This is a genomic window from Actinomyces naeslundii (assembly GCF_001956585.1).
GTDB lineage: Bacteria > Actinomycetota > Actinomycetes > Actinomycetales > Actinomycetaceae > Actinomyces > Actinomyces naeslundii.
In genome coordinates, this window is the sequence record NZ_MSRR01000027.1 from 57,672 (window position 1) to 100,263 (window position 42,592).

35 protein-coding genes (1 of these 35 running past the window's edge) are annotated in these 42,592 nt (G+C 69.9%); 24 read left to right on the forward strand and 11 right to left on the reverse strand.

Features of this window, described 5'->3' with window-relative positions:
• The 3 genes from aroA to BKH33_RS11290 form a co-directional block, all read left to right on the forward strand.
• Positions 1–1,289: the 3' portion of a 3-phosphoshikimate 1-carboxyvinyltransferase gene (gene aroA, locus BKH33_RS11275; protein WP_081395138.1), read on the forward strand. 166 nt of this gene lie to the left of the window's left edge; the window shows 1,289 of its 1,455 coding nt (coding positions 167–1,455); its start codon lies off the left edge, out of view; it ends in the stop codon at positions 1,287–1,289.
• Positions 1,289–2,395, forward strand: coding sequence for a ribosome small subunit-dependent GTPase A (gene rsgA / locus BKH33_RS11280; RefSeq protein ID WP_076142754.1), 1,107 nt, complete (start codon positions 1,289–1,291; stop codon positions 2,393–2,395). The genes aroA and rsgA overlap by 1 nt, the downstream gene beginning before the upstream one ends.
• A 423-nt stretch (positions 2,396–2,818) precedes the next feature.
• Entirely contained in the window at positions 2,819–3,559 is a 741-nt protein-coding gene (locus BKH33_RS11290) for a helix-turn-helix transcriptional regulator (protein ID WP_003781557.1), read from the forward strand.
• A 137-nt stretch (positions 3,560–3,696) separates the two neighbouring features.
• Here BKH33_RS11290 and BKH33_RS11295 read toward each other — a convergent pair whose 3' ends face one another.
• The 3 genes from BKH33_RS11295 to BKH33_RS11305 are packed head-to-tail and all read right to left on the reverse strand — an operon-like array spanning position 3,697 to position 7,984.
• The gene (locus tag BKH33_RS11295) at positions 3,697–5,352 is read right to left on the reverse strand and encodes a multicopper oxidase domain-containing protein (protein WP_076142755.1); all 1,656 of its coding nucleotides are present in this window, start codon (positions 5,350–5,352) and stop codon (positions 3,697–3,699) included.
• A complete protein-coding gene (locus BKH33_RS11300; RefSeq protein ID WP_043539963.1) occupies positions 5,349–6,746 on the reverse strand; it encodes a hypothetical protein in 1,398 nt (465 codons plus the stop codon). The genes BKH33_RS11295 and BKH33_RS11300 overlap by 4 nt, the downstream gene beginning before the upstream one ends.
• Positions 6,743–7,984 carry a hypothetical protein gene (locus tag BKH33_RS11305; RefSeq protein ID WP_076071943.1) on the reverse strand — a complete coding sequence of 414 codons (1,242 nt, stop codon included), beginning with the start codon at positions 7,982–7,984 and terminating at the stop codon, positions 6,743–6,745. Before BKH33_RS11305 ends, BKH33_RS11300 begins: the two co-directional genes overlap by 4 nt.
• A gap of 202 nt (positions 7,985–8,186) precedes the next feature.
• On the opposite strand from BKH33_RS11305, the gene BKH33_RS11310 reads away from it, so the two are divergent.
• From BKH33_RS11310 to BKH33_RS11320, 3 genes are read left to right on the forward strand one after another with little or no spacing between them, the layout of a single operon-like run.
• Positions 8,187–8,483, forward strand: coding sequence for a DUF2249 domain-containing protein (locus tag BKH33_RS11310; RefSeq protein ID WP_003785642.1), 297 nt, complete (start codon positions 8,187–8,189; stop codon positions 8,481–8,483).
• Positions 8,484–8,540: 57 nt separating this feature from the next.
• Entirely contained in the window at positions 8,541–9,761 is a 1,221-nt protein-coding gene (gene moaA, locus BKH33_RS11315) for a GTP 3',8-cyclase MoaA (RefSeq protein WP_003785646.1), read from the forward strand.
• A 49-nt stretch (positions 9,762–9,810) separates the two neighbouring features.
• A complete protein-coding gene (locus tag BKH33_RS11320) occupies positions 9,811–10,131 on the forward strand; it encodes a MoaD/ThiS family protein (RefSeq protein WP_171971957.1) in 321 nt (106 codons plus the stop codon).
• Between the two features lie 42 nt (positions 10,132–10,173).
• On the opposite strand, the gene BKH33_RS11325 is transcribed toward BKH33_RS11320, so the two are convergent.
• Positions 10,174–10,587: a molybdenum cofactor biosynthesis protein MoaE gene (locus tag BKH33_RS11325; protein WP_043539969.1), complete on the reverse strand. Its 414-nt coding sequence runs from the start codon at positions 10,585–10,587 to the stop codon at positions 10,174–10,176.
• A 271-nt stretch (positions 10,588–10,858) separates the two neighbouring features.
• Between BKH33_RS11325 and BKH33_RS11330 the strand changes: the two genes are divergently transcribed.
• From BKH33_RS11330 to mobA, 3 genes are all read left to right on the forward strand, one after another.
• Positions 10,859–12,265: a molybdopterin molybdotransferase MoeA gene (locus tag BKH33_RS11330; protein WP_081395433.1), complete on the forward strand. Its 1,407-nt coding sequence runs from the start codon at positions 10,859–10,861 to the stop codon at positions 12,263–12,265.
• A gap of 104 nt (positions 12,266–12,369) precedes the next feature.
• Entirely contained in the window at positions 12,370–12,864 is a 495-nt protein-coding gene (gene moaC, locus BKH33_RS11335; RefSeq protein WP_003784078.1) for a cyclic pyranopterin monophosphate synthase MoaC, read from the forward strand.
• Entirely contained in the window at positions 12,857–13,543 is a 687-nt protein-coding gene (mobA, locus tag BKH33_RS11340; protein ID WP_003784081.1) for a molybdenum cofactor guanylyltransferase, read from the forward strand. Before moaC ends, mobA begins: the two co-directional genes overlap by 8 nt.
• A 35-nt stretch (positions 13,544–13,578) precedes the next feature.
• On the opposite strand, the gene BKH33_RS11345 is transcribed toward mobA, so the two are convergent.
• On the reverse strand, positions 13,579–14,112 hold the full coding sequence (locus tag BKH33_RS11345; RefSeq protein ID WP_003784086.1) for a MogA/MoaB family molybdenum cofactor biosynthesis protein: 534 nt from the start codon (positions 14,110–14,112) through the stop codon (positions 13,579–13,581).
• A 322-nt stretch (positions 14,113–14,434) separates the two neighbouring features.
• On the opposite strand from BKH33_RS11345, the gene BKH33_RS11350 reads away from it, so the two are divergent.
• The 8 genes from BKH33_RS11350 (at position 14,435) to moeB (ending at position 27,341) form a co-directional block, all read left to right on the forward strand.
• On the forward strand, positions 14,435–15,763 hold the full coding sequence (locus BKH33_RS11350; RefSeq protein ID WP_003784080.1) for an MFS transporter: 1,329 nt from the start codon (positions 14,435–14,437) through the stop codon (positions 15,761–15,763).
• An 85-nt stretch (positions 15,764–15,848) separates the two neighbouring features.
• Positions 15,849–19,625, forward strand: a complete 3,777-nt coding sequence (locus BKH33_RS11355) for a nitrate reductase subunit alpha (RefSeq protein ID WP_003784090.1) — start codon at positions 15,849–15,851, stop codon at positions 19,623–19,625.
• Positions 19,625–21,322, forward strand: coding sequence for a nitrate reductase subunit beta (gene narH, locus BKH33_RS11360; protein ID WP_075412701.1), 1,698 nt, complete (start codon positions 19,625–19,627; stop codon positions 21,320–21,322). The genes BKH33_RS11355 and narH overlap by 1 nt, the downstream gene beginning before the upstream one ends.
• A 1-nt stretch (position 21,323) precedes the next feature.
• Entirely contained in the window at positions 21,324–22,085 is a 762-nt protein-coding gene (narJ, locus tag BKH33_RS11365) for a nitrate reductase molybdenum cofactor assembly chaperone (protein WP_003781218.1), read from the forward strand.
• A 1-nt stretch (position 22,086) separates the two neighbouring features.
• The gene (gene narI, locus BKH33_RS11370) at positions 22,087–22,875 is read left to right on the forward strand and encodes a respiratory nitrate reductase subunit gamma (RefSeq protein WP_003781201.1); all 789 of its coding nucleotides are present in this window, start codon (positions 22,087–22,089) and stop codon (positions 22,873–22,875) included.
• A 32-nt stretch (positions 22,876–22,907) separates the two neighbouring features.
• The gene (modA, locus tag BKH33_RS11375; RefSeq protein ID WP_003781205.1) at positions 22,908–23,870 is read left to right on the forward strand and encodes a molybdate ABC transporter substrate-binding protein; all 963 of its coding nucleotides are present in this window, start codon (positions 22,908–22,910) and stop codon (positions 23,868–23,870) included.
• A gap of 41 nt (positions 23,871–23,911) precedes the next feature.
• A complete protein-coding gene (gene modB / locus BKH33_RS11380) occupies positions 23,912–25,981 on the forward strand; it encodes a molybdate ABC transporter permease subunit (protein ID WP_003781210.1) in 2,070 nt (689 codons plus the stop codon).
• Between the two features lie 55 nt (positions 25,982–26,036).
• Complete coding sequence (gene moeB / locus BKH33_RS11385) at positions 26,037–27,341, forward strand: molybdopterin-synthase adenylyltransferase MoeB (RefSeq protein WP_076142756.1); 1,305 nt, start codon at positions 26,037–26,039, stop codon at positions 27,339–27,341.
• A gap of 67 nt (positions 27,342–27,408) precedes the next feature.
• Here moeB and BKH33_RS14175 read toward each other — a convergent pair whose 3' ends face one another.
• From BKH33_RS14175 to BKH33_RS11405, 4 genes are all read right to left on the reverse strand, one after another.
• The gene (locus BKH33_RS14175) at positions 27,409–27,942 is read right to left on the reverse strand and encodes a zinc transporter (protein ID WP_232621502.1); all 534 of its coding nucleotides are present in this window, start codon (positions 27,940–27,942) and stop codon (positions 27,409–27,411) included.
• Positions 27,943–28,247: 305 nt separating this feature from the next.
• Positions 28,248–28,997, reverse strand: a complete 750-nt coding sequence (locus BKH33_RS11395; protein ID WP_050998474.1) for a DUF6318 family protein — start codon at positions 28,995–28,997, stop codon at positions 28,248–28,250.
• 240 nt (positions 28,998–29,237) lie between these two features.
• Positions 29,238–30,353, reverse strand: a complete 1,116-nt coding sequence (locus BKH33_RS11400) for a FecCD family ABC transporter permease (RefSeq protein ID WP_003781207.1) — start codon at positions 30,351–30,353, stop codon at positions 29,238–29,240.
• The gene (locus tag BKH33_RS11405) at positions 30,350–31,393 is read right to left on the reverse strand and encodes a FecCD family ABC transporter permease (protein ID WP_003781198.1); all 1,044 of its coding nucleotides are present in this window, start codon (positions 31,391–31,393) and stop codon (positions 30,350–30,352) included. The genes BKH33_RS11400 and BKH33_RS11405 overlap by 4 nt, the downstream gene beginning before the upstream one ends.
• A 64-nt stretch (positions 31,394–31,457) precedes the next feature.
• On the opposite strand from BKH33_RS11405, the gene BKH33_RS11410 reads away from it, so the two are divergent.
• The 4 genes from BKH33_RS11410 to BKH33_RS11425 all read left to right on the forward strand — a co-directional run bounded on the left by BKH33_RS11410 (position 31,458) and on the right by BKH33_RS11425 (position 35,373).
• Positions 31,458–32,525 carry an ABC transporter substrate-binding protein gene (locus BKH33_RS11410; protein WP_003781226.1) on the forward strand — a complete coding sequence of 356 codons (1,068 nt, stop codon included), beginning with the start codon at positions 31,458–31,460 and terminating at the stop codon, positions 32,523–32,525.
• Between the two features lie 3 nt (positions 32,526–32,528).
• On the forward strand, positions 32,529–33,395 hold the full coding sequence (locus BKH33_RS11415) for an ABC transporter ATP-binding protein (RefSeq protein WP_003781208.1): 867 nt from the start codon (positions 32,529–32,531) through the stop codon (positions 33,393–33,395).
• A 248-nt stretch (positions 33,396–33,643) separates the two neighbouring features.
• Positions 33,644–34,699: a zinc-dependent alcohol dehydrogenase family protein gene (locus BKH33_RS11420; protein WP_003781214.1), complete on the forward strand. Its 1,056-nt coding sequence runs from the start codon at positions 33,644–33,646 to the stop codon at positions 34,697–34,699.
• Positions 34,700–34,821: 122 nt separating this feature from the next.
• Positions 34,822–35,373 (forward strand): NAD(P)H-dependent oxidoreductase, encoded by a 552-nt coding sequence (locus BKH33_RS11425; RefSeq protein WP_003781193.1) that lies wholly within the window; start codon positions 34,822–34,824, stop codon positions 35,371–35,373.
• An 83-nt stretch (positions 35,374–35,456) separates the two neighbouring features.
• Here BKH33_RS11425 and BKH33_RS11430 read toward each other — a convergent pair whose 3' ends face one another.
• On the reverse strand, positions 35,457–35,951 hold the full coding sequence (locus tag BKH33_RS11430; protein WP_003781197.1) for a GNAT family N-acetyltransferase: 495 nt from the start codon (positions 35,949–35,951) through the stop codon (positions 35,457–35,459).
• Positions 35,952–36,044: 93 nt separating this feature from the next.
• Positions 36,045–37,373, reverse strand: coding sequence for an NAD(P)H-dependent oxidoreductase (locus BKH33_RS14335; RefSeq protein ID WP_003781203.1), 1,329 nt, complete (start codon positions 37,371–37,373; stop codon positions 36,045–36,047).
• A gap of 260 nt (positions 37,374–37,633) precedes the next feature.
• On the opposite strand from BKH33_RS14335, the gene BKH33_RS11440 reads away from it, so the two are divergent.
• From BKH33_RS11440 to BKH33_RS11450, 3 genes are all read left to right on the forward strand, one after another.
• Positions 37,634–38,527, forward strand: coding sequence for an inositol monophosphatase family protein (locus BKH33_RS11440; RefSeq protein WP_003781220.1), 894 nt, complete (start codon positions 37,634–37,636; stop codon positions 38,525–38,527).
• A gap of 109 nt (positions 38,528–38,636) precedes the next feature.
• Positions 38,637–39,749 (forward strand): ATP-binding protein, encoded by a 1,113-nt coding sequence (locus BKH33_RS11445; RefSeq protein ID WP_003781224.1) that lies wholly within the window; start codon positions 38,637–38,639, stop codon positions 39,747–39,749.
• A 246-nt stretch (positions 39,750–39,995) separates the two neighbouring features.
• Complete coding sequence (locus BKH33_RS11450; protein ID WP_003781216.1) at positions 39,996–40,853, forward strand: undecaprenyl-diphosphate phosphatase; 858 nt, start codon at positions 39,996–39,998, stop codon at positions 40,851–40,853.
• Positions 40,854–42,592: the final 1,739 nt, after the last annotated feature.

The following is a 42,592-nucleotide window of genomic DNA, read 5'->3' on the forward strand; positions in this document are numbered from 1 at the left end:
CCGACGCGCCGACGACGCTCAGCGGGCTCCTGCGCTCTCGCGACACCGAGCTCATGCTCGCCGCCCTCACGGCGCTCGGGGCCCGCTTCGAGGACCTCAACGACTCCGGCACGCGGTTGCGCGTCACGCCGGCTCCCCTGCCACTGCACGTGCAGGCAGCTCCCGACGGCGTCGGCCGTATCGACGTCGGCCTGGCCGGGACCGTCATGCGCTTCGTGCCCGCACTGGCCGCGCTGGCCGATGCCCCGGTCGTCTTCGACGGGGACGAGGCCGCCCGGCGCCGCCCCATGGCGCCGCTGCTCGACGCGCTGGCAGCCCTGGGCGCGGAGGTGACCCACCTCGGTGAGCCCGGCTTCCTGCCTGTACGCATCGGCCCCGGCGACGGCGCACTCCTGAAGGCCCAGAACGCCCGCGTGGCGGTCGACGGTTCGGCCTCCTCCCAGTTCGTCTCGGCCCTCCTGCTCCTGGGCGCCCTCCTGCCCGGCGGCCTGGAGCTCACCCCCACCGGGCCAGTGCCCTCGTTGACGCATGTGGCCATGACGGTGGCGACGCTGCGCGAGCGGGGCATCGCCGTCGACGAGCCCTCCCCCGGGGCCGGCGACGGCGAACGCACCTGGCGGGTCCGCCCCGGCAGCCCCCGCGGCGGGCAGGTGGCGATCGAGCCAGACCTGTCCAACGCCGGCCCCTTCCTCGCAGCGGCCCTCGTGGCCGGCGGCCGGGTGAGCGTCCCCCACTGGCCGGCGGCCACGACCCAGGCCGGTGACGCCTGGCGAGAGCTCCTACCCCGCCTGGGCGGCGAGGTGACGCTCTCGGGTGACCTGCTCACCGCCCGCGGCACCGGGCGGCTCAGCGGGATCGAGGCGGACCTGTCCGACGTCGGCGAGCTCGTCCCCACGGTGGCGGCCCTGGCCACCCTCGCTGGGGCGCAGGGCCACGCCAGCGCCCTCACCGGCATCGCGCACCTGCGCGGGCACGAGACCGACCGCCTGGCGGCCCTGGCCACCGAGATCCGTCTCCTGGGCGGGGACGCTGAGGAGACCACTGACGGGCTCATCATCCGCCCCGCCCCGCTGCACGGCGCCGCTTTGCACTCCTACGCCGACCACCGGATGGCCACCTTCGCCGCCATCATCGGTCTGGGCGTGGACGGGGTTCGCCTCGACGACGTCGAGTGCACCTCCAAGACGCTGCCCGACTTCGTGGGCCTGTGGGCCGCCATGCTCGCCACCGTGGGCAGGAAGCTCAGCGCTGTGCCTGGCAGTCCGGGATTCCCGGGAGCCGGTGACTGATGGCCCGACGCGATATCGGCACCGACGACCCCCGGGTGCGGGTCCGCCCCGGCCGGGGCTCGCGCCCCCGCACCAAGCAGCGCCCCAGCCACTCCGATGCGGTCCTGGGCATGGTCACCCGCATCGACCGCGGCCACTACCGCATCCGCCTCGACGATCCCGGACTCACCGAGGACTCCAGCGGCGACATCACCGCCATGAAGGCCCGCGAGCTCGGTCGGGGCAAGGTCGTCGTCGGCGACCGGGTCGCCGTCGTCGGGGACACGAGCGGACGCACCGGGACCCTGGCCCGCATGGTGCGCATCGAGGAGCGCGCCACCCTGCTGCGCCGCAGCGCCGAGGACGGCGACGCCGCCGGCACCGAGCGGGCGATCGTCGCCAACGCGCGCCAGCTCGTCATCGTCACCGCCGTGGCCGACCCCGAGCCGCGCCCACGGATGATCGACCGCTACCTCGTGGCCGCCTACGACGCCGGCATGGAGCCGCTCATCGTGCTGACCAAGACCGACCTGGCCGACGCCGCCCCCCTGACGGACCTCTACGGCCCCCTGGGCGTGCGCTGCCTGGCCACGCGAGTACACCCCGGCACCTCAGAGCGCGGGGCCGATCCCACCGAGACCGGCGGGCCACAGGAGCAGGCCGACGACGACGGCGTCGAGGCGGTCCGCCGGGCGCTCAGCGGCACCGTCTCAGTCCTCGTGGGTCACTCCGGGGTCGGCAAGTCCACGCTCATCAACGCGATCGTTCCCGGCGCCGACCGCGCCACCGGCCACGTCAACGAGGTCACCGGCCGCGGCCGCCACACCTCCACCAGCCTCCAGGCCCTTGCCCTTCCCGGCGACGGCTGGGTCATCGACACCCCCGGAGTGCGCTCCTTCGGGGTCTCCCACGTGGGCAGCGCCGACGTCCTGCGTGGCTTCCCGGACCTGGACTCCGTGGCCGAGGACTGCCCTCGCGGGTGCACCCACGAGGACGGCGTCGTCGACTGCGCCCTGGACGAGTGGGTGAGCGATCCGGCCGCGCCCGAGGGGCGCCGGGCCCGCGTGGAGTCCTTCCGCCGGTTGCTGGCCCCGTCGCTGGAGGCCGAGGATCCCACCAAGCCCTGAACAACATCCCACGGCGAGCCCCTGCCGCCCGTGGGCGCCTGGCGGCGGGACGGAGACCCGCCTGAGCCCGCCTCCGTCGGCGGGTTGTCCCGGGACGACACCGACCGCCTGCCGGACTCGACCCGGTCCTTCCAGGGGACGCCGAGGGGCGGTCGCCCAGCGGGAGGCCACGACGCGCCGGGCGACGTCCTTCCATGAGCATCACGGTTTCGTTGATAGCGCGATCCTTAACTCTGAGGACCGTTTGCCCGACTACTGGGCGACGACCCACCCAAAACGGCGCCAGTACTGAGTTTTTTCACGTTTCAACGGAACCCTTATTGGACACCATGTGCTAAAACTCACATCACATAGCCGTTGCAGGTTTCAACTACAAGCCGATTTTGACGGTTCCCACAAGCGAAAGCGCGTTAGTCTCATGACATGCACAACCGTCCGATCCCTTCACTCCCACGTCCTGCCCTGGGCGACCTGTCCGCACGCGCCAACCTCTCAGCGGCGCGCCGGCGCGTCCTGGAGGTCGTGGAGGCTTCAAACGACGCGATGACGGCCGTCCAGGTCGCCAGCGCACTCAACCTGCACCACAACACCGTCCGTGAGCACCTCGACGCCCTGGTGGACGCCGGGTTCGTCACGGTGTCCACCAAGCCGACGGGCAAGCGGGGCCGCCCGGCCCTGCGCTACGCCTCAACGGCTCCCGACCCCCAGCAGATGGTCGACGCCTACCTGCTGCTGCTCGATGCGATCGCCGACACCCTGGGCGAGGGCGAGGAGGCCCGCACCACCGCTCTGGAGATCGGTCGTCGCTGGGCCGAGCTGACCCCCGGCACCATCGCCGAGCCCGTGGTCGACGGCGAGGAGGTGGACCGGGTCACCGCCCTCATCCCCTACCTCGCGGTCATGGGCTTCGCCCCGGAGGTCTCCGGCGACACCGTCGTCCTGCGCTCCTGCCCGCTGGTCACGCGCAACCACCGGCCGCGCGACCTGGTGTGCACCATGCACGAGGGGTTCCTGCGGGCCGTCGTCGGCCCCGACCCGGAGGCCTACGAGCGCATCAAGTTCCTCCCGAACGGGCCCGACGGCTGCCAGCTCAGCCCGGCTGAGCCCGCCCAGCCGGCCCAGGAGGAGCCGGGGCTGAAGATCGTCCACGCCGACGTCGCCTGACCTCCACGGCTCCGACAACACCATCTGTCCACCCACCAACCACTACTCAGATCGCAAGGCTTCGGCCCCGGGCACAGTCGCCCGGGGCCGAAGCGCGTTCGGTGGCTCTCAAGGCCGCGTCACGAGGCGCGCCCGGCTCAGGCGGTGACCTCCAGGACACCGTGAGCGCCCTTCTCCATGTCGGCGAAGGAGTGGGAGACGAACACGTAGTGGCCCGGCTCGGAGGCGACGCACTCGACGAAGCCGCCCTGGGCCGGCTGCAGGCCGAGGGCCTGGGATCCGCAGGACCAGGCGGCCCCGATCCGGTTCGGGCCGCCGAGGGTCCAGGCCCCCTCGAAGAAGACCTGGTCGAAGTGCAGGCCGACGGCGTGGAACGACGTCGGCAGGGAGGGCCCCGCGGCCATGACCCAGAAGCGCACGCGCTCACCCACCTTGGCCTTGAGCGGCTGCTGGTGGTACTGGAAGGCCACCCCGTTGAAGGTCATGAGGTCGGGGGTCTTGGCGGCGATCTTGTCCGTGTTGGGCTCGCCGCCCTCGGGGCCGAGGTAGACCTCGGAGGCGACGATGGCGTACTCGCGGTCAACGGCCGGCAGACCCGGCGGGTCGATGATGACGGCCCCGTGCATACCGGCGGCCAGGTGCAGGCTCATCGGCGATGTGGAGCAGTGGTAGAGCCAGATCCCCGAGTGCTGGGCCTTGAAGGTGTAGACGAGGGACTCCCCGGGGTTGATCGAGCGCATCGCCTTATCGGGCGGGGTGATGCCGGCGTGGAAGTCGAGGGAGTGGCTCATGGTGCCGTCGTTGACCAGGGTGATCTCGAAGGTGTCCCCCACCTTGCCGCGCAGGACGGGGCCGGGGACCTGGCCGTTGAAGGTCATGCGCCGCTGGGTGACACCACCACCGACCTGCATGACCTGCTCCTTGACGGTGAAGGTGTGCCGGTGGGTCATGGGTCCGCCGTCGGGGCTGCTCGGGGTGGGCGGCAGTGCGGCGTCGAAGGCCTTGAAGTCGGCGGGCAGGTGGGCGGAGTAGTCGGGGACCGCATCCTTGCCCGAGCCCGTCTGCGTGCTCTGGCCGCCGCCGTGCTGGTGGGCACCGGCAGCCGTCCCGCCCGCGGTGACGTGGAAGACCATGCCCTGGGCGCGGTGGCCGGCGATTGAGCACCAGCCCTCGACGGGCCCCGCGACGACGCCGGCGTCGAGCGTGCCCTTGGCACCGGCGGCCACGCGGCCGGTGGTCTGGCCAGTGGCCAGGACGAGGTCGTGGACCTGGTCGGCGGTGTTGTCCAGGGTGATGACGAGTCGGTCGCCAGGGGTGACGTCAACCGTGTCCGGCACGAAGCGCATGCCCTCCACCTTGATGGTGGCGTTGACGGTGTTGCCGGTGGCCTCGATGTCCTGGGTGGCCCCGCCCTGGCCTCGGTTGCCGATGACGCTGCCGACGACGACGGCCGCTCCGGCGGTGAGCAGCCCCATGAGGATGCCGCGGCGGTCGGCGGAGTGCAGCAGGCCGCCCGATGACGCTGACCCGGCAGATGCTGTCGCACCGGCCCCCGCCGTCGAGTTGGCCCTGCTCGCCAGGGGGCGGCGGTTGCGGTCGATGGCCGGAGCGGTGCCGGCCGTGACCGCCCGGCGGTGGGCGGCCTCGGGCTTGTCGGGAGCCGTCTCGGCGCTGCCGGCTGCGGCACCACCGGCGCTCTGAGCGGCAGTGCTCTCGGCGGCGCCCGAGGCGGTGTTCTCAGAGGTGGCGGCCTCATCCGGGGATGGTGCCTGTGCGTCGGGCGTCTTCGTCATCGGGTTCCTCTTCGGGGCTGGGCGGGTTGACGGCCCGCGGGATCTAAGGTGGGGGCGGCGCCCGCCGGGGTGCGCAGCGTGCGCTTGCGGCGGGAGAGCTCGCGCAGGCAGAGGATCATGCCCACCAGCAGGTAGGAGGTGACCAGGGCCGCCAGCGCCCCGGCGACGAGACGCACCTGCCAGGGCATCGTGGGGGTGATGGCCAGCAGGAGGCAGGCGTTGGCGGCGGTGACCCGGTACGCGGCATGACGATCCATGATCGTGTTGGTGGCCCGGGTGGCCGCAGGGCCGCCGCCGAGCATCACCGGGGCGAGATAGCTCAGGGCCGCCACGAGGATCTGGAGGGCGAAGCCCGCCGCCAGGGGCAGGCGCAGGGCGTGGACGACGTCACGGGCGGCGGCCGCGTCGTCGGCCAGAGCCATACGGGTCCCCAGCACGGCGACGCAGCCGACGAACCAGAACACCGAGGCCGTGGCTGACGCCGTGGCGAAGGATGTCGGCGGGACCCGGCGGGCCGTCCTGTAGGCGGGCACGAGGACTCCGCAGGCACCGCCGAGGTAGACCAGGGTGCCCAGACCTGCCAGGGGAGGCCACAGCCCGGAGGAGGCCACGAGCGCGGTGCCGCCCACGAGATAGGGCAGGCCGCGGGTGGTCCAGCGCGGCGCCATGGGCTCCATGGGGGTGCGCAGCATCGTGGGCCACAGAACGGTGAGCGTGCCCAGGACCGTGGTGCCCACGAAGCCCAGCAGCATGGTGGTCGTGTGGGCCAGGTAGAAGATGTCGGCCAGCCCGGAGCGCCCGCGGGCGTTGGACCAGGAGATGAGGAAGCCCAGGAGCGCACCGGTGGCCAGCAGGACCAGGGCGACGGCGTAGTGGACGGCCAGGGACGCCAGTCGCGGGGCGATGGCGCGCCGGTACTGCACGGTGATGGCCACGACGCCGGCAATGGCCTGGGCCATGACGATGCCCGCCCCGATCAGCGCCAGCACCTGGTGGCCCATGGTGATGCCGGTGAGCACGACGGCCGTGCCGAGGCTGTGGGCGTAGAGGCGCGCGTCCAGGAGAGCGGCGCCGCCCAGGGCGGGCCGGTGCAGGAGGGTGTCGGCGAAGTGGGCGGACCAGATGGTGATGGCGCTGCCGATGCCTCCCAGGAGCAGGGCGTGCAGAGGCAGCCAGGTGCCCCAGGAGACCAGGGGGCCCACGATCGTGAGACCCGCCAGGACCGCGGCGGTGAGCAACCAGGCCATGACGAGGGCGTTGCGACGCACCTGGGTGGTGCGCCGGGAGGTCTTCTTGGCGGGGCGGCCGCCCAAGCCCCGCGATCGTCCGGGACCGGGAGACGAGCCGGGCCGGGGTCCGGGCCCGGTGCCGGGAGAACCGATGGACAGGCTCATGCGGGGCTCCCGCCCGCCTGCGACGTCGTCGATCCGGATGCTGCGGCCGCAGCCGGCCTCCTCGTCCGGACCGGTTTCCGGATGCTGCCGGAGGTCAGGACACGCCCCAGGGTGAGGACCATGAAGACGAGGATCGCCGCCACCCCCACGACGCCGCCGATCCGCCAGACGCCGGCGGTGCCTGCCAGCAGGCCCGCCACGCGCACCACCAGGCCGGCGTGCAGCAGAACGTAGGGCAGCCACATGAGCCGGTGGTAGGGCAGGGCGCGGTGGACGATCGCGGGGATGATGACCGGGGCGTGGGCCAGGATCATGGAGAAGGCGAAGCCCACCGTGATGCAGTGGATGACGATCTCATAGGCGGATCCGCTCAGGCCCTGGATGCCCCACAGCGACCAGACCGCCCCGGCGACGGCGAGCCACGCGTAGCCCGCGAGCATGGAGGCCGCTATGAAGCGCACCCCGCCGCCGGCACGCACCGTGCGCCGGGCGACGTCGTAGTACGCCATGACGACGGCCAGCCCCAGCAGGGCCGGACCGACCACGAGGTGGGATCCCTGAGCCACCAGCAGCAGGCAGGCACCCAGGACCGCCGCACCGGACAGGGCCTCGACGACGGTCTCGACCATCTCGTCGAGGAAGGCGATGCGGGCCAGCTCCAGGCGCTCACCGACGATGGTGAGTGTGGGGAACAGCAGCCACAGGGGGACGACGTCCTCGATGCCGCGGCCCCCCAGCCACAGGACGTCTCCCAGCAGGAGGGCGGCGGCACCCATGGCCTCGACGTCGACGGCGGCGCTGGGGGCGCGCCGATGAACCCGCAGGTAGATGCCGCACAGGATGCCGGCGGCGATGGTCATGAGGCCCCGGCCGACGACGTCGGGGGCGCCGGCCATGAGGGCCAGGCAGGCCGCGGCGTTGCCCAGGGGGGCGAGGAAGGCCCAGGGGGCGCGGGCGGCGACCGCCCGCTCCAGGGCGATGACGGTCCCCAGGAAGCCGACGAGCATGAGGGGCCCGTGGAGCGCCGCCAGCTCGGCCCTGTCGATGGGGGCCGGCAGGTTGAGGCGCAGGAGGGCGGCGTTGAGTCCCATGAGGATGCAGGCGGCGCCCAGGGCCAGGGCCACCAGGCGCGGCGCCACCCGGGTGGTCAGCGCCCGGCTGAGGCGGCTGGCCTCGTCGTCGGCGATGGGCGCCTTGATCTGCGCGCCTGCCGCCGCTGCCGGCTTGTCCGTCTCCACGGCCCAACCGTATCCAACAGCGCTGGAAACACCCGCATGCACACCAACAGAAAATTCATAGACGACACGGCTCCGCGTCATTTATGAGATTTTGGTCGGTTGTGGTGGAGGTCGTACCGGCGAACGTGGACGGTCGTTCCCGCCGGCCCGCCTCAGTAGTAAGGTCGCTGTGGCCAGTACGAACACTCCGAAGGAGAACCCTATGAGCGAGAGCCCCGAGCTGCTGCCCGTCACCGAGAAGAAGTCCAGCTGCGGCTGCCACGAGCACAGCGACGAGCGCCTCACCCTGGACGCGCGCGCCATCCCGCACCGTCTGCGCCACGCCGCGGTCATCGGTGCCGCCTCCTCCCTGAACCCCGGTGAGGGCTTCGACCTGGTGGCCCCCCACGTGCCCACCCCGCTGCTGGCCCAGATCGACCAGCTGCCCTTCACCTTCCAGCACACCCTGCTGGAGCAGTCCGAGGGCTTCGCGCGCGTCGAGATCCTGCGCACCGCCTGATTCGCGGCAGCGGAGCACACCTGCCGGCCTGAAGCGTCCGACCGATATGCTCGATCCATGACGCCAGCACCGCTCGACACCCTCGATTCCGAGGCCGTCGGCCAGGGCACGAACCGTGTTCACCTCACGGATCTGCCCATGCCGACGGCCCGGACGGTACTGGCCGAGCAGCCCGAGGCGCCCCACGCATCGGCAGAGCCGCTCCCCCAGCCGGTGGCCGTCGTGCCCGACGGCGTCCCGGAGCGTCTCACCGACCGTTACGGGCGCACCGTGCGCGACCTGCGCCTGTCGATCACGGACCGCTGCAACCTGCGCTGCACCTACTGCATGCCCGCGCAGGGGCTCGAGTGGCTGCCCACCCCGGACCTGCTGACCACCGCCGAGCTCACCCGTCTGGGGCGCCTGGCCGTCGAGCGCCTGGGGGTGGAGCGCATCCGCCTCACCGGGGGCGAGCCCCTGCTGCGCCGGGACCTGGAGGAGGTCATCGCCTCGCTGGCCACCCTGCGCACGACCAGCGGCGGCAAGCCGGACATCGCCCTGACCACCAACGGACTGGGCCTGGAGAAGCGGGCCGGGGCCCTGCGCAAGGCAGGGCTGGGCCGCGTCAACGTCTCCATCGACTCCCTGGATCCCCAGGACTATGCCGCCATTACCCGGCGTGACCGGCTCACCGACGTCCTGGCGGGGATCGCCGGCGCCCAGGAGGCCGGTCTGGATCCCATCAAGGTCAACGCCGTGGTCATGCCCGCCACCGTGGAGGAGCGCGCACCACGTCTGCTGGCCGAGTGCCTGCGCCGCGGCTGGCAGCTGCGCTTCATCGAGCACATGCCGCTGGGGCCGCGCGAGACATGGCGCAGCCAGGACGTCGTCGGGGCCCAGCAGGTCCTGGCGACCCTGAGGAGGGCCGGTTTCGCCCTCACGGAAGCGGGCCGCCCCGACCGCCGCCCGGCCGCGCTGTGGCGCGTGGCGGCAGGAACGCACGGGGGCCAGGAGCACCCGGCCGGGAGCGTCGGCATCATCGCCTCGGTCACCGCGCCCTTCTGCTCGGACTGCGACCGCACTCGTGTCACGGCCGACGGGCGCCTCATGACCTGCCTGTTCTCCAGCACCGAGACCGACCTGCGCGGCCCGATGCGCGCCGGGGCCGACGACGACGAGCTCATCCGCATCTGGGCGGGGGCCACCTGGCTCAAGCCCCGGGCGCACGGCTCGGACGAGCCACCCGGATCCGAGCACTTCGCCCGGCCGCAGCGCACCATGTCGGCCATCGGCGGCTGACCGAAGCCGACCATGCCCGAGCCGTCCCCCAATCAAGGAGTCCCCCGAGATGAGTCCCTCCCCCGAGACCGCAGCACGTACAGCGGCGGAGGCGCCAGGAGAGCCGCCGGCTGAGACGCTGTCGGTGACCCTGCGCTACTTCGCCGCGGCCGCCGACGCCGCCGGCCGTCCCGAGGAGCGCCTCGACCTGCCCGCCGGCACGACGCTGGCGGGGCTGCGCGAGCAGCTGGCCGGGCGCGGCCTGGAGATGGCGCGGGTCGTCCCCATCTGCAGCTTCCTGGTCAACTCGGTCTCCACGCCGGCCGACTCGCTCACGCCCTTGGCCGACGGCGACGCCGTCGACGTCCTGCCGCCCTTCGCCGGCGGGTGAGCTCCGGCCCCGCAGCGCTCCATTCGCAACGGCGGAGGGGCGTCAGGCGAGGTTGCTCCACTGGGAGGTGCCGTCGGAGAAGGTCTGGCGCTTCCACACGGGCAGACGCTTCTTGACCTCCTCGACGATCTCACCGCAGGTGGCGAAGGCCTCGGCGCGGTGATCGGAGCTCACCGCGACCGCGAGCGCCGCCTCCCCGACGGCCAGGTCCCCGACGCGGTGGACGACCCCCAGGGCCCGCACCTGTCCGCGCTCGGCGACGTCGCGGGCGATCTCCTTGACGATCTGCCCGGCCGTGGGGTGGCAGGAGTAGCCGATGCCGCTGACGCCGCGGTCGGCGTCGTGGTTGCGGACCACGCCCTCGAAGGTGACGACGGCGCCGGCGGCCGCGTCGTGGACGGCGTCGGCGAGCTCGGTGACGCTGATGGGCGCCTCGGTGACCTCGGCGCGCACCACGCGGGCGGGCCCATGCTTCTCGGGGCTGGTGGTCACAAGGGTCTCCTCGTCCTGGCGTCGTCGTGAGGGCCGTGTCGACGCCCGTACAGGCATCCGGGTTGAGGTCATGGCGCTCTCGGCCGCGAGCATACCCAGGTCGGCGGGAGCTGCCGAACGCGCATGATAGAGATAGGGCGAGTCCGCGACGACGTCCGGTGCCGGCTCACCTGCAGGCCGAGTCACCCGGTGGTGACGCTCGTGGCTCGACCAGGCCCGTCGAGAAAGGACCGCTATGGCGCAGATGATTCCCCTGGAGGACTACGTCGCCCGGGTGCTGGAGGCGATCGTTCCTCTGGCGAGCACCCGGGTGGCGCTGGGCGAGGCCCATGGGCGGATCCTCGCCGAGGACGTCAGTGCCGTGGTTCCGGTGCCGCCATGGACGAACTCGGCGATGGACGGTTACGCCGTGCGCGCCGCTGAGACGAGCGGGGCCTCGGCCCAGGCCCCGGTGGTGCTGCCGGTGGCCGGGGACGTGCCGGCGGGAGCTGCGCCCATCCCCTTGGCTCCGGGGAGCGCGCAGCGGATCATGACCGGGGCGATGCTTCCCGAGGGCGCCGACGCCGTGGTCAAGGTGGAGGACACCGACCAGGCGCCCGGGCCCCACCCGCTGCCGGAGCGCGTCGAGATCCACGCCGCGGCACGGGAGGGTCTCAACGTGCGCCGGGCCGGGGAGAACGTGCGCGCGGGCGATTCGGTGATGGCGGCGGGAACGAGGCTGTCTGCGGCGGCCGTCTCCGCCCTGGCCTCCGTGGGGCTCGGCTCGGTGCCGGTGGCGGCGCGGGCTCGCGTGGCGGTGGTCTCCACCGGGGCCGAGCTGCGCGACGCCGGGGAGAGTCTTGCCCCCGGCGCGATCCCGGACTCCAACGGCCTGCTGCTGGCCGGTCTGGTGTCCGAGCACGGTGCGGACTGCGTGAGTGTGGCCCGCAGCGGGGACAGCGCCGAGGAGCTGGCCGCGGTGCTGCGCCGGGCCGCGGCGGGAGCCGACCTCATCGTCACCTCCGGCGGCGTGTCAGCGGGGGCCTTCGATCCCCTGACGATGCTGGCGCACGCGGACCAGCACGAGGGCGCACCGGTGCATCTGGACTTCGTCAAGGTGGCCATGCAGCCGGGCAAGCCCCAGGGGCACGGCTGGGTGCGGGCCGACGACGGCCGGCGGGTCCCGATCATCTGCCTGCCGGGCAACCCGGTGAGCGTCCTGGTCTCCTTCACCACCATCGTGGCCCCGGCCCTGGCCCGCCTGGCGGACGTGGACAGCTGTCTTCCCGATCTCCCCGGCCGGCCCACGCTGACGGCGCGTGCTGCCGCGGCCTGGCGCACCCCGCCGGGACGGCGCCAGCACGTGCCCGTGCGCTTCACCGAGCCACCCACCGAACCCGCCGCGGGCTCGGGAGCCGACGCCGGAGACCGCATCGGGGCCCAGTCCGAATCTGATGCTGCGCCTGGTACGGGGGTCTCCTGGGTGACGCCCACCCACCGGCTGGGATCGGGCTCGCACCTGGTGGCCTCGCTTCCCGCCGCGCAGGCGCTGGCGGTTGTGGCCGCTGAGGTCGAGTCGGTGGAGGTGGGCGACGAGCTGTCCCTCATCCCGCTCACCGGCTCATGTCCTTCTGGCCGCCCAGTGCGCGTAGACGCACCTTAATCCCCGAGATCGGTCCCTGCGGATGCGCCATCGATGACCGCCATCGATGACCATGGTGCCTCCGCGACGAGCAACCCCACGCCCTCCCGCTGAAGGAGACCCTCATGGAAACCCGCCCCCGGATCACCCTCACCCACCTGGACGAGGCGGGCTCCGCCTACATGGTGGACGTCACCGCCAAGACCCCGACCGTGCGCGAGGCCCGCGCCAGTGCCTTCGTGTCCTGCTCGGAGGCGATCGTGACCGCCCTGCGCGAGGGCGCGGTCCCCAAGGGGGATGTCCTCGCGGTGGCCCGCGTGGCCGGGATCGCGGCGACGAAGAAGGTCCCCGAGCTCCTCCCGCTGGCACACGTCATCGGTGTACACGGCGCACGCGTGGACCTGGAGATCGTCGACGGCGGCGTGCGCATCGAGACATCCGTCCGCACGACCGACCGGACCGGGGTGGAGATGGAGGCGCTCACCGCTGCCACCGTGGCGGGTCTGGCGATCGTCGACATGGTCAAGGGAGTGGACCGGGGCGTTGAGCTGCGTGAGGCCAAGGTGATCGCCAAGTCCGGGGGCCGCTCCGGGGACTGGGTGCGCGGAGACGATGCCTGACCAACCGGCGGATCACGCCGCGAACCTCGGCCCCGCTGCGGGTGCCACCGGCACGCCTGACGAATCCGGCGTGGTCGACGTCGTCGTGCTGGCCGGCGGGACCGGCAGACGGCTGGGCGGGGCGGTCAAGCCCGATGTCGTGGCCCGCGGGACCCGTCTGCTCGACCACGTCCTGGCCGGGCTGGAGCAGCTGCGGGACCGGGGCCTTCCGCTCGGGCACGTGTGCGTCGTCGCCCCGGCCGCGGTGGATCTGCCGACGGGCGTCCTACGAGCACTGGAGGACCCGCCGCTGGGCGGGCCGGTCGCCGGTATCGCCGCCGGACTGGAGAGCCTGGACCAGTGCGGACCCACCGCCGGGCTGATCGGGCTCCTCACCTGCGACGCCCCGTCCTCCTGGCGCGCTCTGCCGGGCCTCATCGAGGCGCTGCGTCAGAGCGAGCCGGGAGCGGACGGGGTCTGCGCCCTCGACGGCGACCACGTCCAGTACCTGCTGGGCCTCTACCACCGCCGGGCGCTAGCCACGGCCGCGGCCCCGGACGGCGTCCCCCTGCGCGACACGGCCGTGCGCCGGTCCCTCGGGCGCCTCCGGGTCACGGCGATACCCGTGCCCCACGGCGTCGTGCGGGACCTGGACACCTGGGCCGAGGTCCGCGCCTGGGACACCGACGCACCCGAGTGACCAGGACCTCGTTGCCGGCCCCACGGCGAGCAGGCTCAGTGGTCACCGCCGCCGAGCTGCTCGAGGACATGGGGCACCAACGGGCCGATGACGGCGACGGTGTCCTTGACGCCGCCGCGTGAGCCGGGGGCGTTGACGATGAGGGCGCCAACGTCGCCGCGAGAGGTCACCCCCACCAGGCCGCGGGACAGACCGGCCAACGGGGTCTTGCTCAGACCGTGGGCACGGATCTGGGCCTCGATGCCCTCCAGGCGGGTGGCCAGCAGGGGTGCCGTGGCCTCGGGGGTGAGGTCGCGCGGGGTGACCCCGGTGCCGCCGGTGGTCAGGACCACCCGGGCACCGTCGGCCACCGCCCGCAAGATCGCCTTACGCACCGGCTCAATACCGTCGGGCACGAGGTCCACCTTCTCGACGACGACGTCGTGCTCGGCCAGAAGGCGCTGGGCCAGCGGACCGGAGAGGTCCTCGCGCTCGCCGCTGACACAGCGGTCGGACACGGTGACGACGGCGCCCTTGACGGGCTCGGGGAGGGGCACGAGGCCCTTCTGGACGATCGGAGTCTCACTCATGGGGCCACCGTAGTCCGCGCACACCCCGCTCAGGACCCTCCGTCTCCGGCCCGGTATTTCAGGGGCAGCACGGCCCGATCCTACCGACACCCTCAATTAGGCAACCCTCATTTGCCTTAATTCACCGCCCTTCGTCACCTACGAGATGTCGGTTTCGCCTTGTATTACTCGGACATTCGTCCCTTGCGTGAAGGTCCGCCCAGGGCAATGCATCATTGAGGCCGGTGTGAGCCCGCGTGCTTTCACCGACGTTCTCCAAACAGTCTCAGGTCCAGGGCGCTGTCGCCCGACAGACCGAGCCCCACATCACAGCAGGAGCCCTATGTCCACGCTCGACACCTCCGGTCGCGTCCTCACAGGGTGGAACCCCGAGGAGCCGGAGAACTGGTCCGCGAAGATCGCCTGGACCACTCTGGCAATCACCACCTTCTCCCTCATGCTCGGCTTCACCGTCTGGTTCCTGCCCAGTGCAGTCGCCCCCAGGCTCAACGACGTCGGCTTCCACCTGACCAAGAACCAGATCTACTGGATCACCTCCATGCCGGGGCTGTCCTGCGCAGCGCTGCGCCTGGTCTACATGTTCCTGCCCGCCACCATCGGCGCCCGCAAGATGATCGGCTGGTCCTCCCTGCTGTACATCCTGCCGATGCTCGGCTGGTTCTTCGCGGTGCAGAACCATGAGACCTCCTTCGGCGTCCTGCTCGCCCTGTCCTTCGCCTGCGGTATCGGGGCCGCCACCTTCTCCGGCTACATGCCCTCCACCGGCTTCTACTTCCCCAAGCGCCTGGCCGGAACGGCCCTGGGGCTGCAGGGAGGCCTGGGCAACATGGGCATGAGCGTCATCCAGCTCGCCGCCCCCTTCCTCATGAGCATCAGCCTGTTCGGCCTGACCTGGGTCGCCCCCCACCACGAGGGCGCCCCCATGGTCGTCAACGCCACCGTCTTCTTCCTGCCCTGGTCCCTCATCGCAGCCTTCCTGACCTTCCGCTACATCAAGGACGTCCCGCTCAAGGCCAACATCAAGGAGCAGATGGACATCTTCGGCAACCTCGACACCTGGCTCATGACAGTCCTGTACATCATGACCTTCGGCGTCTTCTCCGGGTTCGCCGCCCAGACCGCCAACATCATCAACAACAACTACGGCGCCGCCTCCGACCTGGCCAAGCAGTTCGCCGCCTCCGACCTGCCCCAGGGGGCCTCCTACGCCTTCATCGGCACCCTCATCGGCTCCTTCCTGCGCTTCGCCTGGGGACCCCTGTGCGACCGCTTCGGCGGAGCCATCTGGACCTTCGTCTCGGCCATCGGCATGGCCGTCACGATGGCCTGGTGCGGCTACCTGGTGGCCGGCGCGGACGACCCGGCCGACTTCACCATCTTCATGGTGGCCCTGCTGGCCATGTTCTTCTTCGCCGGCGTCGGCAACGCCTCGACCTTCAAGCAGATGCCGATGATCATGCCCAAGCGCCAGGCCGGCGGCGCCATCGGCTTCACCGCCGCCGTCGCCTCGCTGGGCCCCTTCCTCGTGGGAATCGCGCTCACCCTCATGCCCACCCACGTCTTCTTCTACGGCTGTGCCGTCTTCTGCGTCGTGTGCGCCGTCATCTGCTGGGTCCGCTACGCCAAGCCGGGCGCCAAGCGCCCGGGCTGATCCCCGCCGCTCGCCCCGGCGGGCCTCACCCGGCCCAGCTCACCGCCACCCCCAGCCTCACGGACCGAAGGACCAAGGACCACAGATGACTACCACCGGCTCCCAGCCCACCGGCCCCGGGATCGTCCCAGGGCCCGACCAGCAGGTCGAGAACACCCCCGGACTGCTCACCCTGGGCTCGTACCTGCGCCGAGGACAGGCCTCCGCCGATGCCCGCCGCCTGTTCCTGACCGGCGGGCGCCAGGCGGACACCTTCTACCGGCACCGGTGGAGCCACGACAAGATGGTCCACTCCACCCACGGGGTCAACTGCACCGGTTCGTGTGCCTGGGAGGTCTACGTCTCCGACGGCATCATCACCTGGGAGAAGCAGATCACCGACTACCCCACCACGGGACCGGACATGCCCGAGTACGAGCCCCGCGGCTGCCCGCGCGGCGCGGCCTTCTCCTGGTACACCTACTCCCCCACGCGCATCCGTTACCCCTACGTGCGCTCGGTGCTGCTGGACGCCTTCCGCGCCGCGAAGTCCGCCAACGACGGCGACCCGGTCGCCGCCTGGGCGCAGGTCACCGGTGACCCCGCCACCGCCAAGGCCTACAAGTCGGCCCGCGGCAAGGGAGGCATGGTGCGCGTCGGCTGGGACGAGGCCATGGAGATCGTCGCGGCCGCCTACGTCCACACCATCCGGACCTGGGGCCCGGACCGGATCGCCGGGTTCTCCGTCATCCCGGCCATGTCCCAGGTCTCCTACGGCGCCGGTGGCCGGCTCCACGAGCTCATCGGCGGCACCATGCTCTCCTTCTACGACTGGTACGCCGACCTGCCGCCGGCCTCACCCCAGGTCTTCGGCGACCAGACCGACGTCCCCGAGGCCGGCGACTGGTACAACTCCCAGTACCTCATGATGTGGGGCTCCAACCTGCCGCTGACCCGCACCCCGGACGCCCACTTCATGACCGAGGCCCGCTACCACGGGCAGAAGGTCGTGGCCGTCTCCCCCGACTACGCCGACAACACCAAGTTCGCCGACCAGTGGCTGCGCGTGGCCCCCGGCACCGACGGCGCCCTGGCCCAGGCGATGGGGCACGTCATCCTGACCGAGTTCCACGTCAAGCGCCAGGAGCCCTTCTTCCTGGACTACATGCGCCGTCACACCGACTCCCCCTTCCTCATCGGGCTGGAGGCATCCCCCGACGGCACCGGGTACGTGCCCGGCCGTTTCGTGACGGCCTCCGACGTCGACGGCGTGGCCGCCGGCGCCCCGAAGAACGAGTTCCGCCCCCTCGTGTGGGACCGCCGGCGCGGCCCGGCCGACCCCGGCGGTACCCTGGCCGACCGCTTCACCCCCGAGGGTGAGGGCAAGTGGAACCTGCTCATGGAGGGCGTCGACCCGGTCATGAGCATCCTGGACCTGCACGGCGAGGGCCCCCAGGTCCAGGCCGCCGAGGTCCTCCTGCCCCGCTTCGACCTGCCCGGTTCGTCCACCCCCGAGGGCTCTGTGGGCGGCGGCGTCGTGCGCCGCGGTGTGCCGGTCACCCGTATCGGCGACCGTCTGGTCACCACCGTCTACGACCTGCTCCTGGCCCAGTACGCCGTCGAGCGCCCCTCGATGCCGGGTCAGTGGCCCACGGACTACCAGGACGCCACCGTCCCGGGCACGCCCGCCTGGGCCAGCGAGATCACCGGCGTGCCGGGCCCCGCCATCATCCAGGTGGCGCGCGACTTCGCCCTCAACGCCGTGGAGTCCGGCGGCCGCTCCCAGATCGTCATGGGCGCGGGAATCAACCACTACTACCACGCTGACCAGATCTACCGGACGATCCTGGCGCTGACCTCCATGTGCGCCACCCAGGGCGTCAACGGCGGCGGCTGGGCCCACTACGTGGGACAGGAGAAGGTCCGCCCGCTCAGCGGCTTCCAGCAGTACGCCTTCGCCCTGGACTGGCACCGCCCGGCCCGGCAGATGATCTCCACCGGCTTCTGGTACATCACCACCGACCAGTGGCGCTACGACGCCACCTCCGCAGAACGCCTGGGCTCCCCGCTGGGGCCCGGAACCCTGGCGGGCAAGACGACGACCGACACGATGGTCGAGGCCATGAAGCGCGGGTGGACACCGTCCTACCCCACCTTCAACCGCAGCCCGCTGCTCCTGGGCCAGCAGGCCGCCGAGGCGGGCATGGACCCCAAGGACTACGTCGTCGAGCAGCTGCGCTCCGGTGAGCTGCGCTTCGCCTGCGAGGACCCCGACGCCCCCGAGAACTTCCCCCGCATCCTGTGCTCGTGGCGCACGAACCTGCTGGGCAGCTCGGCCAAGGGCACGGAGTTCTTCCTGCGCCACATGGTGGGCGCGGACAACGACGTCAACGCCGTCGAGACCCCTCCCGAGCAGCGGCCGGCCTCGGTGACGTGGCGCGATGAGGCCCCCATCGGCAAGCTCGACCTCATGTGGACCGCGGACTTCCGCAACACCTCCACCACCCTGCACTCCGACGTCGTCCTGCCCGCGGCCACCTGGTACGAGAAGCACGACATCTCCTCGACCGACATGCACCCCTTCGTGCACTCCTTCAACGCGGCCATCGACCCGCCCTGGGAGGCGCGCACCGACTTCCAGGTCTTCCAGACCCTGGCCGGGCTCATCTCCGCCTGGGCGCCGCGCTACCTGGGCACCCAGACCGACGTCGTCGCCGCGCCCCTCACCCACGACACCCCCGATGCCATGACGATGGCGCACGGCGATGTCTCGGCCCTGCCCCAGGAGTGGGTACCGGGGGTGACGATGCCCAAGCTGGTGCCCACCGAGCGCGACTACACCCAGATCCGGGCCAAGTTCGACGCCCTGGGTCCCCTGGCCGAGAAGCTGGGGCTGCCCTGCAAGGGCATCATGCTCAAGCCCGGGCCGGAGGTGGAGCGCCTGGCCCGCAACCACGGGGTCTCCTCCGACGGCGTGGCCGCCGGCCGACCACTGCTCGACACCGACATCCGCGCCGCCGACGCGATCTTCACGCTGTCGGGCACCACCAACGGGCGCATCTCCACCGAGGGCTGGGACACGTTGTCCAAGCGCACCGGCACCGCGCTGGTCGAGCTCAGCGAGGAGGAGGCCGGCAAGCTCGTCTCCTTCGCCGACACCCAGATCAAGCCCCAGGGAGTCATCACCTCCCCGGAGTGGTCCGGCTCTGAGCACGGTGGCAGGCGCTACTCGGCCTTCGTGGTCAACGTGGAGCACGCCAAGCCCTGGCACACCCTGACCGGGCGCATGCACTACTACCTCGACCACGACTGGATGCGGGACATGGGCGAGTCCTTACCGGTCTTCCGACCTCCGCTGGACTTCCACGCCCTGTACGGGGAGGCCTCGCCGGGCTCGGTGTCCACGAGCCAGGCGGGTACGGCGGAGGTCGCGGTGCGCTACATCACCGCGCACAACAAGTGGGCGATCCACTCCCAGTACTTCGACAACCTGCACATGCTCACGCTGGGGCGCGGAGGCCAGACCATCTGGATGAGCCCCCAGGACGCGGACAAGATCGGCGTCAAGGACAACGAGTGGGTCGAGGCGTACAACCGCAACGGCATCGTGGCGGCGCGCGCCATCGTCTCCCACCGCATCCCCGAGGGCATGGTCTTCATGCACCACGCCCAGGAGCGCACCATGAACACCCCGCTGACCGAGTCCAGCGGCAGGCGCGGCGGGACACACAACTCGCTGACCCGGATCGTGCTCAAGCCCACCCACTTCGCCGGCGGCTACGGGCAGCTGTCCTACGCCTTCAACTACATCGGCCCCACGGGCAACAACCGCGACGAGGTCACGCTCATCCGTCGCCGCAGCAACCAGGAGGTGACGTTCTGATGAAGGTCATGGCCCAGATCGCAATGGTGATGAACCTCGACAAGTGCATCGGCTGCCACACCTGTTCAGTGACCTGCAAGCAGGCCTGGACCAACCGCGAGGGCACCGAGTACATGTGGTTCAACAACGTCGAGACCCGCCCCGGTGTCGGCTACCCCAAGGGATGGGAGGACCAGGACACCTGGCGCGGCGGCTGGGAGCGCACCGCCTCGGGACGCCTGCGTCCCCGCTCGGGCGGGCGCCTGCGCCGCCTGGTCAACATCTTCGCCAACCCGGAGATGCCCACGGTCGAGGACTACTACGAGCCGTGGACCTACGAGTACGACAAGCTGCTCTCGGCCCCCAAGGACTCCCCGGCCCTGCCGGTGGCGCGCGCCAAGAGCCAGCTGACCGGCGAGTACATGCCCACCATCAAGTGGGGTCCCAACTGGGACGACGACCTGGGCGGCTCCATGGAGACCCTCCAGCAGGACCCGATCATCGAGACCATGAGCACGAAGGTGCGCACCGACATCGAGTCGGCCTTCATGTTCTACCTGCCGCGCATCTGCGAGCACTGCCTCAACCCCACCTGCGTGTCCGCCTGCCCGTCGGGCGCCATGTACAAGCGCACCGAGGACGGCATCGTCCTGGTGGACCAGGACGCCTGCCGCGGCTGGCGCATGTGCGTGTCGGCCTGCCCCTACAAGAAGGTCTACTTCAACCACGCCACCGGCAAGGCCGAGAAGTGCACCCTGTGCTACCCGCGTCTGGAGGTCGGCGAGCCCACCGTGTGCTCGGAGACCTGCGTGGGCCGCCTGCGCTACCTGGGCGTGCTCCTCTACGACGCCGATCGTGTCTCGCAGGCCGCGGCCGTCAAGGACCCGCAGGACCTGTACATGGCGCAGCGCGAGATCCTCCTCAACCCCCACGACCCCGAGGTCGTGGCCGGGGCCCGCGCCGAGGGCGTGCCGGACAACTGGATCGAGGCGGCCCAGGCCTCCCCCATCTGGGACCTCATCGACACCTACGAGGTGGCCCTGCCCCTGCACCCCGAGTACCGCACCATGCCGATGGTCTGGTACATCCCGCCGCTCTCCCCGGTCGTCGACGAGGTGGCGGCCGCCGGCCTGGACGGCGAGAACTACAAGGTGCTGCTCACGGCCGTCTCCGACATGCGCATCCCGCTGGAGTACTTGGCGGGCCTGTTCACGGCCGGTGAGACCAACACGGTGGAGCTCGTGCTGCGACGCCTGGCCGCCATGCGCTCCCACATGCGCGACGTGCGCCTGGGCCGCGAGCCCGACCCGGCCATCGCCGCCGCCGTGGGCCTGGACGGGAAGAAGCTGGAGGCCATGTACCGTCTGCTGGCCATCGCCAAGTACGACGACCGCTACGTCATCCCCACCACCAAGCCCGAGGTCCCCCGCGGCATGGAGGCCATGGGCAACGACGTTAAGACCCTCCTGGGTGAGGGGGCGCCGGCCGGCTGCCACCCTGACGTCGCCTCCTTCCACGGTCAGGGCGGTGCCGGCGGCGTCAACAACGGCCCGGTGAGCCTGCCGCTGCCGACCGTGCGTCGCGAGCCGGTGCCAGCTGCCGGCCCGGGAATGCCGGAGGTCGGGATGCCTCAGCCGGTGGGTCAGGCTCAGGCGGCCGACGCTCCCTCACGGACCACGTCGACCGGTCCCGCGGTCGCGGCCCCCAGGGACCTCTGAGATGGTCTCCTTCGTCCGCGCTCCCCGAGTCCTCGAGGCGCCCCCCGAGGTGCCCCTGGACTCCTCTCAGCGAGCCATCGTGCACATGGCGGCCTCGCTGCTGCTGGACTACCCGGCCGAGGGCAGTCTGGAGACGCGTCTGAACGCCGTCGAGGCCGAGCTGGCCGCGCTGCCGCCGGAGGTGGCCGTCCTCCTGGAGGAGTTCATCGCTCAGGCCCGGCGCCGCGGTGAGCGCGCCATGGCCGAGCACTACGTGGAGGTCTTCGACCGGCGTCGGCGCTGCTGCCTGTACCTGACGTACTACACGGTGGGCGACACCCGGCACCGGGGCGCCGCGCTGCTGGCCTTCAAGCAGGCACTGGCGGCGGCCGGCTACGAGATGGCCGCCGACGAGCTGCCCGACTACCTGCCGGTGGTCCTCGAGCTGTCCGCGCGCAGCGGCGACGAGGTGGCCAGTGCGCTTCTGTCCTCCCACCGCGAGGGCATCGAGGTGCTTCGTAGCGCCCTGGCCGATGCCGCCTCCCCCTACGCGGGGCTGGTGGAGGCCGTCTCGATGACCCTGCCGCGGATCGACGAGGCCACCGCCGAGCGTGTGCGCGCCCTCGTGGCGGCCGGTCCGCCCACCGAGACCGTCGGTGTCACCGACACCCTGCCCTTCCCCACCGTTCCCGTGCGCAACCCGAGCCTGTCCGGTTCGCCCACTCTGCCGGATCCCGTACCGGTCGCCGGCCCTTCCCCCTCACAAGCAGCCAGGAGAGCATGACATGAGCCCGATTCAGCAGAACCTCCTGTGGGTGGCCCTGCCCTACGCCAGCCTGGTGCTGCTGGTGGCCGGCATGATCTGGCGGTGGCGCACCGACCAGTTCGGGTGGACCTCCCGCTCCTCGCAGTGGAACGAGTCCCGCATCCTGCGCCTGGCCTCGCCCCTGTTCCACCTGGGCTTCCTCATGGTGATGGGCGGTCACGTCGTCGGGCTCCTGGTACCCAAGGACGTCACCGAGATGCTGGGCGTCTCCCAGCACATGTACCACCTGGGCGCCACCTACTTGGGCACCTTCGCGGCCGTCATGACGATTCTGGGCCTGGCCGGGCTCATCTACCGGCGCGTCGTCATCAAGAGCGTGCGCCTGGCCACCACCCGCAACGACCTGGTCATGTACTGCTTCCTCATCGTCCCGGTCCTGCTGGGCTCGGCCGCCACGGTCCTCAACCAGCTCACCGACGCCCACGGCTACGACTACCGCGAGACGATCAGCCCCTGGCTGCGCTCGGTGCTGGTCCTCCAGCCGCGCCCCGAGCTCATGGTCGACGTGCCGGTCTCCTTCAAGCTCCACGTCATCGCGGGCTTCCTGCTCCTGGCGATCTGGCCCTTCACCCGCCTGGTCCACGCGGTCTCCGCGCCGGTGGGCTACGCGACCCGCCCCTACGTGGTCTACCGTTCACGCGAGGGGGCCACCTCCACCGCCCGGACCTCGCGCGGCTGGACCCCGGTACGCACTCAGGGCACCGGCAACCAAGGGCTCAACGACGTCACCCCGTCCCAGGGCGCCTGAACCGGCCTCCCCGACACCGATAAGGAGAACACATGGGGATCTCCCGCCGTGCAGCGATCGCCGCCGTCAGCCTGCTCTCCGCCGTCTCCCTGGCCGCCTGCGGCGGCTCCGCCTCCAACAGCTCCACCGGCGCCGCTTCGGGCGCCGCCTCCGCGAGCGCCTCGAGCGGCGAGGGGAAGGCCACCGGGAAGGTCACCGTCCTGGCCGCGGCCTCCCTCCAGGGGGCCTTCGAGGAGATCGAGAAGACCGTGGAGAAGGACAACCCCGGCCTGGACGTCACCTTCGACTTCCAGGGCTCCCAGGACCTGGTGTCCTCCCTGGCGGGCGGCAACAGTGCCGATGTCCTGGCCACGGCCAACAACTCCACGATGAAGACCGCCGCGGAGCAGAAGCTCGTCGGCGACCAGACCGAGTTCGCCACCAACGTCCTGACCCTCATCGTCCCCAAGGGCAACCCCAAGAAGATCACCGGGCTGGACTCATCGCTGGATGGCGCCAACCTGGTCATCTGCGCCCCCGAGGTGCCCTGCGGCGAGGCCACCCAGAAGCTCTCCAGCGCCCTGGGCGTCACCCTCAACCCTGCCTCCGAGGAGCAGAAGGTGACCGACGTGCGCGGCAAGGTCGAGTCCGGTGAGGCCGACGCCGGCATCGTCTACACCACCGACGCGGCGGCCGCCAAGGACAAGGCGGACAAGATCGACATCCCCGACGGCGGCGTCGTCAACCACTACCCGATCGCCCAGACCGCCAGCCCCGAGAACGCCGCCGGCGCCAAGGTCTTCATCGACGCCGTCACCGGCAAGACCGGCCAGGAGGTCCTTGCCAAGTACGGCTTCGGGAAGCCCGGTAGCGCCGCTGCCGGTGCGAGCGCCGGGGCGAGCTCCAGCGCAGGGGCCGGCACGGCAAGCAGCGCCGCCCCGTCCCAGGCCGCAACCGCCGGCGGGTCGGCCTCCCCGGAGGCGGACAAGCCCACCGCGGAGACGACTGCTCCGTGACTGCGGAAAGGTCGACTCGGTGACCTGGTAGAGATGGTCCTGTGAACTCGGCTTCCTCCTCCCCACAGCGGCCCGCCCGCGCCCTGATCCGGCGCGGGCGGGCCGCTCGCTCTCCCCTGCCGGTCCTCGTCACCGCGCTGGCCGTCCTGGGCGGCTGCGCGATCATCCTGCCCCTGGTGGGCATGGGGACACGCGTGTCCTGGGGACAGCTGCCCCAGCTACTGGCGACCCCGTCGGCGCAGGCCGCCCTGTGGCTGTCGATCCGCACCTGCCTGACCGCCACGGCGATCTGCGTGGTGCTCGGCGTACCCCTGGCACTGCTGCTGTCCCGCAGCTGGCCGGGAGTGCGGATCGCGCGGGTCCTCGCGGTGCTGCCGATGACGATGCCGCCGGTGGTGGCCGGTATCGCGCTGCTGTCCACGCTGGGAAACCGCGGGATCCTGGGGGCGCAGCTGCGGCAGTGGGGGCTGCCCATCGCGTTCTCGACGACCGCGGTGGTCATCGCCCAGGTCTTCGTCTCCATGCCGTTCCTGGTGGTCACCCTGGAGGCGGCGCTGCGCAGCCGCGACGAGCAGGCCGAGACGACCGCCCGGACTCTCGGGGCCGGGCCCTGGCGCGTCCTGGCACAGATCACGCTGCCGCTGGCGGCGCCGGCCCTCGCGCGCGGCACCGCGCTGGCCCTGGGACGGAGCCTGGGCGAGTTCGGGGCGACCATCGCCTTCGCCGGCTCCAAGGAGGGGGTCACCCGCACCATGCCGCTGGCCATCTACCTGGAGCGGGAGAAGGACACAGCGACGTCGTTGGCCCTGGCGGCCGTGCTCATCGGGCTGTCCTTCATCATTGTCGGGGCGACCAACGTCGACTGGGCCGGGGTGGCCGGCCGCCTGGTGACCGGCCGCAGGTTCTCGGAGCCCACGAACGAGCCCCGGGACTCCGACGCCGCCGCGCCAGGCGGGAACGACCGGCCTGTCCCACCAGCCGAGGACTCCGGGCGCGGCCAGGACCTGCAGGTCTCCTTCGAGATGGAGGCACGCGACGTCGTCGTCGACCTGGAGGTGAGGGCCGGGCGCACGACGGCGCTCGTGGGGCCCAACGGTTCGGGCAAGTCGACGGTCTGCTCCGTGGTGGCCGGCCTGCTGGACGCCGAGAACGGCCGCGTGGTGCTCGGTGGACGAGTCCTGGACGGCCCCGGTGACTTCGTTCGGGCAGGGCGTCGCCAGGTGGCACTGCTCAGCCAGGACCCGGGCGTCTTCACCCACATGTCGGTGCTGGGCAACGTGGTCTTCGCGCTGCGCTGCCAGGGGGCGAGCCGCGGCGAGGCGATCCGTCGGGCTCGGGCCGAGCTGGTCGCCGTCGGCGCCGAGCACCTGGCCTCCCGCTCGGGGGGCGCGCTCTCGGGCGGGCAGGCGGCCCGTGTGGCTCTGGCTCGGGCACTGGCGACGGGCCCGCGCCTGCTGGTCCTGGATGAGCCGATGTCCGCCCTGGACGTGACCGCCCGCCAGGAGATGCGCCGCCTGGTGTCGCGCCGATGCGTCGAGGAGGGGCTGACGCTGCTGCTGGTGACCCATGACGTCCTGGACCTGACAGCGCTGGCCGAGGACGTCGTCGTCCTGGACCGGGGCCGGGTGGTGGAGCAGGGGCCGACGGCGCGGGTCCTGTCCGCGCCACGTTCCGACTTTGTCGCCCGCCTGACGGGGACGGCCGTTCTCACGGGCGTCATCGACGGGGAGGCCGGCGCTCCGGGGCTGCGGCTGCCGTCGGGGCGGGTCGTTCATGGCCGCCCCCAGGACGACCCCACCGAGGCCGAGACGGCGGATCACAGCGCGGGTCTCTCGCCGGGGGCTCCTGGGGTTGCGCTGGTGCCGCCCGATGCCGTCGCCCTTTACCGGGAGGCGCCGCAGGGCAGTCCCCGCAACGTCCTGACCGGCCAGGTGACGGGACTGGAGCGCTCGGGAGCGCTGGTGAGTGTGCGTCTGGAGCTGGAGGAGGGGCAGCGCCTGTCGGCGGCGGTCACGGCGGGGGCCGTGGCCGAGCTCGGCATCGCCGAGGGCCGGGAGGTCTACTGCGTCATCAAGGCGGTGCAGGTGCGTGTTGTGGCCCAAAGGGGCTGAGGACTGCTCCGCCGAAATGTTGAGAGAAAAGCCGGATAGGGATGAGGAGGATGCCATGAGCACCGTCGACCGGAGCACCCACGATGGGGGCGGCGGATCGGTGATCGCTGACGAGCGTCTGCGGCCGCTCAGCCGGGATGAGCTGGAGCGCTATCACCGCAACGCGCTCGTGCCGCAGGTGGGGGTGGTCGGCCAGCAGCGCATCCGGGCCGCCCGGGTCCTGCTCATCGGCGCCGGTGGGCTCGGGGCGCCGGCCGCCCTGTACCTGGCGGCCGCCGGGGTGGGTGCGATCGGCCTCATTGATGACGACGACGTCGACGTGTCCAACCTGCAACGCCAGGTCATCCATACGAGTGCCGCCGTGGGCCGCCCCAAGGTGGACTCGGCAGCCGCGGCGATCAGGGCGCTCAACCCCGACGTCGAGGTCATCCCCCACCGGACTCGGTTGACCGCGGAGAACGCCCTGGGTCTGCTGGACGGGTGGGACGTGGTCATCGACGGCACCGACAACTTCCCCACTCGGTACCTGGTCAATGACGCGTCCGTCATGCTGGGGCTGCCGCTGGTGCACGGGGCGGTGCTGGGCTTCAACGGGCAGGTGGGGGTCTTCGACGCCCAGCGGGGTCCGTGCTACCGGTGCCTGCACCCGACGCCACCGCCCGCGGGTTCGGTGCCCTCCTGCGCGGAGGCCGGGGTGCTGGGGGTGCTCCCCGGGATCATCGGGACGATGCAGGCCGCCGAGGCGCTCAAACTGGTGATCGGCGGCGGGCAGCCGCTGATGGGGCGCCTGGCGATGCTCGATGCCTGGGGCGCGCGGCTGCGGGAGATTCCGGTGGCGAAGAACCCGGCCTGCCCGGTGTGCGGGGATGACCCGAGTATCACGGAGCTGTCGGCGCCGGCCGATTCCTGTGCACTCCCCCAGACTCCTGACGCTGATGCGCAGCCGTATGCACGGGCCTCCGGGGACGACTCCCATCGGCAACCTGCGGGTTCCACGTCCGGCTCCGTCGCATCTCCTCGGATTCAGGGGACCGGAGAGGCCCCGCTACCAGGGCCGGCGACCGTCTCCGCCGCCGAGCTGAGGGGGCTCCTGGAGAGCGCCGAGCCACCGGCGCTGCTGGACGTGCGCGAGGACGTCGAGGTGGCACTCGAACCGATGGCTGGCGCCCGGCATATCCCACTGCGCGAGGTGGTGGCGCGGATGGACGAGCTGGATGAGGATCGCCCGACCGTGGTCGTGTGCGCCGCCGGCGTGCGCTCGGCCCGGGCCATCGAGGCTCTGAGGGCAGCGGGCTACCCCGGCCGGCTCCTCAACCTCGAGGGCGGTATGAAGGCCTGGGCGGCTGGAGCGGCCGACTGACCGAAGCTCGTGAGCTGCAGGGATTGACGGATCTTTCCCTGTGTCTGACGGCGAGGGAGTACGGGACTTAGTGGCCTTGGGCTTCTTCGGCGTCGTCGGTGAGGTAGGAGGTGATGCGGACGAGGTCGTAGGGGGTGGAGGTCTCGGTGGTGGTGATGGTGCCTTCGATGGTGTGCCAGGTGGTGTCGCCTTGGGGGTGGTAGCGGGTGGTCCAGGTGGTGGTCAGGGTGGTGGTGACGGCTGTGGCGGTGTGCTGGTAGTGGTGGGTGACGGTCTGGTGGGGGTAGGGGTGGCCGGGGTCGGTGGTGGTTGTGGTGGTTCCGTCTCCCCAGCTCCAGGTGTAGGAGGTGGGGGTGAACTCGACGTCGATGGTGGTGCCCAGGATGGTGGTGGTCTGGTGGCGCGCGGTGGGGTTGGTGTAGACGATGAAGGCCTTGGAGATGACGACCTTCGGGCCGGGCGGTTGGCGGGTGATCCCTGAGCCCTGGGCGATGAGGGTGGCGGCCTCACGAGTCGTAATCGTGATGACTCTTGGCTCTGCGGGAGCTTCCGACTCGACCGCAGGTTCTGGCTCGGGCTCCGGCCTGCACACCGCATGCATCTTCTTGTTCTCATCTTGATAGGTTCTGCAATTGCGATGAGGCGTCGCCAGTTTGGTGTCGCTGTCCGAGTACTGCACCTCCGTCTCAGATGATGCAGGTGACTCGGGTTGTTCGGTGGCTGGAGGCTGAGATTGTGCCACAGTTTCGCGGCGTTCTCCATGAGTAACGACATGATTGTCGTCAGTCTCCGCCCTCCAGTTTACGGGCCCTCCAGAGTCCTGAGAAGTGTCCGGATTGCTCGCTGCGGTTGGCGACAGTGCTGTTGCGCAAACCATCGCTAACACAGTGACATGACGGCGAAAACTCATTTGTTCAATACCTCGACCCCACCGACCATCCAGCGAGTTCCGTTGTGTCGGATCGAGAAGTCCAGAACTTGATTCTCCTCAGGAGCGGAGATTATTGGATCGCTTCCCGCTCCAGGATGCGATACCACCTGTCCTTGATTGGCAGTGACATCTAGTTCGTTATAGTCATATCCCTCGATTTTCTCGTAGTACGTGGCGTTGACGAGTTCTTGGTCCCACTTGTCTGCCCATCCGCCGTTCTGGTGGAGCTTGGTGGCTCGGTCGATGACGGATTTGCAGAAGACGCAGCGATCGTCGCTCATGGCCTTGAGCTCGGTGGTGTTGCCGGTCATGTAGGCGTAGCGGTAGAGCTCGAGGAAGTACCACGCCGTCAGTGTCGCCCCCTCGCGTGTGGCGTCGTTCATCTGCTCCGGCTTCTCCGGTGCGGGTTGGGCCAGGGCGGCGTCGCGCTGGGCCTTGAGCTCGGGGGTCAGGGCGGCCTCGCGTGAGGCTGTCGCTGAGGCGTTGGCGTCGGCGATGCCCTTCTCGGCGCGGGCGACGGCCGCCGAGGCGCTGGCACTGGCGCTCACGCTCGCCTCCGCCTTGGCGTCCTTCAACGAGCAGGCCGTCATTCCCAGGGCCAGCACGCACACCGCCGCCAGCCCAGCGGCAGCCCGGCTCCGCTCAAGGCGGGAACCAGGCCAGCTACGATCGAATACTGATCGTTGCGCGCCCGCAGGCGCAGGGGGCCGTAGGGACGTACTCATCGCGGAAGCCTCCTCGCCACCGAAACAACTCCACCAAACCACCCGCCGAGCACTCCTGTCCGGCCGGGTGGCATATTGACTCTACCTGCGCAAACACGCCCACCACCAGAGCATCCTCGAAGCCTGTGGAAAACCCAGAACAGCACCCTGCAGGCCGGGCGACAACCTCAACCTCCCCTTACGGACGCAGGCACCCCAGCTCGATCGGCCGAGTTCGTGGCCTGGTCGTCAGGTGCGGCCTCAGCCGGTCTGCCCGACGCGACCGGAGGAGAACATGAGCAGCCAGACGAGGTAGAGCCCGCCCAGCGCCGCACTGACCAAGCCCACCGGGATCTGGAAGGGGCTGAGCAGCCGTTGCGCCAGAAAATCGGCCCCGCCCAGCAGCAGCGCCCCCACCGCCGCCGAGGTGATCATCGTGATCCCGGCCGACCGGCTCAACCGGCGCGCCAGCTGCGGTGCGGCCAGGGCGATAAACCCGATCGGCCCGGCCGTTGCCACGCAGATCGCCGCCAGCACGACGCCGTAGCCGAGCATCGCACCGCGCACTCTGCCGACCCGCAGTCCCAGGCTGGTCGCGGCGTCGTCGCCCATCTCCAGCAGGCCCGTGGGCCGCACGAGCCACACGACCTGGGACAGCAGCACCAGCGCGGCCAGAGCCAGGGGCCTGACCTGCCCCCAGGAGATCGCGTTGAAGGAGCCGTACTGCCAGGCCTTGGCCGCCTCGGCGCTGGGAAGACTGGCCTGGGAGATGAGGTAGCTGTTGGCCGCCGAGAGCATCTCGGATATGGCGACCCCGGTCAGGACCAGGTTGTCCCCACCCACGCCGCCGTGCCGCGAGACGAGCGCAACCGCCCCCGCGGTCACGAACCCTCCGACGACCGCACCCACCGAGACCTGGAGATCACTCGCCGACGCCGCCAGCAGGAGCATGAACAGCCCGCCGGTGGAGGCCCCGGTCGTGAACCCGACGATGTCGGGACTGCCCAGAGGATTTCGCGACAGGCTCTGGAACACGGCGCCCGACAGCGCCAGCATCGCCCCCACCAGCACCGCCGCGACCGCGCGCGGAAGCCGCTGGTTGAGGACGAAGAAGCGATCCATCTTGCTTCCTGCCCCCGTCAGCAGCGTGTGCAGCGCGTCGGCCGCGGAGATGTTGTAGGCACCGAACAGCACCGAGGCAACCACCACGGCCAGGGCCGCGGCCAGTGCCAGCACCGTCACCACGGCGACCCGCCGGTGGACGAGGAAGGGCCTCTGTCCTCCAACGCGATACCGCAGCTGGGAGGCCGGTGGTCCGAGACGCACCCCCTCGATCAACGACGGCGAGCCGTCGGCCGCTTCCCGAGCTCGCCTCATCGCCCTCTCACCCCCATGCGCTGAATGACCATGAGCAGCAGCACCGGACCACCGATGAACGCGGTCACGACGCCCGCCTCCATCTCACCGGAGTCCAGGATGACCCGCCCCAGGATGTCGGCGGCCAGCAGCAGGACCGGGCCGGCGACAACGGAGACCGCCAGCAGCTTTCGCTGATCGGCCCCCAGGGCCAGCCGCAGCACGTGCGGGACCACCAGCCCGACGAAGGAGATCGGCCCGACCGCCGCTGTCGACGCCCCGCACAGGAGGGTGATCGAGGTGAGCGCCAGGGCCCGGGCGCGCCTCGGGCTGACGCCGAGGGCCTTGGCCTGCTCCTCCCCCAGCGCCAGGGCGTTGAGCGTGAGCCCCGAGGCCAGGGCCATCACCAGTCCGACGACGAGGAAGGGCGCCACCCACACCAGCAACGCAGCATCCCGGTCCGCCAGCGAGCCCAGAACCCAGAAGCGGTAGGAGTCGAAAGTGACGGAGTCGTACATGGTGACGGTCCCAGTGATCGACCGCAGGCTCGCCCCCAGCGCCACCCCGGCCAGCACGAGCCTGGCGGGTCCGGCGTCGGCGCTGCGCACAGACATGAGGTGGACGAGGAAGGCGGCCAGGGCGGCCCCTGCGAAGGCGAACCAGAGGAAGTCGCCCACGTCAGTCAGCCCCAGCAGAGACATCGACAGGACCACCGACAGGGACGCCCCCGCATTGACGCCGAGGATGCCCGGCTCGGCCAGGGGGTTGCGGGTCAGCCCCTGCATGACGACCCCGGCCACGGCCAGCGCGGCGCCGACCATGACCGCCAGGACGGTCCGCGGCATCCGCAGCTGCCAGACGATGATCGAGGCCATCGTCCTCTCCCCCGGTACGAAGACGCTCGCCAGCTCCTCCAGCGTCAGGTTGCGCGACCCGACGGCCAGGCTCGTCAGGCACAGGAGGACGGTCAGTACCGCCAGGACAAGGACGACGACGCCCGTCGGAACTCTTGTGGCCGCACGCCCCGTCTCGGGTTGCGCCCGAAGGGCGATCTCTGCCACGTCCCCACCTTTTCCTCTGGATGATTCTTGATCAAAACGCCACGACTGAGGTTAGCCTAAGGCCATGACATCCCACTACAGCCGCCGCAGCGCTATCGCCTTCGCAGGACTGGCCACCGCCATCCCCGTCCTCGCTGCCTGCTCCAGCAAGAAGGCGGACTCCAACGCCTCCTCGTCAGCCAAGGTCAAGCCCACCTCGTCGGTGCCCACCGGCATGCCCGACGGCAAGGGCTCGGGCAAGGCCGACAACGTCTTCCCCCGCAAGGTCGTCCACTTCAAGGGCAGCACCGAGATCAAGAAGGCCCCCACCAAGGTCGTCATCCTGTCCACCGGTCAGCTCGACGTCGCCCTGACCCTGGGCGTCGTGCCGATCGGCTCGACCAAGGGCGATGGCGCCGCGACGGTCCCGGAGTACCTCAAGAAGGCCTTCCCCAAGCACGCCGACAAGCTGGGTGCCATCAAGGACGTCGGCTCGCGCAAGTCCCCCAGCGTCGAGGACATCGGCAACCTGTCCCCGGACCTCATCCTCGTCAACCAGGCCGGCAAGGACGACATCGACGCCCTCTACAAGTCCCTGTCCGAGGTGGCACCGACCGTCGTCACCCAGGGCAAGAGCGAGGCCTGGAAGCAGGACTTCCTGCTCATGGCCGACGCCCTGGGCAAGCCGGACACCGCCAAGAAGTGGATCGAGGCCTACGAGGCCGATGCCGCGAAGGCCGGCACAACCATCGAGGGCACCCCCACCGTCTCCCTGCTGCGCAAGACCAGCGACAAGCTCCGTATCTTCGGGGCGGTCTCGCTGGCGGGCTCGGTCCTGTCCGACATGGGCGTCGCCCGTCCCAGCACCCAGACCTTCACCGACAACGGCAACAAGGAGATCAGCTCCGAGACCCTGGCCGAGGCCGAGGCCGACTGGATCCTCTACGGGGCGCAGAAGACCCCGAAGGATGAGAAGGACAAGGACAAGAACAACACCGAGCTGACCGCCATGCCCCTGTGGGAGGGGCTCAAGGCCGTCAACGACAAGCACGCCGTGCGCGTCGACGACGACGCCTTCTTCCTCAACGCCGGCCCCACCGCGGCACGGCTCGTCATGACCACGGTCACGGACACGCTGCCGAAGAAGAAGTAGCTCGTGCCTGCTCCCGTCTCAACGGAGGCACCCGCGGACGCCCAGGCCCCCACCACGGGCCTGGGCGTCCGGGGCATCCACCTGGCCTACCATCCCGGTCACCCCGTCATTGAGGACCTGAGCACGGCCATCACCCCAGGCGCGGTGACGATGATCGTGGGTCCCAACGCCTGCGGGAAGTCCACGCTGCTGCGCGCCATGAGCCGGGTCCTCTCCCCGGGCACCGGCCAGGTGGTCCTCGACGGTCGCGATATCGCCACCCTGGCCCCCAAGAAGCTGGCCCGGCGGGTGGGCATGCTCGCCCAGTCCTCCATCGCGCCGCCCGGGATCACGGTCCACGAGCTGGTGGCGCGCGGGCGCTATCCGTATCAGTCGCTCCTGCACCAGTGGTCGGCCGACGACGACAAGGCCGTCACCGAGGCCATGGAACGCACCGACGTCGTCGGCCTGGCCAAGCGGCACGTGTCCTCCCTCTCCGGCGGGCAGCGCCAGCGGGTGTGGGTGGCCATGGCCCTGGCCCAGCGCACCGACATCCTCCTGCTCGACGAGCCGACCACCTACCTGGACCTGGCCCACCAGGTGGACCTCCTCGAGCTGTGCCGCGACCTGAACACCGAGCTGGGCACCACGATCGTGGCGGTGCTCCACGACCTCAACCAGGCCTGTCGTTACGGGGACGAGGTGATCGCCATGCGCGCCGGCAGCATCCTGGCCCATGGCCGTCCCGAGGAGGTCGTCACCGCCGAGATGGTCGAGGAGGTCTTCGGCCTGGCGGTCCAGGTCATCTCCGACCCGCTCACCGGGACCCCACTGGTTCTGCCCCTGCCGCGCCGGGCATGCGGGACGACGTCGGCCGGTGAGGCCGGGTAGGGACCGGAAGGGCCCGCAATCGGGCTTCGGCCGAGCGCGATCATCCGCGAGCGCCCGCGATCGTCACTGCCACTCGTCGGCACCGGTCTTCGCCCGCGCTCGCGCCGATTACGCCGTGCCCTCAAGCCGAGACCGATACTCCACGATCCCGCTGGGTGGCCCTGACAGAACCTGCCAGGCGGTGGACCCGCGTCGAGACGCGCGTTTAGTCTTCACATATCAACCTGCACTGATGTGAGGACATACCCGTGACTGCTTCTGCTCCTGCCCTGCCCACCACCATGCGTGGCGTCGTCATGCACGCCGCCGGTGACATCCGCGTCGAGGACCGTGAGGTCCCCCACGTCATCGAACCCACCGACGCCGTCATCAAGCTCGAGGCCGCCTGCGTGTGCGGCTCAGACCTGTGGCCCTACCGGGGCATCCAGCCCCTGGAGAAGGCACGGCCCATGGGCCACGAGTACGTGGGCACCGTCGTCGAGATCGGCGACAAGGTCAAGAACGTCAAGGTCGGTGACTTCGTCGTCGGCTCCTTCTGCCTGAGCGACAACACCTGCGAGATCTGTGAGGACGGCTACCAGTCGCGCTGCGCCAACGGCGGTTTCATCGGCGACACCCAGGCCGAGTACACGCGCGTGGCCCTGGCCGACGGAACCCTTGTCGTCGTCCCCGGCGGCAGGCCCGAGGACCCGGAGATCATCGCCTCGCTGCTGGCCGCCTCCGACGTCCTGGGCACCGGCTGGTTCGGGGCCGTGGCGGCCCAGGCCGGTCCCGGCAAGACCATCGCGGTGGTCGGTGACGGCGCCGTGGGACTGTCCGCGGTGCTGGCTGCCAAGGCCCTGGGCGCCGAGAGGGTCATCGCTTTCTCCCGCCACGAGGACCGGGCCGCCCTGGCCCGCGAGTTCGGCGCCGACGTCATCATCGCCGAGCGCGGTGACGAGGGCGCGGCGAAGGTCAAGGAGCTCACCGGCGGCTACGGCGCGCACGGCGTCGTCGAGGCCGTGGGCAACCAGACCTCGATGATGCAGGCCATCGCCTCCTGCCGCCCCGGCGGGCACCTGGGCTACGTGGGTGTGGCCCATGGCGTCTCTCTGCCCGGGGACCAGCTCTTCTTCGCCGAGATCAACATGCTGGGCGGCCCCGCCCCTGTGCGCCGCTTCCTGCCCGACCTCATCGACCGCATCCTCAAGCGCGAGATCAACCCCGGCAAGGTCTTCACCCTGCGCCTGTCCCTGGAGGAGGCCGCCGAGGCCTACAGGGCCATGGACGAGCGCCGCGCCATCAAGGTTCTCCTGGAGCCCTGATCCGGTCCGCACCCGCACGGCGCCCACGGTGCGTAGCATCTGGTGGGAGGGCACGACGTCGTTGACGTCTCCTCATCGACCGACGCACCGCCCGCCATCACCATCTGAAAGCAGGAGCGTTCATGAAGACCCTCGTTCTCGTCTTCCACCCCGACATGTCCGCCTCACGCGTCAACCGCCTCCTGGCGGCCAGGGCCGAGACCCTCGGTGACGACGTCACCGTGCGCTATATGTACGACACCTACCCGGACCAGAAGGTCGACGTCGCCGCCGAGCAGGCCGCCCTGGAGGCCGCCGACCGGGTCGTCCTCCAGTTCCCCATGTACTGGTACTCCACCCCAGCCCTGCTCAAGCAGTGGGAGGACGACGTGCTCCTCTACGGCTGGGCCTACGGCTCGACCGGCAACGCGCTGGCCGGCAAGGAGCTGCTGGTGGCCGTCAGCACCGGCGGAGCCGGTGACGCCTACAGCCGCGAGGCCTCCTACGGCTACACGATCACCGAGCTGCTGCGTCCGCTCCAGGCGACGGCGAACATGGTCCAGATGGCCTACCTCGAGCCCTTCACCACCACCGGGACCCTCACCATCACCGATGAGGCCCTGGCTCAGCGAGTCGAGGACTACGCGGCCACGCTGGCGAGCAAGGACCTGCCCGTCCTGGAGCCTCACGGCTGAGCGCGCCAGCACGTAGCTTCATATGCCCGAGGGCCCCGGACCGGCGAACCGGCCTGGGGCCCTCGGTGCGTCTCGCGTGAGTCTCAGTCGCCGTCGGCCAGGTCCTTGAAGTAGCGGGCCACCGGCCAGCGCTGGAAGCCGAGCCCCTCGTAGGTCGCGCGGGCCGGGGCATGTCCGTGGTCCCCGCCGGTCTCCACAATCACCATGGCCATCCCGGCGGCCCGGGCCCGCTCCATGGAGTGGTTCATGAGGGCCCGCCCGATTCCGCGGCGCTGGTAGTCGGGGTCGACGACGACAATGTAGACCTCCCCCATCCTGTCCTCGGGGTGCAGGCGGGTGCACACCCAGCCCACCGGTCGACCGTCGAGGACGGCGACGTCGACGCCGTCGGGCTCGCCGTCGAGGACCTCGGCAAGATCCGCGGCCTGCCGCTGCCGCCAGCCCTCGGGGTAGAAGGAGCGGTAGACGAAGGCGGGCACGTCCTGCTCCATGAGCGGGAACACCGGGGCCCAGGCGCGCAGGGACAGGTCCAGCAGCGCCTGGCGCTGCTGTGGCCGGTACGCGACGATCTCAACCATGCCGGAATCCTACGGCGCGCTCGGTGTCAACGCGCGGTCCCCGCCGGCGATCGCGCCGACGGGGACCCAACGGGCTCAGGGGCGAACAGCGCCTCAGCCGAAGATGTCGAGCATCGGAAGCTCGGCGGTCTGGAGGACCGCGGCGTAGTCCTGCGCGCGCCGGGCGATGGCCTCGTCGGTGATCTCCAGGGCGCCCACAGACAGGAAGGGCACGGCGTACTTGGTGCCGATGACTCGCGAGGTGCCCTGCATGGGGCGCAGGAACTCGTGGATGGTGTAGATGTGCGCGCCCTCGCGGCCGTAGGCGCTGCCGGCGCCGCCGACGCTGACGGCCAGGAGGAGCTCCTTGCCGTGCAGGGCGGTGCCGGTCGAGCCGTAGGCCCAGCCGAAGGTGAGGACGTCGTCGAGCCACTTCTTGAGCAGGGGCGGGCAGGAGAGCCAGTACATGGGGTACTGCAGGACGATGCGGTCGGCGCCCAGCAGGGCGGCCTGCTCGGTGGCCACGTCGATGTTGAAGTCGGGGTAGATGTCGTACATGTAGCGCACGGTGATGTTGCCGCCGAGCGACTCCGCCGTGGCCCCGAGGGCCTTGTTGACCCGCGACTCGGAGATGTTGGGGTGGAAGACGAGAACGAGAGTGTTCACGGAGGACTCCCTGGTGTCGTTGGGCTGTGATTCGGGGGATGGTCCCCGTGAGGCGCCGTCACTCCCGGCGCCGGAGGTGGACAGGACGCTGCTCAGGCCGGAGAAGCCGCCGATGATGACCTCCAGCTTGGGAGCCATCGCGCCGCGGTCCAGCCAGGACTCCTTGGGGCGGAAGGGGACGCGGTCGGCGTCGTCACCGCTGTGGAGATGGTGCGACCGATGCATACCCAGGGCGGCGCTCGAGCCGCCGAAGCGCTCGTCCCACATGCGGGTGGCGATGTCGATGCCGCGCTCGCTGCGGCCCGGCTGGCGCTCGGACTCGACCGTCTCGGCCATGGCTGCCGCCTGCTGGTGGGAGGTCAGGACCGTCGAGAGGGTGTAGTTGAGCGCCAGGTAGGCGTCCTCGGTGCGCAGGCCGCCCGAGACGAGGGCGTTGTGGGCACGCTTGGCCACGGACATGAAGGGCACATAGGCCCAGGCCAGGTCGATGAGCGTGTGGTCGAGGCCGGGGTTGGCGTCGAGCACGTCCCACAGCGAGTCGGAGAGCTGCCGCAGGTAGTCCTGCCAGCTCAGTCCGGTGGGCGGCAGCGTGACGTCGGCCGAGACGCGCTCCAGACAGGCCACGAGCAGGTCGTCGCGCGAGCTGACGGTGCGTCCCAGATCGGCTGTACTCACCCCCAGTCGACGCGCCACCTTGCCCATCGTGAACCGGTCTACGCCGAGCTCGAGAGCGGCTGTGACGACGTCGTCCCTGGTAAAACCGGCATTATGCTGCATAGAGCCTCCCGGGTTGGGTCATGCCCGTCAGCGTAACGAACCAGTAACAGGCAGCCAAATCGGATCCGCCTATCCGCGCGATGTTCGACGTCGTTTTTCCGCAATATGGCAGTAAAATATGGCGCGCCCCCTCATCCCGCCACCACCGCCCGAAATCTCAAGGTTTGATAACGACTCGGCGTGGTTCGACGGCGCCCGGTCGGTGGCGCGCCCGACGCCCCGGGGCGCACCCGAGCCCGCTCCCCCGCTACCGTGGTGCCATGAGCGAGACTCCCCGCCCACAACGCCCCGTCTTTCCGGAACCGCCCGCGGCACCCTCGCCGGCAGCGGCGTCGCCCGCCCCGACGGCGCCCCCGGCCAAGCAGCGGCGCTGGCGTGATGACCTGCACCTGGCGCACACGATCGCCAACAAGGTGGACAGCCTCACCCAGGCCCGTTTCGACGCCGGCAACTTCACCGTGGAGACCAAGTCGGACCTCACGCCGGTCACCGAGGCCGACCGGGAGGCCGAGCGCGTCATCCGTGAGCAGCTGGGGCGGGCGCGCGGACGCGACTCCGTTCTGGGCGAGGAGCTGCCCACCACCGGGCACTCCTCACGACAATGGGTCATCGACCCGATCGACGGGACCAAGAACTTCGTGCGGGGCGTGCCGGTGTGGGCCACGCTCATCGGCCTCATCGAGGACGGCCAGTGCGTCGTCGGGCTGGTCTCCGCCCCCGCGCTGGGGAGGCGCTGGTGGGCCGTGTCCGGCGGCGGAGCCTGGACCGGGCGGTCGCTGAGCTCGGCGCGGCGGATGTCGGTGTCCGGCGTCGACGACCTCACCCGGGCCTCGATGTCCTACTCCTCGCTGTCGGGGTGGGCCCAGGCCAAGCGGCTGCGCGGGATGCTGGGGCTCATGCAGTCGTGCTGGCGCACCCGCGCCTACGGGGACTTCTGGTCCTACATGCTTGTGGCTGAGGGCGCCGTGGACCTCGCGGCCGAGCCCGAGCTCGAGCTCTACGACATGGCCGCGCTCGTGCCCGTGGTCACCGAGGCGGGCGGGCGCTTCACCTCGCTCGACGGCGAGGCCGGACCCTTCGGGGGCAACGCGGTGGCCACGAACTCGCTGCTGCACGACGTCGCCCTGAGCCACCTGGGCGCCGAGACGGACTGAGTCGCCGCAGCCGGCCGAGCCTTCACCTCCCATCACTGGATCTCAGCACGCCCTGAAGTTATAAAAGATCTAAAAGATCTAAAACGCGCAAAAGTGGAGACGATCACGCATGGCCAACCCCTTCAAACCCACAGCGGGCGCAACGCCTCCCTTACTTGTTGGCCGCAACCGCGTCATCGAGGAGTTTCTGGAGAGCCTCGATGACGGCCCCGGAGCACCCGGACTCCTGGAGCTCATCACTGGCGCTCGGGGCGTCGGGAAGACCGTCATGCTCACCGCACTGGGAGACTCGGCACGAGAGCGCGGCTGGGTGGTCGTTGATGAGACCGCACGCGAGGGACTCATGGATCGCCTCGCCGCCGAATTCACTCGCCAGTTATCGCAGCTCGCCGGCAAGGAGCGCTCACGGTTGACCTCCTTGAGCCTAAGCACACCGCTCGGAGGCGGTAGCGCAACACTCGAGCACGCACCTGCTCCTGAGCCCTCCTGGCGGCAGAAGGCGCGAGCACTGACCCAGTGGCTCGCGGAGCACGGCACCGGCCTGCTGCTCACGATCGACGAAGTGCATGCCATTCCGCGCGAGGAACTGCGAGCCCTGTCCGCAGAGGTGCAGCACCTCATTCGCGAAGGGGCTCCCATCGGCCTGCTCATGGCAGGACTCCCCAAAGCCGTTGAGGAGCTCCTCAATGACGACATCACCACCTTCCTGCGTCGAGCCGAGCGGATAGAACTCGGTGAGGTGGCCATCGACGACGTCTGTGAGGCCCTGAAGTCGACCTTCGACACGGGCGCGAAGGCGTTGAGCAACGACCTGGCCCAGGAGTGCGCGAACGCGACCGGCGGTTACCCATTCATGATCCAGCTCGTGGGGTACCAGGTGTGGAAGCACAGTGGCGATGGCCCAGTGACCCAGCCAGCAGTCGCCGCAGGAACGACCGCTGCCCGACTGCGCCTCGGCAACCTGGTTCATGCTCCGGCACTACGCGACCTGTCCGACGTCGACCGCACCATGCTCGTGTGCATGGCCAAGGACGACGGCCCCTCACAGATCGCCGACATCGCCGAACGCATGGATCGCCCTGTCAACTACGTGTCGGTCTACCGCAACCGGCTACTCGCCGCCGGGATCATCAAGACCGCCGGCTACGGCAAGGTCGACTTCGCCGCCCCCTATCTGCGTGAGTACCTGCGCGAGCACGCAGCGCACCTCGTCATGGAGTGAGGCGCAGCCGCAGCCGACCACCCGCAGCCACACGCCGGGATCACACGGGCTGGACTTGCTACGCATCCAACGTTATAAAAGGGACACAAACTGATACGCGGCCGTAGAACTGGGCCTTTGACCCGGCGTCGCCGCGCGGCTGAACCGCCACCGCTGCGGCGGGTACCACAGTTACCCGGCCGTTTCCCCACCTCGTGCGCCGGTAACCTGCCGTGAGTCCACCATCCGTCCACCCCAGGAGTCCCTTTGAACTGGCTGCACGCCGTCCTCCTCGGCATCGTCGAGGGCATCACCGAGTTCCTGCCGGTGTCCTCCACCGGGCACCTCAACATTGTCGAGAAGCTGCTCGGCTACGAGATCAACTCCGCGGGCATGACCGCCTTCACCGCCGTCATCCAGGTGGGTGCGATCCTCGCCGCCATCATCTACTTCTGGGCCGACATCGTCCGGATCATCACCGCCTGGTTCAGGGGCATCAAAGCCCGGTTCAAGGGCCTGGACAACCAGCAGGCCCGCCAGGACCCCGACTACACGCTCGGTTGGGGCATCGTCCTGGGCTCGATCCCGGTGGCGGCCGTCGGGCTGCTGTTCAAGGACTTCATCGAGGGACCGGTCCGCTCCCTGTGGGTGATCGCCGGTGCCCTCATCGTGTGGTCGGCGGCCATGTGGATGGCCGACCGCCAGCAGAACTTCACCAAGGGTATGAAGGACGTGACCGTCAAGGACGCCCTCATCATCGGTGCGTTCCAGGCCCTCTCCCCGGTCTTCCCCGGCATCTCCCGCTCCGGGGCGACGATCTCCGCCGGCCTCTTCCTCAAGTTCGACCGGGTGACGGCCACGCGCCTGTCCTTCTACATGGGCATCCCGTCCCTGGTCGCGGCCGGGCTGCTGGAGGCTGCAACCGAGGCCGGCACCATCAGCAATACCGTGGGCTGGACGCCCACCATTATCGCGACCGTCGTCTCCGGCATCGTCGCCTACGCGACCATCGCCTGGCTGCTGCGCTTCGTGTCCTCCAACAAGTTCACGTCCTTCCTCGTCTACCGCGTACTGCTGGGCCTGGTCATCATCGCTCTGGTCTCCGCCGGCACCATCGCCGCCTGACGGATTCCTCTTCACCGGCATCGACATTTCTCGCGTGGATGTTATGTCTCTGGAGCTTGAGGTTTTCTCACCAGAAGCCTTTGTGGAGGGTGAGGATGACCAGTACCAGCCCCTGTGTAGCCCTTGTCTGCCAGGGTGGGCAACCCCAGTGAGGCCGCCTTGGTTAGGACCAGGAACTCGCGATCAACCTCGTTAGGTGTGCGATATCCTAGGTTCGCGATCACCTTCGCCGGACGGTTCGAGAGAACTACTCACTCAAAACCGCCGGATCCTCACACGCCACTTAACGGTCAGAATCGCGTGTATGTTGACTTGCATCGAAAATCTCGGGGTATACTGGCATCATGTCGTCGAGGGATGCTGATCTAGACCGACCGAGCTGGATGCGTCTGTGCGCGTGGAGCGCATTTTTTTCCACCCTACCGTCAGGCATCTGGCGCGTGCTCATGATTGTTGGATTCATGCCTGGAACGGCCGATTTTCGCGCCTTCCAGCTTGCTGGCGAACCCGCACTCGGATACGTCTACGTCTTTGGGTTGAGCATAGTGCAGGTGACGTGCGGTTATCTGGCCGTAGGACTCATACGGCCATGGAGTGAGCGCCTCGGGCAGTGGCGCATACCCGCCAGGCTGCCAGCGGTCCTCGGCGCTGTTGGCTCACTGGCTTTGATTTGGATCTTCAATGTGCAGATGGTCGCGAACGTCGCGTTTGGACACCGACCCGACGCTGGCCTGATCCATAACTGGGCACTGGCTGTCATGCTGTGGTGCTACCTGCCTATTCTACTCTGGGGGCCGATGACGCTGGTAACGGTATGGGGCTACTGGCAGTGTCGGGTACATGAAAATAGTGACTCTCGGGGTGAGAGTGGAGTGAAATAGATTTTTTGGACATTGAGGCTTATTCAGTGGTAAAGGAAGTGTAGGCCGATGATGGCTGTGATGGTGGTGACGAATGTGTCGAGTGGTCGCCTGTAGTCGGTGTGGCGGATGCGCCGGTTCTTGAGGCGAACGATGGCTTGTTCCACGGGCCATCAAATTTGATTGATTCGGGTATTGCGGTTTTCTCACTGGAGGTGGGTGCTCGTGGTCTGAGCGCTGAGACGGCGGGAAAAGGTGGATAGGGCCGAGGTGGGGTGTGTCGGAGCGGGGTGCACGCGGAGCCGTGCGTCAGAGTTGTTTTTGACCAAAAAAAACTGCCCGTAAGGGAAGTTCCGCGTGCTGTCCTACCGTGCCACTCTCGACTTACCCATCGCTACTGTGCGTATCGTCAGCGGCTGATTGATCGCCTACCGCCGCGCCCAGGACATCCACCCGCATCAGAGGGCGGCCACGACCTGGGGCCAGGCCATCCTGGTGCTAACGTGGCTCAAGGACGGCGCCGAGGAGGTCGGTGACTGACCACAACAAGCCGTCGTCATTGATATCGGTGGGCTGTGAGACAGTATCCGCATGCGGATCCTCCACACCTCCGACTGGCACCTGGGGGCGCACCTTCCACGGGCGCGTGCTCGATGACACGACCCCCCTTCGGTGACCATCTCGTCGAGGTCGTCGCCGAGTCAGTCAATGCCGTAAGAATTCTGTTTCAGCACTGCTGACCGCTTGTACGATAGCGGCATGGCCGATCCCATCTCCCTCGCTGTTCTGTCTGCCAGCATCGCCGGGCTGCTCATGCGCGGAGCCGCTGTGGCCGTTGATCCTTCGTGGGGCAGCGCGGCGTCACTGCCAAGCGATGCC

What these genes read in the sequence shown, in the direction of transcription:
- narH (WP_075412701.1), top strand. Translation starts at nt 19,625, where the DNA reads ATGAAGGTCATGGCCCAGATCGCAATGGTGATGAACCTCGACAAGTGC.
- BKH33_RS11440 (WP_003781220.1), top strand. Translation starts at nt 37,634, where the DNA reads ATGAGCGAGACTCCCCGCCCACAACGCCCCGTCTTTCCGGAACCGCCC.
- moaC (WP_003784078.1), top strand. Translation starts at nt 12,370, where the DNA reads ATGGAAACCCGCCCCCGGATCACCCTCACCCACCTGGACGAGGCGGGC.
- BKH33_RS11320 (WP_171971957.1), top strand. Translation starts at nt 9,811, where the DNA reads ATGAGTCCCTCCCCCGAGACCGCAGCACGTACAGCGGCGGAGGCGCCA.
- BKH33_RS11290 (WP_003781557.1), top strand. Translation starts at nt 2,819, where the DNA reads ATGCACAACCGTCCGATCCCTTCACTCCCACGTCCTGCCCTGGGCGAC.
- BKH33_RS11300 (WP_043539963.1), bottom strand. Translation starts at nt 6,746, where the DNA reads ATGAGCCTGTCCATCGGTTCTCCCGGCACCGGGCCCGGACCCCGGCCC.
- BKH33_RS11430 (WP_003781197.1), bottom strand. Translation starts at nt 35,951, where the DNA reads ATGGTTGAGATCGTCGCGTACCGGCCACAGCAGCGCCAGGCGCTGCTG.
- mobA (WP_003784081.1), top strand. Translation starts at nt 12,857, where the DNA reads ATGCCTGACCAACCGGCGGATCACGCCGCGAACCTCGGCCCCGCTGCG.
- BKH33_RS11330 (WP_081395433.1), top strand. Translation starts at nt 10,859, where the DNA reads ATGGCGCAGATGATTCCCCTGGAGGACTACGTCGCCCGGGTGCTGGAG.
- moaA (WP_003785646.1), top strand. Translation starts at nt 8,541, where the DNA reads ATGACGCCAGCACCGCTCGACACCCTCGATTCCGAGGCCGTCGGCCAG.
- BKH33_RS11355 (WP_003784090.1), top strand. Translation starts at nt 15,849, where the DNA reads ATGACTACCACCGGCTCCCAGCCCACCGGCCCCGGGATCGTCCCAGGG.
- narJ (WP_003781218.1), top strand. Translation starts at nt 21,324, where the DNA reads ATGGTCTCCTTCGTCCGCGCTCCCCGAGTCCTCGAGGCGCCCCCCGAG.
- BKH33_RS14175 (WP_232621502.1), bottom strand. Translation starts at nt 27,942, where the DNA reads ATGCATGCGGTGTGCAGGCCGGAGCCCGAGCCAGAACCTGCGGTCGAG.
- moeB (WP_076142756.1), top strand. Translation starts at nt 26,037, where the DNA reads ATGAGCACCGTCGACCGGAGCACCCACGATGGGGGCGGCGGATCGGTG.
- narI (WP_003781201.1), top strand. Translation starts at nt 22,087, where the DNA reads ATGAGCCCGATTCAGCAGAACCTCCTGTGGGTGGCCCTGCCCTACGCC.
- BKH33_RS11345 (WP_003784086.1), bottom strand. Translation starts at nt 14,112, where the DNA reads ATGAGTGAGACTCCGATCGTCCAGAAGGGCCTCGTGCCCCTCCCCGAG.
- modA (WP_003781205.1), top strand. Translation starts at nt 22,908, where the DNA reads ATGGGGATCTCCCGCCGTGCAGCGATCGCCGCCGTCAGCCTGCTCTCC.
- BKH33_RS11310 (WP_003785642.1), top strand. Translation starts at nt 8,187, where the DNA reads ATGAGCGAGAGCCCCGAGCTGCTGCCCGTCACCGAGAAGAAGTCCAGC.
- BKH33_RS14335 (WP_003781203.1), bottom strand. Translation starts at nt 37,373, where the DNA reads ATGCAGCATAATGCCGGTTTTACCAGGGACGACGTCGTCACAGCCGCT.
- BKH33_RS11445 (WP_003781224.1), top strand. Translation starts at nt 38,637, where the DNA reads ATGGCCAACCCCTTCAAACCCACAGCGGGCGCAACGCCTCCCTTACTT.
- BKH33_RS11295 (WP_076142755.1), bottom strand. Translation starts at nt 5,352, where the DNA reads ATGACGAAGACGCCCGACGCACAGGCACCATCCCCGGATGAGGCCGCC.
- BKH33_RS11425 (WP_003781193.1), top strand. Translation starts at nt 34,822, where the DNA reads ATGAAGACCCTCGTTCTCGTCTTCCACCCCGACATGTCCGCCTCACGC.
- BKH33_RS11410 (WP_003781226.1), top strand. Translation starts at nt 31,458, where the DNA reads ATGACATCCCACTACAGCCGCCGCAGCGCTATCGCCTTCGCAGGACTG.
- BKH33_RS11395 (WP_050998474.1), bottom strand. Translation starts at nt 28,997, where the DNA reads ATGAGTACGTCCCTACGGCCCCCTGCGCCTGCGGGCGCGCAACGATCA.
- rsgA (WP_076142754.1), top strand. Translation starts at nt 1,289, where the DNA reads ATGGCCCGACGCGATATCGGCACCGACGACCCCCGGGTGCGGGTCCGC.
- BKH33_RS11400 (WP_003781207.1), bottom strand. Translation starts at nt 30,353, where the DNA reads ATGAGGCGAGCTCGGGAAGCGGCCGACGGCTCGCCGTCGTTGATCGAG.
- BKH33_RS11350 (WP_003784080.1), top strand. Translation starts at nt 14,435, where the DNA reads ATGTCCACGCTCGACACCTCCGGTCGCGTCCTCACAGGGTGGAACCCC.